The 57,671-nt window shown below is 68.0% G+C and carries 42 protein-coding genes, 1 tRNA gene and 5 pseudogenes (2 of these 48 only partly in view); 23 read left to right on the top strand and 25 right to left on the bottom strand.

The window, feature by feature from the left end:
• Both ACX5I6_RS18620 and ACX5I6_RS18615 read left to right on the top strand, forming a co-directional pair.
• Positions 1-299, top strand: the 3' portion of a protein-coding gene (locus tag ACX5I6_RS18620) for a 4-(cytidine 5'-diphospho)-2-C-methyl-D-erythritol kinase (protein ID WP_461841428.1). Its footprint begins 664 nt before the window's first position; 299 of the gene's 963 nt are visible here — the last part of the coding sequence; the start codon falls outside the window, past its left edge; the stop codon is at positions 297-299.
• A gap of 35 nt (positions 300-334) precedes the next feature.
• On the top strand, positions 335-2,167 hold the full coding sequence (locus tag ACX5I6_RS18615) for an ABC-F family ATP-binding cassette domain-containing protein (protein WP_461841427.1): 1,833 nt from the start codon (positions 335-337) through the stop codon (positions 2,165-2,167).
• A 171-nt stretch (positions 2,168-2,338) separates the two neighbouring features.
• Here ACX5I6_RS18615 and ACX5I6_RS18610 read toward each other — a convergent pair whose 3' ends face one another.
• Positions 2,339-2,965 (bottom strand): TetR/AcrR family transcriptional regulator, encoded by a 627-nt coding sequence (locus ACX5I6_RS18610; protein ID WP_461841426.1) that lies wholly within the window; start codon positions 2,963-2,965, stop codon positions 2,339-2,341.
• 135 nt (positions 2,966-3,100) lie between these two features.
• On the opposite strand from ACX5I6_RS18610, the gene ACX5I6_RS18605 reads away from it, so the two are divergent.
• From ACX5I6_RS18605 to sufU, 11 genes are all read left to right on the top strand, one after another.
• Positions 3,101-3,172, top strand: a tRNA-Gln gene (locus tag ACX5I6_RS18605).
• Between the two features lie 103 nt (positions 3,173-3,275).
• Positions 3,276-4,754 carry a bifunctional UDP-N-acetylglucosamine diphosphorylase/glucosamine-1-phosphate N-acetyltransferase GlmU gene (gene glmU, locus ACX5I6_RS18600; RefSeq protein WP_461841425.1) on the top strand — a complete coding sequence of 493 codons (1,479 nt, stop codon included), beginning with the start codon at positions 3,276-3,278 and terminating at the stop codon, positions 4,752-4,754.
• A gap of 2 nt (positions 4,755-4,756) precedes the next feature.
• Complete coding sequence (locus ACX5I6_RS18595; RefSeq protein WP_018762958.1) at positions 4,757-5,737, top strand: ribose-phosphate diphosphokinase; 981 nt, start codon at positions 4,757-4,759, stop codon at positions 5,735-5,737.
• A gap of 270 nt (positions 5,738-6,007) precedes the next feature.
• Positions 6,008-6,631 (top strand): 50S ribosomal protein L25/general stress protein Ctc, encoded by a 624-nt coding sequence (locus ACX5I6_RS18590; protein WP_461841424.1) that lies wholly within the window; start codon positions 6,008-6,010, stop codon positions 6,629-6,631.
• Positions 6,632-6,734: 103 nt separating this feature from the next.
• A complete protein-coding gene (gene pth / locus ACX5I6_RS18585) occupies positions 6,735-7,340 on the top strand; it encodes an aminoacyl-tRNA hydrolase (RefSeq protein ID WP_461841423.1) in 606 nt (201 codons plus the stop codon).
• Positions 7,341-7,449: 109 nt separating this feature from the next.
• Positions 7,450-8,985, top strand: coding sequence for a hypothetical protein (locus ACX5I6_RS18580; RefSeq protein WP_461841422.1), 1,536 nt, complete (start codon positions 7,450-7,452; stop codon positions 8,983-8,985).
• Positions 8,961-10,184, top strand: coding sequence for a LuxR C-terminal-related transcriptional regulator (locus ACX5I6_RS18575; protein ID WP_461841421.1), 1,224 nt, complete (start codon positions 8,961-8,963; stop codon positions 10,182-10,184). The genes ACX5I6_RS18580 and ACX5I6_RS18575 overlap by 25 nt, the downstream gene beginning before the upstream one ends.
• A 52-nt stretch (positions 10,185-10,236) precedes the next feature.
• Entirely contained in the window at positions 10,237-11,784 is a 1,548-nt protein-coding gene (locus ACX5I6_RS18570; protein WP_461841420.1) for a hypothetical protein, read from the top strand.
• Entirely contained in the window at positions 11,781-12,827 is a 1,047-nt protein-coding gene (locus tag ACX5I6_RS18565) for a helix-turn-helix transcriptional regulator (protein ID WP_461841419.1), read from the top strand. Before ACX5I6_RS18570 ends, ACX5I6_RS18565 begins: the two co-directional genes overlap by 4 nt.
• A 533-nt stretch (positions 12,828-13,360) precedes the next feature.
• On the top strand, positions 13,361-14,686 hold the full coding sequence (locus ACX5I6_RS18560) for a SufS family cysteine desulfurase (RefSeq protein ID WP_461841418.1): 1,326 nt from the start codon (positions 13,361-13,363) through the stop codon (positions 14,684-14,686).
• Positions 14,687-14,709: 23 nt separating this feature from the next.
• A complete protein-coding gene (gene sufU, locus ACX5I6_RS18555; RefSeq protein WP_018762964.1) occupies positions 14,710-15,159 on the top strand; it encodes a Fe-S cluster assembly sulfur transfer protein SufU in 450 nt (149 codons plus the stop codon).
• An 89-nt stretch (positions 15,160-15,248) separates the two neighbouring features.
• On the opposite strand, the gene ACX5I6_RS18550 is transcribed toward sufU, so the two are convergent.
• Genes ACX5I6_RS18550 through ACX5I6_RS18540 form a run of 3 tightly spaced genes read right to left on the bottom strand, consistent with a single transcriptional unit; the run spans position 15,249 to position 17,521 of the window.
• Positions 15,249-15,470 carry an SCO4848 family membrane protein gene (locus ACX5I6_RS18550; protein WP_018762965.1) on the bottom strand — a complete coding sequence of 74 codons (222 nt, stop codon included), beginning with the start codon at positions 15,468-15,470 and terminating at the stop codon, positions 15,249-15,251.
• A gap of 3 nt (positions 15,471-15,473) precedes the next feature.
• Complete coding sequence (locus tag ACX5I6_RS18545; RefSeq protein ID WP_018762966.1) at positions 15,474-15,971, bottom strand: DUF2505 domain-containing protein; 498 nt, start codon at positions 15,969-15,971, stop codon at positions 15,474-15,476.
• A gap of 44 nt (positions 15,972-16,015) precedes the next feature.
• On the bottom strand, positions 16,016-17,521 hold the full coding sequence (locus ACX5I6_RS18540; protein WP_133832160.1) for an SDR family oxidoreductase: 1,506 nt from the start codon (positions 17,519-17,521) through the stop codon (positions 16,016-16,018).
• A gap of 213 nt (positions 17,522-17,734) precedes the next feature.
• On the opposite strand from ACX5I6_RS18540, the gene mfd reads away from it, so the two are divergent.
• On the top strand, positions 17,735-21,430 hold the full coding sequence (mfd, locus tag ACX5I6_RS18535; protein ID WP_461841417.1) for a transcription-repair coupling factor: 3,696 nt from the start codon (positions 17,735-17,737) through the stop codon (positions 21,428-21,430).
• 8 nt (positions 21,431-21,438) lie between these two features.
• Positions 21,439-22,248, top strand: a pseudogene (locus ACX5I6_RS18530) (metal-dependent hydrolase); the annotation flags it as partial.
• A gap of 78 nt (positions 22,249-22,326) precedes the next feature.
• On the opposite strand, the gene ACX5I6_RS18525 reads toward ACX5I6_RS18530, so the two are convergent.
• The 6 genes and pseudogenes from ACX5I6_RS18525 to nirB form a co-directional block, all read right to left on the bottom strand.
• Entirely contained in the window at positions 22,327-22,590 is a 264-nt protein-coding gene (locus ACX5I6_RS18525) for a hypothetical protein (RefSeq protein WP_018762970.1), read from the bottom strand.
• A gap of 53 nt (positions 22,591-22,643) precedes the next feature.
• Positions 22,644-23,363 carry a deoxyribose-phosphate aldolase gene (deoC, locus tag ACX5I6_RS18520; RefSeq protein ID WP_461841416.1) on the bottom strand — a complete coding sequence of 240 codons (720 nt, stop codon included), beginning with the start codon at positions 23,361-23,363 and terminating at the stop codon, positions 22,644-22,646.
• Positions 23,364-23,496: 133 nt separating this feature from the next.
• Positions 23,497-24,390, bottom strand: a complete 894-nt coding sequence (locus ACX5I6_RS18515; RefSeq protein ID WP_461841415.1) for an FAD-dependent oxidoreductase — start codon at positions 24,388-24,390, stop codon at positions 23,497-23,499.
• Between the two features lie 201 nt (positions 24,391-24,591).
• A complete protein-coding gene (locus ACX5I6_RS18510) occupies positions 24,592-25,740 on the bottom strand; it encodes a uroporphyrinogen-III synthase (RefSeq protein WP_285248234.1) in 1,149 nt (382 codons plus the stop codon).
• A gap of 14 nt (positions 25,741-25,754) precedes the next feature.
• A pseudogene (cobA, locus tag ACX5I6_RS18505) lies at positions 25,755-26,785 on the bottom strand (uroporphyrinogen-III C-methyltransferase).
• A 2-nt stretch (positions 26,786-26,787) separates the two neighbouring features.
• Complete coding sequence (nirB, locus tag ACX5I6_RS18500; RefSeq protein ID WP_461841414.1) at positions 26,788-29,430, bottom strand: nitrite reductase large subunit NirB; 2,643 nt, start codon at positions 29,428-29,430, stop codon at positions 26,788-26,790.
• Positions 29,431-29,688: 258 nt separating this feature from the next.
• Here nirB and nirD point away from each other — a divergent pair, with 258 nt between their 5' ends.
• Positions 29,689-30,069 carry a nitrite reductase small subunit NirD gene (gene nirD, locus ACX5I6_RS18495; protein WP_133832166.1) on the top strand — a complete coding sequence of 127 codons (381 nt, stop codon included), beginning with the start codon at positions 29,689-29,691 and terminating at the stop codon, positions 30,067-30,069.
• Positions 30,070-30,118: 49 nt separating this feature from the next.
• Here the strand turns inward: nirD and ACX5I6_RS18490 are convergent, their stop codons facing one another.
• Positions 30,119-31,861 carry a phospho-sugar mutase gene (locus ACX5I6_RS18490; protein WP_461841413.1) on the bottom strand — a complete coding sequence of 581 codons (1,743 nt, stop codon included), beginning with the start codon at positions 31,859-31,861 and terminating at the stop codon, positions 30,119-30,121.
• A gap of 58 nt (positions 31,862-31,919) precedes the next feature.
• Positions 31,920-32,738 carry a purine-nucleoside phosphorylase gene (locus ACX5I6_RS18485; RefSeq protein WP_018762978.1) on the bottom strand — a complete coding sequence of 273 codons (819 nt, stop codon included), beginning with the start codon at positions 32,736-32,738 and terminating at the stop codon, positions 31,920-31,922.
• A 178-nt stretch (positions 32,739-32,916) separates the two neighbouring features.
• On the opposite strand from ACX5I6_RS18485, the gene ACX5I6_RS18480 reads away from it, so the two are divergent.
• Complete coding sequence (locus ACX5I6_RS18480) at positions 32,917-34,257, top strand: NAD(P)H-quinone dehydrogenase (protein ID WP_461841754.1); 1,341 nt, start codon at positions 32,917-32,919, stop codon at positions 34,255-34,257.
• 50 nt (positions 34,258-34,307) lie between these two features.
• Here ACX5I6_RS18480 and ACX5I6_RS18475 read toward each other — a convergent pair.
• From ACX5I6_RS18475 to ACX5I6_RS18465, 3 genes and pseudogenes are all read right to left on the bottom strand, one after another.
• Positions 34,308-35,843: pseudogene (locus ACX5I6_RS18475) on the bottom strand (FAD-dependent oxidoreductase); the annotation flags it as partial.
• Positions 35,840-38,047, bottom strand: a complete 2,208-nt coding sequence (locus ACX5I6_RS18470) for a molybdopterin oxidoreductase family protein (protein WP_461841412.1) — start codon at positions 38,045-38,047, stop codon at positions 35,840-35,842. The gene ACX5I6_RS18470 and the pseudogene ACX5I6_RS18475, both read right to left, overlap by 4 nt.
• Position 38,048: 1 nt before the next feature.
• Positions 38,049-39,524: an MFS transporter gene (locus ACX5I6_RS18465; protein ID WP_285320072.1), complete on the bottom strand. Its 1,476-nt coding sequence runs from the start codon at positions 39,522-39,524 to the stop codon at positions 38,049-38,051.
• Between the two features lie 279 nt (positions 39,525-39,803).
• On the opposite strand from ACX5I6_RS18465, the gene ACX5I6_RS18460 reads away from it, so the two are divergent.
• Complete coding sequence (locus tag ACX5I6_RS18460; RefSeq protein ID WP_461841411.1) at positions 39,804-41,213, top strand: MFS transporter; 1,410 nt, start codon at positions 39,804-39,806, stop codon at positions 41,211-41,213.
• A 56-nt stretch (positions 41,214-41,269) separates the two neighbouring features.
• On the opposite strand, the gene ACX5I6_RS18455 is transcribed toward ACX5I6_RS18460, so the two are convergent.
• The 6 genes and pseudogenes from ACX5I6_RS18455 to ACX5I6_RS18430 all read right to left on the bottom strand — a co-directional run bounded on the left by ACX5I6_RS18455 (position 41,270) and on the right by ACX5I6_RS18430 (position 48,339).
• On the bottom strand, positions 41,270-42,001 hold the full coding sequence (locus ACX5I6_RS18455) for a glutamine amidotransferase (protein ID WP_109863419.1): 732 nt from the start codon (positions 41,999-42,001) through the stop codon (positions 41,270-41,272).
• Between the two features lie 78 nt (positions 42,002-42,079).
• Entirely contained in the window at positions 42,080-42,517 is a 438-nt protein-coding gene (locus ACX5I6_RS18450) for a YybH family protein (RefSeq protein ID WP_109863418.1), read from the bottom strand.
• Positions 42,518-42,534: 17 nt separating this feature from the next.
• Positions 42,535-44,346 carry an acetyl/propionyl/methylcrotonyl-CoA carboxylase subunit alpha gene (locus tag ACX5I6_RS18445; RefSeq protein WP_461841410.1) on the bottom strand — a complete coding sequence of 604 codons (1,812 nt, stop codon included), beginning with the start codon at positions 44,344-44,346 and terminating at the stop codon, positions 42,535-42,537.
• Positions 44,347-44,475: 129 nt separating this feature from the next.
• Positions 44,476-45,119, bottom strand: a pseudogene (locus ACX5I6_RS18440) (Maf family protein).
• A 9-nt stretch (positions 45,120-45,128) separates the two neighbouring features.
• The gene (locus tag ACX5I6_RS18435) at positions 45,129-47,651 is read right to left on the bottom strand and encodes an MMPL family transporter (protein WP_461841409.1); all 2,523 of its coding nucleotides are present in this window, start codon (positions 47,649-47,651) and stop codon (positions 45,129-45,131) included.
• A gap of 16 nt (positions 47,652-47,667) precedes the next feature.
• The gene (locus tag ACX5I6_RS18430) at positions 47,668-48,339 is read right to left on the bottom strand and encodes a TetR/AcrR family transcriptional regulator (RefSeq protein ID WP_461841408.1); all 672 of its coding nucleotides are present in this window, start codon (positions 48,337-48,339) and stop codon (positions 47,668-47,670) included.
• Between the two features lie 175 nt (positions 48,340-48,514).
• On the opposite strand from ACX5I6_RS18430, the gene ACX5I6_RS18425 reads away from it, so the two are divergent.
• Positions 48,515-49,075 (top strand): hypothetical protein, encoded by a 561-nt coding sequence (locus ACX5I6_RS18425; protein WP_461841407.1) that lies wholly within the window; start codon positions 48,515-48,517, stop codon positions 49,073-49,075.
• Between the two features lie 148 nt (positions 49,076-49,223).
• Here the strand turns inward: ACX5I6_RS18425 and ACX5I6_RS18420 are convergent.
• The 4 genes and pseudogenes from ACX5I6_RS18420 to ACX5I6_RS18405 form a co-directional block, all read right to left on the bottom strand.
• A pseudogene (locus tag ACX5I6_RS18420) lies at positions 49,224-50,662 on the bottom strand (dicarboxylate/amino acid:cation symporter).
• A gap of 305 nt (positions 50,663-50,967) precedes the next feature.
• Complete coding sequence (locus ACX5I6_RS18415) at positions 50,968-52,653, bottom strand: DUF885 domain-containing protein (RefSeq protein ID WP_461841406.1); 1,686 nt, start codon at positions 52,651-52,653, stop codon at positions 50,968-50,970.
• A 97-nt stretch (positions 52,654-52,750) separates the two neighbouring features.
• Positions 52,751-52,993, bottom strand: coding sequence for an acyl-CoA carboxylase epsilon subunit (locus ACX5I6_RS18410; RefSeq protein WP_461841405.1), 243 nt, complete (start codon positions 52,991-52,993; stop codon positions 52,751-52,753).
• Positions 52,990-54,573 carry an acyl-CoA carboxylase subunit beta gene (locus ACX5I6_RS18405; protein ID WP_018762994.1) on the bottom strand — a complete coding sequence of 528 codons (1,584 nt, stop codon included), beginning with the start codon at positions 54,571-54,573 and terminating at the stop codon, positions 52,990-52,992. The genes ACX5I6_RS18410 and ACX5I6_RS18405 overlap by 4 nt, the downstream gene beginning before the upstream one ends.
• A 215-nt stretch (positions 54,574-54,788) precedes the next feature.
• Here ACX5I6_RS18405 and ACX5I6_RS18400 point away from each other — a divergent pair, with 215 nt between their 5' ends.
• The 4 genes from ACX5I6_RS18400 to ACX5I6_RS18385 form a co-directional block, all read left to right on the top strand.
• Positions 54,789-55,676: an SDR family oxidoreductase gene (locus ACX5I6_RS18400; protein ID WP_461841404.1), complete on the top strand. Its 888-nt coding sequence runs from the start codon at positions 54,789-54,791 to the stop codon at positions 55,674-55,676.
• A 108-nt stretch (positions 55,677-55,784) separates the two neighbouring features.
• Entirely contained in the window at positions 55,785-56,693 is a 909-nt protein-coding gene (locus ACX5I6_RS18395; protein WP_461841403.1) for a biotin--[acetyl-CoA-carboxylase] ligase, read from the top strand.
• Complete coding sequence (locus ACX5I6_RS18390) at positions 56,686-57,282, top strand: PH domain-containing protein (RefSeq protein ID WP_018762997.1); 597 nt, start codon at positions 56,686-56,688, stop codon at positions 57,280-57,282. Before ACX5I6_RS18395 ends, ACX5I6_RS18390 begins: the two co-directional genes overlap by 8 nt.
• Positions 57,272-57,671: the 5' end (the start) of an adenylate/guanylate cyclase domain-containing protein gene (locus ACX5I6_RS18385; protein ID WP_461841402.1), read on the top strand. The gene runs 815 nt beyond the window's last position; the window shows 400 of its 1,215 coding nt (coding positions 1-400); its start codon is at positions 57,272-57,274; its stop codon lies off the right edge, out of view. The genes ACX5I6_RS18390 and ACX5I6_RS18385 overlap by 11 nt, the downstream gene beginning before the upstream one ends.

The following is a 57,671-nucleotide window of genomic DNA, read 5'->3' as shown; positions in this document are numbered from 1 at the left end:
ACATTTTGGCGGCCCTGCGCAGCGGCGACGCCGAATCCCTGGGCCGTGTCCTGGTCAACGACCTGCAGCGTGCTTCCATCTCCTTGGCCCCTGCATTGCGCGATACGCTGGGTATCGGCGAATCCCACGGCGCGATCGCCGGGATCGTTTCCGGTTCCGGCCCCACCGTGGCCTTGCTCGCCGACGATCCCGTGGCGGCCGAAGCACTGGCCGAGGACCTGCGGCACCAGGGCCTGGCGGCCCTTCATGTGCACGGCCCCGTCCCCGGCGCGCGCATCATCTCCGACACGCATCTCTAGACCCCTTTTAGTTCGGCAGCAGAAAGCAGTTCCTTTTGGCACACCTTCTTGGCGGCGAGAACCTCACAGTCTCCTACGCGACCCGCACCGTCCTGGACGGCATCACCCTGGGCCTTGAGGAAGGCGACCGGATCGGCATGGTGGGCCGGAACGGCGACGGCAAGTCCACCCTGATGCGCCTGCTGGCCCTGCGTTCCACGCCCGACTCCGGCCGCGTCACCAAGCGCGGCGACGTCAACGTGGGGTACCTGGACCAAAGCGACGTGCTCGACGGCGACCTGACCGTCGGCGCCGCGATCGTGGGCGACCAAGCGGATTACGAGTGGGCGCGCAACCCCCAAATCCGGGAGATCATGGGCGGGCTGGTGTCCGACGTCGACTGGCATGCCAACGTGCACGCCCTTTCCGGCGGCCAGAAGCGGCGGGTGGCCCTGGCAAAGCTCCTCATCGAGGACCACGACGTCATCATGCTCGACGAACCCACCAACCACCTCGACGTCGAAGGAGTTGCCTGGCTTGCCCGGCACCTGAAGACCCGCTGGCGGGCCAACCAGGGCGCCTTCCTGGTGGTCACCCACGACCGCTGGTTCCTCGACGAAGTCTGCAACAAGACCTGGGAAGTGCACGACGGCATCGTGGACCCCTTCGAAGGTGGATACGCGGCGTACGTCCTGGCCCGTGCCGAGCGTGACCGGATGGCCTCCGTGGTCGAAGGCAAGCGCCAGCAGCTGGTCAAGAAGGAACTGGCCTGGCTTCGCCGCGGCGCCCCGGCCCGGACCTCGAAGCCCAAGTTCCGGATCGAGGCCGCAAACGCCCTGATCGCCGATGTCCCCGAGCCCCGCGACTCCATGGCGTTGAACAAAATGGCCACCGCCCGCCAGGGCAAGGACGTCCTGGACCTGGAAAACATCTCCCTGAACTTCCGGGGCGGCGACGACGACCGCAAGCTTTTCGACAACATCACCCTCCGGCTGGCCCCGGGAGAGCGGCTTGGGTTGGTGGGTGTCAACGGCGCCGGCAAGACCACCCTGCTGAAGCTGCTCAACGGGGAGATCACGCCCGACGCCGGGAAGCTGAAGCGGGGGAAAACCGTGGTCACCGCGGTTCTCACGCAGGAGGTCGAGGAGCTCGACGACGTCGCCGACCTGCGCGTCATCGAGGTGATCGAGCGGGAAAAGCGTTCCTTCAACGTGGGCGGCAAGGAATTCACCGCCGGCCAGCTGGTGGAGCAGCTCGGGTTCACCAACCAGAAGCAGTGGACCCCGGTCAAGGACCTCTCCGGCGGCGAACGGCGGCGGCTGCAGTTGCTGAGGCTGCTGGTGGGGGAGCCCAACGTCCTGATGCTCGACGAGCCCACCAACGACCTTGATACCGACACCCTTGCCGCCGTGGAGGATGTCCTGGACGGCTGGCCCGGCACCCTGGTGGTGGTCAGCCACGACCGCTACCTGCTCGAACGCGTCACCGACCACCAGATGGCCCTCCTGGGCGACGGCAAGCTCCGCGGCCTGCCCGGCGGCGTGGACCAGTACCTTGAGCTGCGCGAGGCCGCCCTCGCCGGCTCCACGGTGTCCGGCGGCGGCAACCCCGTCACCAGTGCGGGCCAGGGCACCGCGGCCCCAGCCACCGGGACAGGCCCCTCCGAGGCGGATAAGCGGGAGGCCCGCAAGGCCCTCAACCGGATCGAGCGGCAAATCAAGAAGCTGGATCAAGAGGAAAAGAAGCTTCACGACCTGATGCTGAAGACCACCGAGGCCGGCGATTTCGACAAGCTCGCCGACCAGAACAAGCAGCTCAAGAACCTCACGGACGAAAAAGACGCCCTGGAAATGGAATGGCTGGAGTCCTCAGAACTCCTGGGGGACTGACAAAGGCGACGCGGGCAAGAGCGGAGCTGGGGGCCTTCGTGTAGTCGCGCATCGCGGCGCATCGTGGCGTGGAGGTCGCCCAGCGACCGGAACGTCACCTATGCGGCGTGTCTAAGCGACGGCGGAGGGCCCCTGCGCCGCGTAAGTGACCACGGCGAAGGCGGCCTGGGCTTACGCCTCAGACTGCAGTTCCGGGTCCTTCTTCAGGCCGGTGAGGCCGTTCCAGGCCAGGTTGACCAGGTGCGCGGCGACTGTTTGCTTGTCGGGCTGGCGGCTGTCCTGCCACCACTGGCCGGTCATGGCCACCATGCCAACCAGCATCTGGGCGTACATGGCGCCGTCCTCGCCGCTGAAGCCGCGCCGGGAGAATTCGTCGGAGAGGATGTGTTCCACGCGGGCGGTGACCTGGGAGAGCAGGGTGGAGAAGGCGCCCTCGGGCTGGGACGGGGGAGCGTCGCGCATGAGGATCCGGAAGCCCTCCGTGCGCTCCTCGATGTAGGTCAGCAGGGCCAGGGCGGCGCGTTCGACGAGGACCCGGGGTTTGGCTTCCTCGGTGAGGGCGGTATTGATGGCGTCCAGCAGGATATGGAACTCGCACTCCACCACCTGCGTGTACAACCCTTCCTTGGATCCGAAGTGTTCGTAGATGACCGGCTTGGACACGCCCGCGCTGGCGGCGATCTCCTCAATGGTGGTCCCGTCGAGCCCGCGGACGGCAAAAAGGGCCCGGCCGACGTCGATCAACTGGCTACGCCGCTGCAGGCCGGTCATCCGCATCCGCGGCAGGTTGTTGCTCACAATCCCATCATGCCCCACCGCCCACAGGCCCGATTCCGCCCGGCCGGCAGGGGAGAACCGGCCGGTGTCGCGCGGTGCCCCGAACCCATGGCAAAATAGGGACTTGTGCCCGGGCCTTTGAGTCCTCCGGCACGGTCCGCTCTGGTGTAACGGCAGCACCCCGGCCTTTGGAGCCGTGGAGTATAGGTTCGAATCCTATGGGCGGAACTGCTGTGCGAGGAGCGTTCAGTAGGATGGCACCCGGTGCCGGGCGGACATGGCCGTCGGACACCCCAATGCGCCAGCACAACCTAGCAAGGAGAGCCCGTACGTGATCCCCGAGAATGCCGGCCCGGCCGCTGTCATCGTTCTGGCAGCAGGCGCCGGCACCCGGATGAAGTCGCGTACACCCAAGATCCTCCACGAAATCGGCGGCCTCTCCCTGGTGGGCCACGCCCTCCGTGCGGCCCGCAGCATCAACCCGCAGCGGCTCGCCATCGTGGTGCGGCACGAACGTGACCTGGTTGCCGGGCATGTTTCGGCACTGGATCCCGACGCCGTCATCGTGGACCAGGACGACGTGCCGGGCACCGGCCGCGCCGTGGAAGCCGCCCTCGAGGCACTCCACGCGGAACAAGGCCTGGCGGGCACCGTTGTGGTCACCTACGGCGATGTTCCGCTGCTCTCCGGGGAACTCCTGGACGAACTCGTGGCCACCCACGAGCGTGACGGCAACGCGGTCACCGTCCTCACCGCCGTCCTCGACGACGCCACCGGTTACGGCCGCATCCTCCGGGGCGAGGACGGCTCCGTCACGGGCATCCGCGAACACAAGGATTCTTCCGAGGCCGAGCGGCTGATCCGCGAGGTCAACTCCGGTATCTATGCCTTCGACGCCGCCGTGCTCCGGGACGCCCTCGGCCAGGTCACCACCGACAACGCCCAGGGCGAGAAATACCTCACCGACGTCCTGTCCCTGGCGCGCGCAGCCGGCGGCCGGGTTGCCGCCGTCGTCACCGCCGACCGCTGGCAGGTGGAAGGCGCGAACGACCGCGTCCAGCTGGCCGCCCTCGGCGCCGAACTGAACCGCCGCACCGTTGAGGCGTGGATGCGCGCAGGCGTCACGGTAGTAGACCCGGCCACCACATGGATCGACGCATCGGTCACCCTGGACGAGGACGTGCGGCTGCTGCCCAACACCCAGCTGCACGGCGCCACCACCGTGGCCCGGGACGCCGTCGTCGGCCCCGACACCACGCTGACCGACGTCACCGTCGGCGAGGGCGCAACGGTGGTCCGCACCCACGGTTCCGGCTCGGTGATCGGGCCGCGCGCCGCCGTCGGCCCCTTCACCTACCTGCGGCCGGGCACCGTGCTTGGTGAAACGGGCAAGATCGGTGCGTTCTACGAAACCAAGAACGTCACCATCGGCCGCGGCTCCAAGCTGTCGCACCTGGGCTACGCAGGCGACGCCGAAATCGGCGAAGACACCAACATCGGCTGTGGAAACATCACGGCGAACTACGACGGCGAGAAGAAGCACCGCACGGTAATCGGCTCGGGCGTGCGTACCGGCTCCAACACGGTCTTTGTTGCCCCGGTCACCGTGGGGGACGGTGCCTACAGCGGCGCCGGCGCAGTGATCCGCAAGGACGTCCCTGCAGGCGCGCTCGCACTGAGCGTCGCCGCGCAGCGCAACGCCGAGGGCTGGGTCCCCGCGAACCGTCCGGGAACCCGCTCCGCCGAACTGGCCCAGGCGGCCACCCAGAACTCCTCCAGTACCCAGGCATCTACAGAAGAGGGCAAGTAACAATGAGCGAAATTACGGCGCACGGCGAAAAGAAGCTGGTGCTCGCCACCGGGCGGGCCCATCCGGAGCTGGCCCGGGAAATCGCCAAGGAACTCGGCACTGACCTCCTGCCCGTCGATGCCTACGACTTCGCGAACGGCGAGATCTACGTCCGCGCGGGTGAAAGCGTCCGCGGCACCGATGCCTTCGTGATCCAGGCCCACCCGGCACCGCTGAACAACCACCTGATGGAACAGCTGATCATGATCGATTCGCTGAAGCGGGCTTCCGCCAAGCGCATCACCGTGGTTTCGCCGTTCTACCCCTATGCGCGGCAGGACAAGAAGGGCCGCGGCCGCGAGCCCATCTCCGCCCGGCTGGTGGCAGACCTCTACAAGACTGCCGGCGCGGACCGCATCATGAGCGTTGACCTGCATACCTCCCAGATCCAGGGCTTCTTCGACGGTCCGGTGGACCACCTGATGGCCATCCCGCTGCTGGCCGACTACATCCGCACCCGGGTGGACGCCGAAAACATCACGGTTGTCTCCCCGGACACCGGCCGCGTCCGCGTCGCCGAACAGTGGGCCGAACGCCTGGGCGGCGCGCCCCTCGCCTTCGTGCACAAGAGCCGGGACCTCACAGTCCCCAACCAGGCTGTCTCCAAGACGGTGGTGGGCCAGATCGAGGGCCGCACCTGCGTGCTGATCGATGACATGATCGACACCGGCGGCACCATTTCCGGTGCCGTGACCGTGCTGAAGAACGCCGGGGCCAAAGACGTCATCATCGCGGCCACGCACGCCGTCTTCTCCGAGCCGGCCGCCCGCCGCCTCTCCGAGTCCGGTGCCCGCGAAGTGGTGGTCACCAACACCCTGCCGCTGACCGCATCCCAGCGGTTCCCGCAGCTGACGGTGCTGTCCATCGCGCCGTTGATCGCCCGCGCCATCCGCGAAGTGTTCGACGACGGTTCCGTCACCAGCCTCTTCGACGGCAAGGCGTAGCGACTGGTTGAGCCTGTCGAAACCCGGGGTTGCGGTTTCGGCAGGCAACCACCGCCGCATCATCGTTTTCAATATTCGGGTCCGGCGCTGGTAGGCTTGATCCCGATACCTTGGCGAGGGAGAGCAAAGTCTCCGTTATCGACTGGGTCTGCTTGTCCCTTGCTGAGAGGGACTGCCTTCTTGAAGGGCCGCTTACCGGCCGCCCGGCGTTGAAGGTCACACCAGACCTCCGCCCTTGCTGAACACCGTTTCATCTTCAAGGAGATTTCCATGTCTGAGCAGAAGCTCGCAGCAGAACTGCGCACCGAATTCGGCAAGGGCTACGCCCGCCGCGCACGGATGGCCAACCTGATCCCGGCCGTCATTTACGGCCACGGCGCAGAGCCCATCCATGTCACCCTCCCGGCCAAGGCCACCACGCTGGCCGTCCGCACCGCCAATGCCCTGCTGTCCCTGGACATCAACGGCGAAGGCCACCTGGCCCTGGTCAAGGACATCCAGCGTGATCCCGTAAAGCAGATCATCGAGCACATCGACCTCCTGACCGTCCGCAAGGGCGAGAAGGTCACTGTCGACGTTCCCGTGCATGTCGAGGGCGAATCCGCTCCCGGCACCGTCCACAACCTGGAACTGACGGTCGTGTCCCTCGAAGCCGAGGCCACCCACCTGCCCGAGTCCGTCGTCGTGAGCATCGAAGGCCGCGGCGCCGGCGAGCACATCCACGGCTCCGACCTGGTCCTGCCCAAGGGCACCGTCCTGCTGACCGACGCCGAGGCACTGGTCGTCAACATCTCCGAGGCCGTTGAAATCGCCGAGGAAGAGGAAACCGAAGGTGCGTCCGAGGGCGCAGCCGAGGAAGCTTCCGAGGCAGCCGAAGAGGCAGCCGCAGAGTAAGCACTCCGCACCGCCTGACAGTGGCCGGACCCCGCACGGGGCCGGCCACCGTCGTGTCCGCACAGCGCCGTTCCCGCCCCAACCGCCCCCATAGGATTGATCCATGACTGATACCTGGCTGATCGTCGGCCTCGGCAACCCCGGGGCGCAGTACCAAGGCAACAGGCACAACATTGGCCAGATGGTCCTCGATGAACTCGCCTCCCGGATGGGCGCAGGCTTCAAGGCCCACAAAGCCCGGGCCCAGGTCGTGGAGGGCCGCCTGGGGATCGGGGGCCCGCGGGTAATCCTGGCCAAACCGATGACGTACATGAACGTCTCCGGCGGCCCCGTGTCTGCCCTCGCCAACTTCTACGGGATCGCCGTAGACCACGTGGTGGCCGTCCACGATGAGATCGACATCCCCTTCAACACGGTGAAACTCAAGCTCGGCGGCGGCGAAGGCGGCCACAACGGCCTGCGCGACATTTCCAAAGCACTCGACACCAAGGACTACCTGCGCGTCCGGGTGGGGGTGGGCCGGCCGCCCGGCCGGATGGACACGGCAGACTACGTCCTGCGCGACTTCGGCACCGCGGAACGGAAGGAACTGCCCTTCCTGCTCGACGACGCAGCGGACGCCGTTGAGTCCTTGCTCCGGGAAGGACTCACTGCCACGCAGCAGAAATTCCACCCCGCCAAGTCCGGATCACTCCAAGCAGAATCGTAAAAGTTCCCTTGTGCCCTGTTTCCTTGTCAGTGGCAAGGGGTACTCTTCTTCCTATGCGGGGGAGCAATGGGGCTACATCCCGCTATTGCAGGATGTAGGGGACAAGTTCATGTCAATCGAGCCACTCAGCTGGGGACGTGGGTCAACACCTCAGGGTGATGGGCTGGCCACGGGGTCCTCCGCAGTGACGGAGGGCCGGCAATGGTCCGTGCCGGCACGAAGTGCCAATCTTGACGCCGTCCGCACAGCGTTGACCAGCGAACACTCTCTCGGTGCCGTGATCACGGGCGCCCGCGGAGTGGGGAAATCCTCCTTGGCCAGGGCGGCAGTGGCAGACCTGGGCCCGGATATCTGGTCGCTGCAGCTCCGGAGCGCACCCTCCGGCTCCAACACCCCGTATGGCTGCCTCTCCTTCCTCCTGGCCCGGTTGCCGCAGGCCTACATGGGTTCACCCACTGCCATCCTGCGCGGGATCACCTCCCTGATCCGCAGCGATGCGGCGGGCAGGCCCTGCATCATCACGCTGGACACCTCCGGCACTGTCGACGACATGAGTGCCGGCGTGCTGTTGAACGTGTTGCTGACCGGCACGGCAAGGATCATCGCCGTCGCTCCCAAAGCCAGTGACCTGCCGGCGGATTTCCACTGGCTCCTGACGGACCGCAAGCTCACCGAAGTCAGGCTCAGCAACCTCAACGAATTGCAGACCCGGCAGGTCCTGCTGTCCCTGCTGGGGCACCGCGTCGCATCGTCCCTGGTCACCACCTACCACCAGATGGTGGGCGGCAACCCCCTGCTGCTCAAAGCCCTGGTTACCGAGCAACAGCTTTCCGGGAACCTCGTGCTGTCCGAATCCGTCTGGACGCTCCGGGACAAGGTGGTGCTCGACGGCGCCGCGAGCCTGGATGACATCGTCAGGTCGCGCTGGACAAGGGAAACACCGGAGACCCGCGAAGTCATTGAAATGTTGTCCTGCGCCCGCCGGGTGGAACTGTCCCGGCTGACTGCCATCTATGGCGCCGACGTCGTGGCGGACATGGAGGACGCCGGGCTGCTCGAGATCGACGACTCCGAGTACCGCTGGGTGTCGCTGCGGGAGAAGTACATTGGCGACGTCGTCAGGACCTGGCTGAGCATTTCCCGGCGGCGGGAGCTCCGCTCCGTGCTGCTGGGCGGCGAGGAGCCCGACCCCGCGGCCATGACCGTCGATGAACTGATGTCGTTCGCCGCGTGGACCCATGAATGCGAGGCGGAACTCAGCCCGGCACTGGCGCTTGCGGCCGCCCAGGCCGCCGTCCAGCTCTTCGACCCCCGGTTCGCGTTGACCTATGCGGAGATGATCCAGCGGACGGATGCCTTGTGGGCATCCGCGCAGCGGCAAAAGGCCGCCGCGTACCTGCAGCTGGACATGGCGGTCCAGGCCCTGGCCGCCCTTGAGGACATTACCCAACCTGAACTTGAGGCCCTCGACCTCGAAGAGTACGCCCAGGTGGTGGCCGCCAAGGCGCGGGTCATGCTCTGCCTTCCGGAACGGTCCGGCTCGGTCGGGAGCTCTTCGCCTCGGCCCGCGAACGCCTGGCCACTGCGGGAGACCACCAGGACTGGCCTGCTCCTGCCGCGGTGGCGGCCAACCGCATTTCGCTGAGCGAATTCGAGTACCAGGCGCACGCGGGAAGGTACGCCGCCATGATTCCCGACCTTGAGCGGGCCGTTGACCCAGCCGCCAACCCTGACACCGGCTACCGGCTCCAGTGCGCCATCATCCTGATGAGCGCCCTGGCCATGACGGGCCGGGAGATGGATGCCCTGGGCCTCGTGCGCCAGATCGGTGGCCAACTCAGCGATGCCTCGCACATTGTGGGCCTGCGGGAACGGTACACGCGGGAGGCCTACTTCGTTCTTTTGATGGCCGGCCAGTGGCGGCGCTGCATTGACCTCATGGCCCCGTTCAGCGCCGGCCAGCCCTTCCGGCTTCCTTACCGCAGCGCGGCCACGGAAATCGCTGCCGGAATAGCTTTCGCGTTTTCCGGCCGGGGCGAAGCTGCCCTGGAACCCCTGATTTCTGCCGCAGCGCAGCTGGAGCTGCAACCGGTCCAGGGTGCGCTGCGCACCGCGTACGCGGCCACGGCCCTGGCCTACGCCCAGACCGGAAACGCCGCGCTGTCACGCAAGTACCTGACGAAAGTCCAGCGGATGCCCGGCAGGTCAGGGTTTGCCGTGGAGAGCATCATCGAGTTCTGCACACTCGTGGCCGGACGGTGGCTGGGCGACTCCGACGCCGTCACCAGCCTCAAGCAGGGGGCCCGCGCGAACGCAGAAGCGGGCCGGTATGCCATGGCCGGGATCTACCTGCTGGCGGCAACGGTGAACGGCAGCGATGCCGACTTCCGCTTCCTGGAGGAGATCGCGGGCCACCGGCAAGGCCCGCTGGCCGAAGTATCCCGGCTGATCGCCGTGGGAAGCCGGACAAAGGACGCCAAGGCGCTGCTCGCCGGCGGCGAACTCGCGGCCACCCTGGAACTCGACGCCGTCGAAGCCCGCTGCATGGCACTGGCGGTGGACTTTGCGCGCCAGGACGGGGATGCCCTGTCGGCCCGGACCGCGCAGGCACGGCTGGACATCCTGGCCGCCACGGTAGCCAACCTCCCCATCGTGCCCAGCAGCGGCAGCCCGCTGTTGACCAGCCGTGAGCGGCAGATTGCACGAATGGCCGGCAGGGGTGCCTCAAACCGTGACATCGCCCTGGAAATGGGTGTCTCAGTCCGCACCGTCGAAGGCCACCTGTACCAGGTGTTCACCAAGCTGGGCGTAACTTCAAGGGGTGATCTGACTGGACTCGTCTAATGGCCACAAACCCACATCTGCCCATCGGCTCCTGACCGGACGGCGGGAGCCCGTGGACCGGATCTGCAACCTGGTGCGCAATGGCACCAGCCATGCGGTCTTCGTCATGGCAGGCCCGGGGATTGGAAAATCGGCGGTGACCGACGCCGTCACCGAACGGCTCGCCGGGCACCTGAACGTGGTGCGCATCCATGCCAGTTCCGCGCTCTCCGGGGTGCCCTTCGGGGTCCTGACCCCCTATACCGGGGAACTCACGGCTGAGGAGTCGGTCTCGCCGGTGGCCGTGTTGCGGTCAATGTGGTCCTACTTTGAAAAGCTGAAAGCCGGTAACGGCTCGGCAGTCCTGCTCGCGGTGGACGACGCACATCACCTGGACGAGGCCTCGGCAGGGGTACTGGCTGAGCTGATTTCGGCGGGCTGGGCAACCGTGCTGGCGGCCGCGCGGCCCCGGCCCGGCCTTCCGCAGCCGCTGGAGCAGCTCTGGTACGACGGCCTTGCCGAGCGCGTCGATCTTCGGCCCCTGAACCGCGAGCAGATAGAGGAAGTCCTGGCCCACGTCCTGGACGGGACCGTTCCGGCTGCCACGGTGGACGCCATGTGGAGCGCTTCGAGCGGAAATCCACGGATCCTTGACGCCTTGCTGCATGACTCCGCGGAAGCCGGGGTACTGGCCAAACGCAACGGCATCTGGATCCTGCTCGGGGACCTTCCTGCCGACGGGCCCCGGCTGGCAGCGGTGGTTGCCAAGGACCACCTGTGCCGCGGACCCGAGGAACAGGAAGCCCTGAAGCTTATTGCCCTGGCCGGCCCGGTGGGACGCAAGGTCATCGAAGACATCAGTGGGGCAGCGGTGGTCCGGTCCCTGCTGGACCAGCAGATGATCGTGGAGACCCCCGGCGTTCCCGCGGAACTTTACCTCTGGAACGCGCTCTTCGCCGGCGCCATCAGGAACACGGTATCGGTCTCCCGGAGCCTCCAGCTCTTGGAGAAGGTCAAGGCACACCAGGACCCCGGATTGCTGCAGGGGGAAGGCCGGCTCCGTTCGGTGGAATGGGCGCTGGAGTGTGGCCTCCGGGTCGGCGACGACGAGTTGCTGGCCGCCGCCAAAGTGGCGTTGCTCGCGTACCGCAACAACAGCGCGCGGTCCATCGCGGCCAAGATCCGCAACCCCGCCTTGATCCCCTTGGCCCAGGCGGTCCAGGCCCGGGCCCTGTATAACGAGGGCTCCTACCAGGAAGCAGCGGCCCTCCTGGACGAGTGCTGGCTCCCGCTGGCCGGGGACCCGCAAGGGCCGGCAGCCCTGGTGCTCCGGGTTTCGGCACACCAGGCCAATGGCCGGCTGCTGGCAGATGTAGCGGAGGACGTGGAGCGGGCCATCGCCCAATTCGGCCAGGATGGCAGCTGGCAGGCGGAGCTTCTGCAAGTGCTGCAGCTTGGGGCCGAGGTCAACGTCCAGGCACTTGGCGAGGAAGTCGACAGGATCAGGAAACGCGGCGCAGCGGGCTCCGGGGAGAGCCGCTGCGTGCCCTGGCTGAGGCGCTCCTGGCCCATGCCCTGGCCGCTGCAGGGCGTCCCGTCCAGGGCTTGGATGCTGCCATGATGGCGGCGTCGGAGCTTCCTCCGCTCGAAGGCAGCCTGTTCTTCTTCCCTGAGTTCGTGCTGGGACGGCTGGTCTCCAACTACCTGGCCATGGGCGAATGGGAATCGGCCGAGCGGGAACTGAACGGCTACGCGGCAGGCCACGGCGCGGGTGCGGCCATTTTCGACGGGAGCCTGAACGTACTCCGCGGCTACTCCCTGCTTCGCCAGGGCCGGATGGAGCGGGCCTACCAGGTCCTGCTGCCCGCCGTGGAAGCCCTGAGGCTCAACGATCCGTTGCAGCTGTACCGGTTCGGTACAGCGCTGGGCTATTACGTGGCGGCCCGTCTCGGGGATGCTGAACAGGCAAGACGGCTGGAACAGGATCACAAGGACGCCTTCGCCGGCGGCCCCGCACATGACCTCCTGGCCGAGGCGTACGTGGCAGCGGGGGCAGAGTACACCGCCCGTGACGGCAAGGGGCTGGCTGCGTTGCAGACGCTCATGACGACGCCGGAGGCAGCCGCAAGGGCCGGCAACCTCCTCGAAGTCCTGGCCATGTGCTGGGACCTCGGGGACCCCTCGGTGATCCCCATGGTCCAGACGGTTGCCCGCGGCGTGGAAGGCCGCTGGGCGGAGGCGCTGCTGACCCTGGCCACGGCGTGGGAAAACGCCGACGGTGACACCCTGATGGCAACGGCTGCCTCGCTGGAGGAAGCAGCCTTTGTCAACCTGGCCCGGGAGGCTTATGCCCGTGCCAGCACGGTGCTGGAACAGGCAGGCGAACGCCGCCGGTCCCGGCAGGCGGTGGCCCAACGGGAAAAGTGCGACCACGAACTCGGCGAGCGCTTCCGCGAGGGGCGCTTCATCGCCGCCGCACCCGCGGTCCACCTCACCCGCCGGGAGCAGGACATCGTCGAACTTGCCGTCCAGGGACTGACCGACCGGGAGATCGCCCAGCGCCTGATGGTGTCGGTGCGCACGGTGGAAGGGCACCTGTACCGTACTTACGTCAAGCTTGGCGTCCGCAGCCGCGATGAGCTGGAGACGGCCCTGCCCAAGTAGTCCCGGCTGCCCTTCCCCGGTACCTGCCCGCGACGGCCGCCGTCGGCCGCCCCCTCGCCGTTGGTGCCCTGCGGCGCCGTTTCCACGCGCCGTACGTCACCGTGCCGCGGGTGCCCTGTGACCGCCGTTCCGCTCGCGGCGGAACCACACCCCGGCCGCAGCATGCGCCTGTGCATGGCCACCTGGCCGCGGCCGGTAGTGCACCCCCGAGGATTCGAGTACACCCTACTCGTGTACGGGAGGGCGCTACCGGATTTACTTAAGGAGGCAAAGCAAAGCGGCAGGCTGGAAGCCGCGGAGCAGCCGATCAGGACATTGAGGCCCCTCATATTTCCGGTCCCCACGGACCGGGCACAGACGGGGCCGGCGACGTCAGAGTCTTCTGAGACCGAGACTCTCCCCCAGCCGTCGCCGGCCCTCTGCTCCCTCGGCCGAAGCCCGGGGCAGCGGTGGCGGCAGCCCCTCCGGGCGGCCGCCACAGCCGTGTTGTGGGACAATTGGGTGTCAAACATTGGCAGCCCAAGGAGTTCGTTTTGGCCGTAGTATCAACGCCAGCCACGCTGGAACGTGCCCTGCCGGCCATGGACAACGCGGAAGTGCTGCGCATCCGCAACGACTTCCCCGTGCTGAACCAGCTGGTCAACGGCCAGCCGCTGGTCTACCTCGACTCCGGCGCCACCTCGCAGAACCCGGTCAGCGTCATCGAAGCCGAACAGGAGTTCTACGAACAGCGCAATGCTGCCGTGCACCGCGGCGCACACCATCTTGCGGTGGAAGCCACCGAAGTCTTCGAAGATGCCCGGCAAACCATCGCCGACTTCATCGGGGCCGGCTATGAAGAGACCATCTGGACCTCGAACGCCACCGAGGGGCTGAACCTCATCAGCTACGCCCTGTCCAACGCCGCCCTTTGGGCTGCCCAAGGCCGCGGCGATCGCGGCCTGCGGGAACTGGCGCTGGGGCCCGGCGACGAGATCGTGGTGACTGAGATGGAGCACCACGCCAACCTTATTCCGTGGCAGGAGCTGGCTTTCCGTACCGGGGCGACGCTCCGCCATATTCCCATCGATGACGACGGCAGCCTGCGCATGGACGCTGCGGCCTCAGTCATCGGACCCCGGACAAAGGTCCTGGCCTTCACCCATGCCTCCAACGTGCTGGGCATCATCAACCCGGTGCAGGAATTGACGTCCTTGGGCCGCGCCGCCGGCGCCCTCGTGGTCCTGGACGCATGCCAGTCCGCCCCGCACCTGCCCTTGGACGTCAAGGAGCTGGACGTGGACTTCGCGGTCCTCTCGGGCCACAAAATGCTCGCCCCCACGGGCATCGGCGTGCTGTACGGACGGCAGGAACTCCTGGACATCCTGCCGCCGTTCCTGACCGGCGGATCCATGATCACCACCGTCACCATGGAGCGGGCAGAGTACCTGCCGGCACCACAACGCTTCGAAGCCGGTACCCAGCGCATCTCCCAGGCCGTGGCATTGGCCGCCGCGGCCAACTACCTCACCGAAACCGGGCTGGATCGGATCCACGCCTGGGAATCCGAACTCGGCCAGCGCATGGTGGTGGGCCTTGAAGCCATTCCCGGCGTCAGGGTCCTTGGCCCGGCCGCAGGCAGGGAGCGGATCGGCCTTGCCGCGTTCGACGTCGAAGGCGTCCACGCCCACGACGTCGGGCAATTCCTGGACTCCCGCGGGATCGCCGTGCGCGTCGGGCACCACTGCGCCCAGCCGCTGCACCGGCGGCTGGGACTGACCGCCACCACCCGCGCCAGCGCCTACCTGTACAACACCACCGACGACGTGGACCGCTTCCTTGAAGCCGTGGCCGGCGTCAGGGCCTACTTCCGCGCCTAGCGGAGAACACGAAGGGTGACACCATGAGCCTCGACCAGTTGTACCAGCAGATCATCCTGGACCATTCCAAGGCCCGCCACGGCAGCGGGCTGGCCGCCACCGATGCCCCGGCCGGCGCGGCAACAGGCCAGTCCCACCAGCTCAACCCGGTATGCGGAGACGAAGTCACCCTGCGGCTGGCGGTGCAGGACGGCAAGGTGGTCCAGGTGGCGTGGGACGGAGCCGGTTGCTCCATTTCCATGGCCTCGGCGTCGGTTCTCTCCGAACTCGCCGACGGCATGACCGTTGCCGAACTGCACCAGGTGATCGAGAGCTTCCGCGAGGTGCTCCGCTCACGCGGCAAGGTCCAGGCCGATCCCGAACTGCTGGGGGACGCCGCTGCCTTCGAGGGGGTTGCCCGCTACGCGGCCCGGGTCAAGTGCGCCATGATCTCCTGGGTGGCGGCGGAGGACGCGCTCAACCAGGCGGCATAACCGCAGGGATGAGACCAGCCCGGGCCTTCCTCGTTCCGGAGGAAGGCCCGGGCTGTGTCATGCCGGAGCCGTGCTGCCGCGCGGAAGGGTCAGCCCAGCAGTCCCAGGACGCCGATGACTGCGGTGGCGAGTCCCAGCACCATGGAGATGCTGACCAGCACCACGTGCACGGTCAGGAATTTGGTGGCCTTGCCGGCAGTGTCGCGGGCACGGGGATCGTTCATGACCCGGCGCAGGAACTGCGGCCAGACCACCAGCGACCAGACGCCGGCGACAATCAGGACCAGCGCAGCGAAAACGGGCAGCTCCATGTACTAGTGGCTTTCCAGCCAGGCCTGCGCCTGCGTGGCTTGCAGGTTCAAGGCCTTGGCCACCATGGGCTCGGCGGCATCGGCGATCTTGCCGCCCAGGAACGGAACGGAGGACTTCACGGCGCCCTCAAGCTCCACCCGGGTTCCACCGGCGTCGGCCACCAGCCGCTGCACGGCCGTGACATCCACCGGGGCGCCGGCGATCTTCAGCGAGATGTTGCTCTGGCGGGAGCCATCAGCGGCGGGGGCGTCCCAGTTTTCCACCTGGGTCACTTTGAGGTGCTCACCGACAAACTTGCGGGCAATCTCGGGCAGCCGGGTGGTGGGCAACGTCCGCACCGACGTGGCGCTGAACGCCCCGGCGGTGTCGCCGTCGACCTTGAAGGACTCCAGTTCGCCGCCCACCAGCCGGCTGACGTGGCGCTGGAAATCCTCGTTCACCAGCACAGCGGCAACGCTGTCAACGGAGTGCGGAAGGGTGGTGGTTGCGCTCAGCGCCATGGGTCCTCCTGGGACGTCGGGAAAGGATTTACGCCTCCAACATCCTACGGGGTCACCTCTGCGCGCTCCGCATCGGCCAGTTTTTGGGCTGCCGCGGTGATGTTCCGGGCCATGGCCGGGAAGATCAGGCTGTGGAAGGGAAGTACGGCCAGCCAGTAGAGCCGTCCGCTCAAACCCTTCGGGAAGAAAATGGCCCGCTGCCGGTACCGGCTGCCTCCGCCGTCCGGCTCCACGGAGAGCTCCAGCCAGGCACGGCCGGGCGCGCGCATTTCTGCCCGCAGCCGGAGCAGCCTGCCGCGGTCGATCCGCTCCACCCGCCACCAGTCCACCACCTCGCCGGCGGCCAGGGAGTGCGGGTGCCGGCGGCCCCGCAGCAGCCCGGCGCCGCCGGTCAATTTATCCAGCCAGCCCCGCACCTGCCAGGCCAAGGGCAGCGAGTACCAGCCGTTGCGGCCGCCGATCCCCTCGATGATGGTCCAGACGTGCGCCGGGTCCACGTCTCCGTGGAACGTCCGTTCGTCGATGTAGACCTTGTGCCCGGCCCACTCGGGGTCGCTGGGCAGCGGGTCTGAATCCGCGCCGGCGTTCGCCCACGTGGTCTCCACCTGGCCGTCCCGTTCCTTGCCCAGCGCCAAGGCCACCGCGGTGCGGTAGGGCGTGAGGCCGCCGTCGGGCTGCGGAATGAACTGGTCGATGTCGTGCTCGTTGGACACGGCGTCATGTTGCAACGACTGGACCAGGGGGACCGCCATGGACCATGGGATGGGGGTTGTCAGGGCCACCCACATGCCGGCCAGCTTGGGCGCCGGCACAGGCAGCGCCAACACCACCCGGTAAGGCAGGCCGGCCACGGCTGAGTACTCCTGCATCATCTTGGCGTAGGTCAGCACCTGCCGGCAGCCGATGTCGAAGGTCCGGTTGATGGGACCCTCCAGCGACGCCGCAGCCACCAGGTAATAGAGCACATCGCGGACGGCGATGGCTTCGATCCGGTTGCGCACCCAGCTTGGTGCGGGCATGAGGGGCAGGGTCTCGGACAGGTGCCGGATCATTTCGAAGGAAGCGGAGCCGGAACCGATCACCACGCCCGCCTGGTACACGATCGAATCCACCGGGCTGTCCAGGAAGACCTTGCCCACGGCCTCGCGTGAGCGCATGTGGGTGGACAGCTCCACCCCCTTCGGGTGCAGGCCGCCCAGGTAGACAATCCGGTGGACGCCCGCCGCCGTGGCAGCATCCGCCGCCGTCCGGGCCATCGCTTTTTCCTTCGCCTCGAAACCGGCCCCTGCCGCCATGGAGTGCACCAGGTAGTAGAAGACGTCGACGCCGGCAAGGGCTGCGCGGAGGGCGTCGCCGTCGTCAAGGCTGCTTTCCACCACGTCCACCTCGGTGCGCCAGGGCACACCGGCGATCTTGTCGGGGGAGCGGACCAGGACCTTGACCGTATGGCCCGCTTCCAGCAGCCGTGGCACGAGCCGGCCGCCGATGTACCCGGTGGCACCGGTGACAAGGACGGTCTTTGATGTAGGCCGGGCAGTCATTTCGCTCATACTGGCTCCTGTTCGTCCCTTGTGGTTCGGAGCGGCGGCTTGTCCGGACGGCTGCTCCGACGCCGAATGCGATGGCACTGCCAGCCTAGGCCCGCAATCGCGGGACTGCCATGTCGGTCCCGCGCGGTAGGCTGGAAGTTCCCCGGGATTCGCAGCGAATTTCGGGTTTTCGCGTTGCCTGCGATTTTGATGAACAGCACAGGAGCTACTGCCATGAGTCTTTCCGGCCAGTCCGCCGCCGGCACGTCCAGCACCGGCAAAACCCGCGCCGGCTCCTCCGGCGCCGTCCCTACGCTGGATGGCCTGCGCCGTGCCCTGGAACCGGACCGGACATTCGGCCGGGTCCGGGCCGAGGCTGCACGGGGCTTCGAAGTTCGTGGACAGGACTACCAGATCAGCGCCCCCGCCGGCCTGCGGCCCGTGCTGCTGGCGGAGATGGCAGATGGCCTGGCGGCAGCGGCGGGCAGCGGTGAACCGGGCGTTGTGCTGGCCGTGACCGCCACCGGCAGGGAAGCCGAGGACCTCTCCGCGGCCCTGCGCGCGTACCTGCCGGCGGACACCGTGGCCGAGTTCCCCAGCTGGGAAACCCTTCCGCACGAGCGGCTCTCGCCGCGCTCGGATACCGTGGGCCGCCGGCTCTCGGTCCTTCGCCGCCTGGCCCATCCGGAAAGTTCGACGACGGCCCGGCTGCGCGTCGTCGTCGCGCCCGTCCGCGCCGTGGTCCAGCCGGTGGTGGCCGGCCTGGGAGACCTGGTGCCGGTCACGTTGAAAGTGGGCCAGGAGGTCCCGTTTTCCGATGTTGTGAAGCGCCTCGCGGACGCTGCCTACGCCCGCGTGGACATGGTGACGCACCGCGGCGAATTCGCCGTCCGAGGTGGCATCATCGACGTCTTCCCGCCCACCGAGGACCACCCCATCCGGGTGGAGTTCTTCGGGGACGAAGTGGACCAGATGCGCTGGTTCGCCGTGGCCGACCAGCGCTCGCTGTCCGCCCCGGGCATCCACCACCCCACGGAACTGCATGCGCCGCCATGCCGCGAAATCCTCATCACGCCGTCCGTGATGTCCCGCGCCGCCACGCTGAAGGCCCAGCTGCCGGCCGCGGCGGACATGCTCGAAAAGATCGCCGGCGGCATCGCCGTGGAAGGCATGGAATCCCTGGCCCCGGTGCTGGTGGACGCGATGGTGCCGTTCGTGGACCAGCTGCCCGCCGATTCCATCGCGGTGGTCATCGAACCCGAGAAGGTGCGCACCCGCGCCCACGACCTCGCCGCCACCAACGAGGAGTTCCTCGAGGCGGCCTGGTCCACGGCCTCGGACGGCGGGACGGCGCCCCTGGACCTCAGCTCCCAGGCCAGCGCGGCGCTGCACTCGGCGAGCTTCCGGTCGCTTGCAGAAACCCGCGCGTCCGCGTCGGGGCACGGGGTCTCCTGGTGGTCCATCACCTCCCTGGCCCAGGACGCGGAGTTGCTCCCCGAGATCGACGTATTGAACCTGCATGCCCGCGAACCCCGCGGCTACCAGGGCGATGTGGCGGAAATGATGGAGTTCGTCGGCTCGCATGTCCGCGACCAGTGGCGCATCGTGGTGGCTACCGAAGGTCCCGGCCCGGCCCAGCGCCTGGCCGAGCTCTTCCATGACGCGGACATTCCGTGCGCCCGGGTGGACAGCCTGGACCACGAACCCCAGGCGGGCATCATCGAAGTGACCACCGCCGCCGTCGGCCGCGGTTTTGTCCTTGACGGGCTCAAACTGGGCCTGCTGACGGAGGCCGACCTCCTGGGCCGGACTTCTGCCGGGTCCACCAAGGACATGCGGCGGATGCCCTCCAAACGGCGCAATGCGGTTGACCCGCTGCAGCTGGTGGCCGGGGACCATGTGGTGCACGAACAGCATGGCATCGGCCGGTTCGTGGAACTGATCCAGCGGAAGGTGGCCGGCGGCGGCGACGGGGTGCGGGAGTACCTGGTCCTGGAGTACGCGCCGGCCAAGCGCGGGGCGCCCGGCGACCGCTTGTTCGTCCCCACGGACCAGCTGGACCAGGTGACCCGCTACGTGGGCGGTGACGCTCCGGTGCTAAGCAAGATGGGCGGCGCCGACTGGGCCAGCACCAAGTCCAAGGCCCGGAAGGCCGTCAAGGAGATCGCCGGTGAACTGATCCGGCTCTACTCGGCCCGGATGGCCTCCCGCGGCCACGCGTTCGCCCCGGATACGCCCTGGCAGCGGGAACTGGAGGAGGCCTTCCCGTACGTGGAGACTCCCGACCAGCTCACCACCATCAACGAGGTCAAGGCGGACATGGAACGGGAAATCCCCATGGACCGCCTGGTCTCCGGCGACGTCGGCTACGGCAAGACCGAGATTGCGGTGCGGGCGGCGTTCAAGGCTGTCCAGGACGGCAAGCAGGTGGCCGTGCTGGTGCCTACCACCCTGCTCGCGCAGCAGCACTATGAGACGTTCACCGAACGGTTCTCCGGCTTCCCGCTGCGGGTCAAGCCGCTGTCCCGCTTCCAGGCCGCCAAGGAGGCCAAGGAGACGGCCGAGGGCGTGAAGAACGGCACGGTGGACGTGGTGATCGGCACGCACCGGCTGCTCTCCAAGGATTTCGAGTTCAAGGACCTTGGCCTGGTGATCGTGGACGAGGAGCAGCGGTTCGGCGTCGAGCACAAGGAAGCGCTGAAGAAGATGCGCACCAACGTGGATGTCCTGGCCATGAGCGCCACCCCGATTCCGCGCACCCTGGAGATGTCCCTGACCGGCATCCGGGAAACGTCCACCCTGGCCACCCCGCCGGAGGAACGGCACCCGGTGCTGACCTATGTGGGCCCGTACACGGACAAGCAGACCTCCGCCGCGATCCGCCGCGAACTGATGCGCGAAGGACAGGTGTTCTTCGTCCACAACCGGGTGTCCACGATCGAACGCACCGCCGCGAAGATCCGTGAACTGGTGCCGGAGGCGCGCGTGGAGGTGGCGCACGGCAAGATGTCCGAGAGCCGGCTGGAGCAGATCATCGTGGACTTCTGGGAGAAGCGGTTCGATGTCCTGGTCTGCACCACCATCATCGAGACCGGGCTGGACATCTCCAACGCCAACACCCTGATCGTCGATGGCGCGGACAAGTACGGCCTGTCCCAGCTGCATCAGCTCCGCGGCCGGGTGGGCCGTGGCCGGGAACGTGCCTACGCCTACTTCCTCTACCCCTCGGAGAAGCCGCTGGGCGAGGTGGCCCTGGAACGGCTCAAGGCCGTGGCCGCGCACAACGAACTGGGCGCCGGCATGCAACTGGCCATGAAGGACCTGGAGATCCGTGGTGCCGGCAACCTGCTGGGCGGTGAACAGTCCGGGCACATCCAGGGGGTGGGCTTCGACCTGTACATCCGCCTGGTGGGCGAGGCCGTAGCGGACTTCCGCGGCGAAGCCGAAGAGAAGGCTGCGGAGATGAAGATCGAACTGCCGGTCAACGCGCACCTGCCGCACGACTACGTCCCCGGCGAGCGGCTGCGCCTGGAGGCCTACCGGAAGCTCGCCTCCGCAGTCACCAATGAGGCCATCGACGAGGTCATGGCGGAGCTCGTGGACCGTTACGGCGAACTGCCGCTGCCGGCGCAGAACCTTGTGGCCGTGGCCAGGTTCCGTGTGGGTGCACGCGAGGCCGGGCTGACCGACGTCGCGCTGCAGGGCAACTTCATCAAGTTTTCCCCGGCCACCCTGCCGGAATCCAAGGTGATGCGACTGAACCGCATGTACCCGGGCGCCCAATCCAAGCCCGCCCTGGACGCCGTCCTCATCCCCAAACCGAAAACCGCACGGATCGGCGGCCGGGACCTGCAGGACGCCGAGATCCTCGACTGGGCCAACGGCGTGATCCGGAACATCTTCTCCGATGCTCCCCTGACCGTCGGTTAGGGGATGATGGAGGACACCACGCCGCGTCGGGAGCCGCGGCGTGGGTTGCTGTTGCGTCCACGGGACCGTACACACTGGGCTGGTATCCGCTGGATCCCACCGGCATCCTCATCGGCGGGATGGCGACGGCGGGCACGGCCCTGGTGTGCGACTGGGACCACCGCTCCAGCACGGTGGCGCACTCGCTCCCGCCGCTGTCCAATGTGATCGCGCGTGGCATCGAGAACGCCAGCGGCGGCCACCGGCAGGGCACGCATTCCATCGTGGGCGCCGCCCTGTTCGTGTTCCTGGCCGGCCTGGCATCTCAGGTCCATATGGACACCCCCTGGGGCCGCCTGTCCGTCGGCGCCGGGCTGCTGTGCATGTTCCTGATCAACATCGCGGCCAAGGCGCTGAAACTCTTTCCCAAGAGTGGATTCATCTCGAACTGGATTTTCGCCCTGGCGATGGCCGGCCTGGTCACGTTCTTCGCGCCGGACCAATGGACCTGGCTGCCCACCTCGATGCTGATTGGAGTGGTGGTCCATATTGTCGGCGACCTGGTCACCACCGGGGGAGTGCCGCTGCTGTGGCCGCTGGTCATCAGGCCACCCCGGCTGCTGCGCCGGCTGCCCCTGCTGCGGAACGTCTGGCGCCCCAACGGCGCCCTCTCGGTGCCCCTGCTGGGACGGGCGGGATCCAAGCGGGAGTGGCTGGTGCTGATCCCGGTCAGCGCCTACGCCATGGTGGGCATGTCCATGGCCGGCTGCGCCATCGCCAGGGACCACTGGGGCCCGGTGGCCGCCGCCGCGGGGGCTTGGATCAGGCTGTGGTTCTAGCAGCAGGAAGGCCTCGGGCAGCAGACAGCAAAGGACCCCGGACGGCGTGTCCGGGGTCCTTTGCTGTCTGCGTGGGGATCAGTGCTCGCCTGCGGAGTCAGACCGTCCGAGGATGGTCTGCGGGATCCAGAACGCCAGGGCGAACAGGACCAGGCACACCGCCATCGGCCAGGGGTTGTCCAGGCTGAGGAAGGACAGGGAGTAGATGGCGCCCAGGAACAGGGCGAAGCTGACCACGAAAAGGACAGCGCTGGTGGCCGTGTTGTTCTCGTTCTGCGGGGTGCGGACCATGTCCTGGTTCGACGTCGTGTCCCGGCTGGACGCGTTGATCTTGCTGGACATGTGTTCCTCCTCGGCCCCGCGGGGCTTGGTCTGTGGCGGCCGTCCGGTCCCGGTCAGTAAGCGGCTGAACCCTGTTCACCCTTGACGATGGCAATCCCGGAGCTGGCGCCGATTCGTGTTGCACCTGCAGCAATCATAGCCTGAGCGTCGGCCAGGGACCGTACACCGCCGGAGGCCTTGACCCCCACGTTCGGGCCCACGGCCTTGCGCATCAGCGCCACGTCTTCAACGGTGGCGCCGCCACCGTTGAAGCCTGTGGACGTCTTGACGAAGTCCGCGCCGGCCTCCACTGCCGCCTGGCAGGCCAGGACCTTTTGTTCGTCGGTCAGGAGCGCGGTTTCGATGATGACCTTCAGGATGGCGCCACCGGCGTGCACGGTCTCGGCCACGGCGGCGATGTCATCGGCCAGGGCGCCCTTGTCGCCTGCCCGGGCAGCGGCGATGTTGATCACCATATCCACCTCGTCAGCGCCGTCCAGTACCGCGCCGCGGGCCTCGAAGGACTTCACGTCCGTGGGGGTCGCCCCCAGCGGGAAGCCGACCACGGAGCAGGTGAGGACTCCTGAGCCCTTCAGCGCGGTGGTGACGGTCTTGACCCAGACAGGGTTGACGCAGACCGACTTGAACCCGTACTCGGCGGCCTCGGCGCAGACTTTCAGCACCTCGGCTTCCGAGGCTTCGGGCTTGAGCAGCGTGTGGTCGATGTAGGAGGCGATGTTCCCGTCACCGGCCGGTGTGGGGGTGCCTGCGTGAACGGTGGCTTCATTGCTCATGGATGGTCCTCTCGAGGGGCTTCGTCGGCCCGGCGCGTCGGTGACTCGTTGCTGAAACCATCTTGTCACAGCGCGCCGGGGCCGCACCGGCAGCCCGGTGGCGGACGCCGCGGGACAACCCCGGCCGGGCCGGTCAGGCGGCCACCTGCAGTGCCGGCACGGCGGCGGTGGACGGAACTGCGGTGGCAACGGCGGTCAGCAACTGGGTGGCGCAGGCCCCCGCCGCGGACGCCGCCGCCACCAGCAGGCCCAGCCGAACGCCGTCGAACGCCGCAGCATCACCGATGGCCCAAATGCCGGGGACCGACGTGCGGAAGTCGCGGCTGATCACGATGCCGCCGCCGGCGGCCGTCCGCACCCCGGCCGTGGCGGCGAGGCTGTCACGGGAGACCCGTTCCTCGGCCAGGACCACCAGGTCTCCGGTCATGCTGCTGCCGTCCTCGAAGACGACGGCGGAGGAGGCCAGGCCGGAAGCGGATCCGCCCGGAACAACGGAAGGAACGACGGCGGCGGGCCTGGCCGTTGTGCGGATGGGCCGCACGCCTTTGGCCCGGAGGACGGCTTCGGCTTGTCCGGCGGCCGCGCCCGTGCCGACGAGGATGCCGACGGGCCTGCGTCCCAGTTCACGGGTGACTTCCTGGACGCCTTCGGCGATGCGCGGGGCGTCGTCGATGGTGGAGTAGCTCAGGCACTGGGCGGCGCCGTCCACGGGGCTGGCAGCGGGGGCGGAGCCGGTGGCGATGACCAGCTGGTCGTAGGCGAACTCCATGCCGTCGGCGGTGGCCACGGTGCGGTTGGCGGCGTCGATGTGGCTTGCGGGCTGGCCGAAGCGCACGGAAACCTGGGGCAGCATGGCCAGTTCCAGCAGTTCGGCGGGAGTGTCGTCCCGGTTGCTCAGTACGGTAATGCTTCCGGTGAAACGGGCGCGGTCCAGCTGCGCAACCAGGGCTTGGGCGGCCGGTCCGGCCCCGGCGATGACGATGCGGGTTGCCTCGGAGGTGGACGGGGAGGGTGCCGGAGCGGACATGTGCTGGCCCTTTCGCTGGTGGCCGTTAACCGGCCGGAACTTCGTGATGCACCCCAGCGTAGGGGCCTGCTTTTTCGGTTGTGTTACCCGTCCATTGCTGTTTCGGAGGGTGTTGTTCGCCAGTATTTACCGGCCGGTAACAGAACCCGTGACGCACCTCTCATCCGGGAGCCCGCGGACACATTCGGCCGCCCCCGGACTTCAAACGCGGATCCGGTAGCCCCGCTTCACCACGGTTTCGATGAGCTTGCCGTCCGGCAGCGACGACCGCAGCCGGCTCACGGTCATGTCCAGCGCGTGGACGGAACCACGGAGCTCCAGCAGGTCCGAAAGGGACTCGCGGGACAGGACCGCGCCCCCGGCACCGAGCAGCGCCCGCAGGAGCAGCAGCGGCGCGGGGGCCAGTTCCACCTGCCGGCCATCGATGCGAAGGCTGCGGCCCCGGAGCTCGATGTTTCCGGAGCGGGTGTCGAGCCGCCGGACGTGGTTCAATGCCAGGTGCTCGCACACCAGGCGGATGAGGGCTCCCATCCGGAACCGTTCCGGGATCAGCGGGGTCACCCCGGCGTCCAGCAGGGGCTGCGCCGTGACGGGACCCACCACCGCGGTAGTGACATTCAGTTTCAGGCTCTCCACCAGCTGCTTGTACAGGCCCATCTCGTGGGCCGTGCTCCACATCGCGTCCACAGCGGGGGCACTGGTGAACGTGAGGACATCCAGGTTTCCGTTGCAGGCGGCCTCGATCAGCCGCGGCAGCTTGTCCTCCCCGTCGGGCTTGACCCAGCGGTAGGGCGTCACGGTCAGGACCGTGGCGCCGGACATCCGCAGCCGTTCGATCTGGCGGACGTCGGTGTAGCCGTGCAGCTGCATGGCCACGGTCTTGCCCCGGACGCCTTCGGTGAGCAGCATGTCCACCAGCGTGGCAGTGGTTTCGTCGCTGCTGATCCCGACGTCGGCGAGGCCGGCCGCACGCACGGCACCGCGGGCCTTGGGGCCCCGGACGAACATCCGGCAGCCTCCCAGCGTTTCCAGCAGCTCGTCGCCGAGGCCGAAGGAGTCTGCCGCTTCGCACCAGCGGCGCATGCCGTAGGCCGTGGTGGCGATGCACAGGTCCGGCTTTGCAGCGATGATGGCCCGGGTGTCTTCGATCAGGCGCATGTCCTCCTGGACAGGGGCGATCTTCAAGGCGGGAGCATGCAGCACCTCGGCGCCGCGCCGTTCCAGCGCCTCGATGAGGTCCCGGGACCGCCGGTCGGAGGTGACGCCGATACGGAACCCCTCCAGCGGCGATTCCGCGGCATCTGTGGCTTCTTCAACCTGCGTGGGTTCGGCCGGTGCAAGTGCATTCATGGGGGTCAATCCTTTCATGATCCCAGCAGCGAGGCCGCCAGCCTGTCCAGGTCGGCGGCGGCTCCGGCGTGCTGCCGGTTGGCTTCGGCCACCCGGACCACCTCGCCGATCACCAATACTGCGGGATTGCTGCAGCCGGCAGCGGCGGAGGTGATGGTACCCAGGTTTGCGATGGTGGTGCGCTGGCCCGGCCGGTAGCCGCGTTCCACCACGGCCATGGGCATGTCCGGGCGCATTCCGGCGCGGCGCAAGCCCGCTGCCAGCTGGTGCAGGGTGCCAATGCCCATGAGCACCACGATGGTCCCGCCCAGGCCGGCCAGGTGGTGGTGCTCCTTCTCAGTCAGCGGCGCGTGTCCGGAGACCACGGTGAACATGTGGCTGACCTCGCGGTGGGTGACCGGGATGCCTGCCGCGGCCGGGACCGAGATGGCGCTGGTAACGCCGGAGATGACGTGCACTTTGACACCGGCGGCCACGCACGCGGCAACTTCCTCCCGCCCCGGCCGAAGACGTAGGGGTCCCCGCCCTTGAGGCGCACCACGTTGTTGCCGGCCAGGGCGCTTTCGACCATCAGTTTTTCGATGTCCGACTGGCTGACTTTGTGGTGGCCCGGTTTCTTTCCGACGTCCACCAGCTCCGCGGAGGTCAGCAGCGGCAGCTCCTGGTACGGGGCCAGCCGGTCGTAGAAGACGACGTCGGCGTCCCGGAGCGCCTTGACGGCAGCCACGGTGAGCAGGTCGCCCGTGCCGGGGCCGCCGCCCACCAGGGTGACGTGGCCGGCCGGGCCGGCGGCGGGCTCGGCAGCGACCGGGATGCCGGCGTTCCGGTAGCGGTCAAGGAAAGCGCCCCAGCCGTTCTGTCCGTCCTCGACGGCGGCGACCAGGAACAGCCGCTCCGGCACGTGGACGAGCCGCGCCTCTGCGGGGCTTCCAACGCGGTGGACGACGGCGCCCGCGGCTTCGTACCGCCGCACCGCCTGCCGCGCGGCATCCGGGGCGCCGGCCACCAGGACGTTCCGGCCGGTGAGGTCGATACTGAGCTGCATGGCTATGCCTCGTTTCCAGGGGTTTCCGTGGTGGCGGAGCGGACCGGGATGGAAGCGCCGATCAGGACCTTGCCTTTTTCCTCCGGGGTGGCGGGGCGCATCTGGCCGCGCTCGTCCGGGACGAAGGTGATGGAGTCGTCCTTCTGGTCGGGAGCGTTGACGAAGGAGCGGAACCGGCGGAGGCGTTCGGGGTCCTTGAGGGTGTCTGCCCATTCATCCACGTACGTGTCCACGTGCTTGGCCATGGCGGCTTCGAGTTCGTTGGCGATGCCTAGGGTGTCCTTGACCACCACGTCCTCGACGTGCTTGATGCCGCCGTCGAGCTCTTCCTGCCAGCGGGCCGTGCGTTGCAGGCGGTCCGCCGTGCGGATGTAGTACATGAAGTAGCGGTCGATGTACTTGATCAGGGTTTCGTCGTCCAGGTCCTTGGCCAGCAGCTGGGCGTGGGCCGGGGTGGCTCCGCCGTTGCCGCCGACGTACAGGTTCCAGCCGTCGGCGGTGGCGATCACGCCCACGTCCTTGCCGCGTGCTTCGGCACACTCACGGGCGCAGCCGGAGACGCCCATCTTCAGCTTGTGCGGGCTGCGCAGGCCGCGGTAGCGCAGCTCCAGCTGGATGGCCATGGCCACCGAGTCCTGGACACCGAACCGGCACCAGGTGGACCCGACGCACGACTTCACCGTGCGCAGGCTCTTGCCGTACGCCTGGCCGGACTCGAAGCCGGCGTCCACCAGTTCCTTCCAGATCTCCGGCAGCTGCTCCAGCCGGGCACCGAACATGTCGATCCGCTGGCCGCCGGTGATCTTGGTGTACAGGCCGTACTTTTCGGCGACGGCGGCGATCACGCCGAGCTTCCTGGGGGTGATCTCCCCGCCGGCGATGCGGGGGACCACCGAGTAGGTGCCATCCTTTTGCATGTTGGCCAGGGCGCGGTCGTTGGTGTCCTGCAGGGTGCCGCGGCCGGCGTCCAGCACGTAGGCGCTGTTCTGGCTGGCAAGGATGTTGGCGATGGTGGGCTTGCAGATGTCGCAGCCGGCCCCGGTGCCGTACTTGGCCATGATCTCCTCGAAGGAGGTCAGTCCCAGGACGCGGATGGCGTCGAAAAGTTCCTGGCGGGACAGTTCGATGTGCTCGCACAGGGCCTTGGAGACCTCGACGCCGGACTTGGTGAGTTCGGTTTCCAGCAGCTTCTTCAGCATGGGCACGCAGGAGCCGCACTGGGTGCCGGCACGGGTGCAGCCCTTCAGTTCGCCCAGTTCCTGGACCGGGGCGTTGCCGTCGCAGGCGCCGCAGCCGTTGATGGCGTCGCGGATGGTACCTGCCGTGACGTTGTTGCAGGAGCACAGGGTGGCGTCGTCCGGGAGCTCGGTTTCGGGAGCTTCGCCGCCGCCGGCCGCGGTCAGGAACGCGCCGGGCTCTGCGGGGAGTTCACGGCCCAGGAGAGGCCGCAGGCTCATGTAGGGAGAGGCATCGCCGACGAAGATGCCGCCCAGGAGGGTCTTGGCGTCGTCCGTGGTGACGATCTTCTGGTAGACGCCGCGGGCGGGGTCCGCGTAGACGATTTCGAGGGCGTGCTCGGTGCGGGCAAAAGCGTCACCGAAGCTGGCCACGTCCACGCCGGAGAGTTTCAGCTTGGTGGCGGTGTCGAAGCCGGGGAACGTGGCGTCGCCGCCGTGCAGCCGGTCGGCGACGATCTCGGCCATGGTGTTGGCGGGCGCCACCAGGCCAAGGCACATGCCCCCGAAGTTGGCTACCTCGCCAATGGCCCAGATGCCGGGGACTTCGGTGGCGCAGTAGTCGTTGATGACCACGCCGCCGCGCGGGCCCAGGCTGAAAAGCTGCTCTTCGCCGTCGGCGGCGCGGAAGAGTTCGTCACGGGGCTTGACGCCGACCGCGACGATGACCAGGTCGGCCGGGATGATCCTGTTGTCGGCCATCAGCACTCCGGTGACCTGGCCGTCGTCGTCCGTCAAAATCTCCGAAGGGAAGACACCGCCGTGGACCTCGAAGCCCTTGGCCTCGATCAGGCGGCCCAAGGCCTGTCCCGCGCCCTCGTCCAGCTGCGTATTCATCAGCCAGGGGGCGCCGTTGATGACCACCGGGGTGGCGCCGAGCTGTTCCGTGCCGGCTGCGGATTCCAGTCCCAGGAGGCCGCCGCCAATGGTGACCGCGTTGATCTTGCGGCCGAGTTTCGCGGTGAGGTCGGCGACGGCCTTGTTGATGGCCCACACGTCCTCCAGCGTCCGGTAGACGTGGGCGTGCCCGGCGCCCGGGATGGGCAGGCGGACGGCGTCCGAGCCCGTGGCCACCACCAGTTCGTCATATTCGTAGGTGTTGCCGGCGGCCGTCTCCACGGTCTTGGCTTCAGCGTTGACCTTCACGACGCGCTCGCCGGTCTTCAGGGTCAAGGAGCCGTGCTCCCACATGGCGGCCGTTCCCAGCGTCAGGTCCACGCCGGTGTCCGTGAGGGCCTTCGACAGGGCCACGCGGTCGTAGGGGAGGTGGGCTTCCTCGGTGAGGACCGTGACATCCCAGCCGTCGAGGCCGCGGGCATGCATTGCGTCCGCGAAACGGTGGGCCGCAGGGCCGCCGCCGGCGACGACGATGCGGCGCGGAGTCTCGGTGCTTGAAGTCTGTTCGGTCACTGTGGGCCTTTCGCATGGGCCGCAGACGGTGCTCTGCAGCTTGTGCCTCCAGCCTAGGGAGGGGCAGTTTCGCCTCAGTTTCCCTTTTGTTTCGTCAACTTAACTTCTGCATCACGAGCGCATTTCCGGCCGCGTGAGGTCTCTTTTACCCGCCGGACACATTCACCGCACCCCTTTGAAACACCCGGAACCTAGCCTTGGACACGGCATCACAAGCAGCCGCTTGCAGGGATGACAGGCACAGGAGAGGAGCCGGACATGACGGCAACACTGGAACTTGGGGCGCTCGCCGCCGAATCAGACACCGCCGGGTCCGGGACCGGCTGGCACCGCGTCTGCGCGGTGGAGGACCTCGAGCCCGCCTGGGGCGAGGCAGCGCTGCTTGCCGGCCGCCAGGTGGCGCTGTTCCGCACCGGTCCACGCGAAGTCTTCGCCGTGGCGCATGAGGATCCGGCCACCGGAGCCCACGTCATGGCCCGCGGCATCCTGGGTTCCAAGGGCACGCGCCCCACGATCGCCTCGCCGTTGCATAAAGAGGTCTACGACCTCGAGACCGGTGAATGCTTCACCACTCCGGGCCTGCGCCTGGCCGCCTTCAACACCCGGATCACCGACGGGTTCGTCGAGGTGGAACTCTAGGACTTCCCGCACACAGGAAGGGGGCGCCAGGCGGCGCCCCTTTCCGCGGTTAAAGTCCCAGTGCCTCGCTGACGTCGTGCAGGACCTCGTCCAGGGAGGCACGCGCGGCCTGGCGCGCCTCCGGGAGTTCGGCGGCGGATCCCACGTGGTGGATCACTTCGAGGTAGCACTTGAGTTTGGGCTCCGTGCCGCTGGGCCGGATGATCACGCGGGTCAGGTCCCTGGTGATGTACAGCAGGCCCTCCGTAGGCGGCAGCTGGCCGCTTCCCTCTGCCAGGTCGGTGAAGACTTCCACCGCGGACTGACCGAACGATTCCGGCGGCGAAACCCGCAAACGGTTCATCATGGCGTCGAGGAGGCCCAGGTCCGCGACCCGGATGCTCAGCTGGTCGCTGGCGTGCAGGCCGTGCTGGAGGTACAGCTCATCGAGGGTGTCGAAGACCGTTTTGCCGGCGGCCTTGGCGGCGGCAGCGAGTTCGGCGATCAGCACGGCGGCGGAGATGCCGTCCTTGTCCTTCACCAGGTCCGGCGCGACGCAGTAGCCCAACGCTTCCTCGTACCCGTAGGTGAGGCCGGGGACCCGGGAGATCCATTTGAACCCGGTCAGGGTTACTTCGTGGGCGAAGCCTGCGGCCGCGGCGACCCGCGCCAGCAGGCGGGAGGACACGATCGAGTTGGCAAAGACACCTTGGTGGTCCGCTTCGGTGCCGGCGTCTGCGAGCCTGGCGGCGATGTGGGCCCCCAGGAGGGCGCCGACTTCGTCTCCGCGGAGCATCCGCCAGGCACCGGTGTCCGGGTCCTTGGCGGCGACGGCGGCCCTGTCGGCGTCGGGATCGTTTGCTATGACGAGGTCGGCGTCGAGCCGTTCGGCCGCTTCGAGGGCGAGGTCCAGTGCCCCGGGTTCTTCCGGGTTGGGGAAGCTGACGGTGGGGAATTCGGGGTCCGGTTCGGCCTGTTCGGCCACCATGGTGACATCCGTGAAACCTGCCGCGTTCAGGACCTCCAGTGCTGTCGCGCCACCCACGCCGTGCAGCGGGGTCAGGACGATCCGCAGGTCGCGGGCGGGGAAGCGGTCCGGCATGGCCAGCGCAGCGATCGCCCGCTGGTAGTCGGCGGCCAGCGAGCCGTCCAGCACGGTCCACCCGCCGGCCGCCAGTTCGATGGAGTCGACGGGGCCCACGGAGCTGATCCGCGCGGCGATCCGGGCGTCATACGGCGCCACGATCTGGGCACCGTTGCCGTCGGCGGACACTGCGTGCCGGCCGAGGTAGACCTTGTATCCGTTGTCCTGCGGCGGGTTGTGGCTGGCGGTGACCATGACGCCGCCGTCGCATTCCAGGGCGCGGACGGCGTAGGCCAGCAGGGGAGTGGGGAGGGCTGCCGGGAGCAGGAAGGTCTCGATGCCGGCAGCGGTGAAGATGGCCGCCGTTTCGGCCGCGAAGACATCCGAGTTGTGCCGGGCGTCATAGCCGACGACGGCGCGCGGCCGGGTGCCGGACGCAGCTTCGGCCACGGCATCCACCAGGAAAGCGGCCAGTCCGGCTGCGGCGCGGCGGACCACCACCCGGTTCATCCGGTTCGGCCCGGGCCCGAGGGCGGCGCGCAGCCCCGCCGTGCCGAACTGCAGCGTGCCGCGGAAGCTGTCTTCGAGTTCCTGCCGGGCCGCGGGGTCTCCCTCTTCAACGAGTCCCACAAGCCCAAGCAGCGATGCTTGTGTTGCGGGATCCGGATCCAGGGCGGCCCATTCCCGGGCCTCGGCAAGCAGGCGAAGTTCGGCATCGGAAGACGTCATGGGCCTAACGCTATCGTCATTGCAGGTCCGTTGCCCGCACCCCGGCGGTCAGGGGCGTTCAGAGCCGGGCGATGATGTCAGCCAGCAACCGGGAGATGCGCGGGCCCGCGGCCTGCCCGGATTCGATGACTTCCTGGTGGCTGAGCGGCTGGGGGCTGATGCCAGCTGCCAGGTTGGTGACCAGGGAGATGCCGAACACTTCCATTCCGGCGTGGCGGCCGGCGATGGCCTCCAGTGCCGTCGACATGCCGATCAGGTCCGCCCCGATCCGCTTGGCGTACTGCACTTCAGCCGGGGTTTCGTAGTGCGGGCCGGGGAACTGGGCGTAGATGCCCTCGTCCAGGGTGGGATCCACCTCGCGGGCCAGCCCACGGATGCGCGGTGAGTACAGGTCCGTCAGGTCCACGAACGTGGCGCCCTCCAGCGGGGACGCAGCGGTGAGGTTGATGTGGTCGCTGATCAGTACGGGGGTGCCGGGTGTCCAGGCCTCGTTGAGTCCGCCGCAGCCGTTGGTGAGGACCAGGGTCTTGCAGCCGGCCGCCGCAGCGGCCCGGATCCCGTGCACCACTGCCCGGACGCCCCTGCCTTCGTAGTAGTGGGTCCGCGCACCCAGGACCAAGGCGCGTTTTCCGTCCTTGGCCAGTACGGACCGGATGGTTCCCACATGGCCTTCCACGGCGGGGGCATGGAAACCGGGGACCTCCTCCGCGGAGAGTGTGGCGGTGGTCTCGCCGATCAGGTCGGCGGCCTCGCCCCAACCGGAACCGAGGACCAGGGCGACGTCGTGGCGGTCCACCCCGGTCTCTTCGGCGATGTAGTCAGCGGCGGCCCGGGCGGCGGCAAACGGGTCAGTGTTCAGGAAATCTGTTGTACTCACCAGTACAAGTTATCCTGCCGCCACTGTTGCCCTCATCACGGCCGGCCCGGAAAGCGCCCTGTTTTCTTGGTGCTCCGGCCGGAGATGGGCGAGAATGGATGACTGTGACTACGCATCCAGATTTCAGTTCCCCCGAATCGCGATCCTGGGAGGCGGTCCCGGCGGATACGAGGCGGCCATGGTCGCCGCCTCGCTTGGGGCGACGGTCACCATCATCGAACGTGCCGGGCTCGGCGGCTCCGCGGTGCTGACCGACGTCGTCCCCTCCAAGACCCTCATCGCCACGGCAGACCTCATGGCCCGGGTGGCCGAGGCGGGCGAGCTGGGCGTGAAGTTCGACGTCGACGGCGGGGATTTCGTGCCGGTGATGCACGCTGACCTCAAGCACATCAATGACCGCCTCCTCAACCTGGCCCGCACCCAGTCCCACGACATCCGTGACGGCCTGGAGAAGGTGGGCGTGCGGATCATCGCCGGGTCCGGCCGCCTCCTGGACAACCACACCATCGAGGTCCTGACCGCTGACGGCACCGAGACGGTGGAAGCCGACACCATCCTGCTGGCTGTCGGCGCGCACCCCCGCGAACTGGAAACGGCCCGCCCGGACGGTGAGCGGATCCTTAACTGGACCCAGATCTACGACCTTGACGAACTTCCCGAGGAACTGATCGTCGTCGGTTCCGGCGTGACGGGCGCCGAATTCGCGTCCGCCTACAACGGCTTGGGATCCAAGGTCACCTTGGTCTCCAGTCGCGACCGGGTGCTGCCGGGCTCCGACGTCGACGCCGCGGTGGTACTGGAGGAAGTCTTCGAGCGCCGTGGGGTCCGGGTCCTGTCCCGCTCCCGCGCCCAGTCCGTGGAACGCACGGACGACGGCGTGCTGGTGACCCTCGCCGACGGCTCCACCGTGACCGGCAGCCACTGCCTGCTCTGCCTGGGCTCCATCCCCAACACGGCCGGACTGGGCCTTGAAGAAGCCGGCGTGGCCGTCAGCGACAGCGGCCACATCAAGGTTGACGGCGTTTCCCGCACCACGGCCCCGAACATCTATGCCGCCGGCGACTGCACCGGCGTCCTGCCGCTGGCCTCCGTGGCCGCCATGCAGGGCCGCATCGCTGTGGCGCACTTCATGGGCGACGGCGTGACCCCGCTCAAGCTCCACCAGGTGGCGTCGAACATCTTCACGTCCCCGGAAATCGCCAACGTGGGAGTGTCCGAGGCGGAGATCGAGTCCGGCAAATACCAGGCGGACATCATCAAGCTTTCGCTGCGCAGCAACGCCCGCGCCAAGATGCGCAACGCCAAGGACGGCTTCGTGAAGATCTTTGCCCGGAAGGGCTCCGGAACCGTCATCGGCGGCGTGGTGGTGGGGCCCAACGCGTCCGAGCTGATCTTCCCGATCGCCATCGCGGTCAAGCAGAAGCTGCACGTGGACGACCTCGCCAGCACCTTCACCGTGTACCCGTCGCTGACCGGCTCCATCTCCGAGGCCGCCCGCCGCCTGCACGTCCACATGTAGGGCAAGGCCGGGGCCCCGTGTGGCCTTGCGGGGTTAGGGGAGGGCCGGGAGAAGTGCTTCTCGATAAGCCCCTTGATGTCCTCGTGGCAGCCGCCGCAGCCGGTGCCTGCCCGGGTGGCCTTGGACACGTCCGCCACCGTTGAGCAGCCGCCCTCCACAGCGCCCTGGATCGCCGCTCCGCTGACACCGGCGCACCGGCAGACGGTGCCCGCGGGGTCGGCGGCGCCAGGGACCAGGTCCGGCCCGTCCAGGCGCAGGAGCAGGGAACGGTCGGCGGGCAGTTCGGCGCCGCGTTCAAAAAGGCCCACCAGTTCGGCCGCGGTCCGCGGCATTCCCACTGACACCAAGCCCTCCAGGACGCCGCCGCGGGTGGTCATCTTGACGTAGCGGCCGTGCTCCGGATCGGCCCACTGGGCGATTTGCAGGCGCGGCCTGCCGTTGACGGCACCTGCGGTGAGCGCTTCTTCGTCCCAGGGGTCGGCGCCGTTGTTCCCGGCCACCGCCATGTTCAGGCCGCGGGCCTTCAACACCACGACGGCGGGTTGTTCCGGCGGCAGGGCCGGCAGCAGGTCCGCCTCCGCCGCCGCCCCTTGGGCCAGCAGGGCGAGGTAGCCGCCCAACCATTCGGCCTGGCGCCAGCCGGGGCCTACCAGCCCGGACGGGCCCACGGCGTTCCTGCATGCGGCGCACCCCGGATCCGGGCAGCGAACCTCAGCGCAGTCGCCGATGGCGAAGATGTGCGGTTCGTGATGCGCCCGCAGCCGGTGGTCCACCAGGATCCCGGTGCCGGTGGACAGTCCGCAGCCTTCGGCCAGCTCGGTCCGGGGACGGACCCCGCACGAGATGACCAGGAGGTCGCCGTCGATCGCGGACCCGTCGTCGAGCAGCAACGCCGAGAAGCCGCCGTCGGGCGCGTTGTGCTCAACGCCGGTGGAGCGGGCGTTGCCTGCCACCCTCACGCCGCACCGGCGCAGCCCGGCGGCCAGGACGGCGCCGCCGCCGCGGTCGATGTTGCGGCCCAGGGGGTGCGGCCCGTTGTGGACCACGGTGACCGTAGCCCCTTCTTCCGCGGCCGCCAGCGCCGTCTCCAGGCCGAGGACGCCGCCGCCCAGGACCACCACCCGTTTGCCGCCGTCCACCGCCTGCCGGAGCACGTCCGCGTCGCGGAGGTCGCGCAAGGCCGTGACCCCGCCGGGAAGCACGGGGGAGGCCGGATCGGGGTTGATGCCGGTGAGGTTGGGGATGACGGGCCGGGATCCGGTGGCAAACACCAGCCTGTCGTAGTGCACGGCGGTTCCGTCGGAAAGCAGGACCTGCTGCCGCGCCCGGTCCACCCGTTTGACCCGCACGCCCAGGCGGACGTCCACTCCCTGGGCTGCCAGGTCGGCGGCGTCGGCGAGGGCCAGGGCGCCGGCGGTGGTGCGGCCGACGCCGAGGTCCGCCACCAGGACGCGGTTGTAGGCCGCCTCGGACTCCTCACCCACCACTGTGAGCCGGGCGTGCCCGTCACGGACGGCGGGCAGGAGCTCGTCCACCAGCCTGGCGGCCACGGGGCCGAATCCCACGATCACAATCTGCTCGCTCATGAGGCCTCCGTCGTTTGCAGCATACGGGCGGAACCGGGGGCGGCCACGGGCCGGACCCACACGGTGTTGAACTTGAATTCAGGCATCCCGGAGATGGGGTCGGTGGCGGCTTCGGTCAGCCGGTTGGCGCTTTCTGATCCCGGGAAGTGGAACGGCAGGAAGACCGTTTCGGGCCGGATCGCGGTGCTGAGTTCCGCCCGGCAGACCACCTCGCCGCGGCCGTTGGCCACGGAGAGCAGCGAGCCGGCAGTGATGCCGAGTGCCTCGGCGGCCGCGGGGTGGATCTGGGCTTTCGCGTCCGGCTGGGCGGCGAGAAGTTCGTCGACCCGCCGGGTCTGCGCGCCGGACTGGTAGTGCTCCAGGAGGCGTCCGGTGATGAGGGTCATTTCCTTGGCGCCGGCCGCAGCGTTTGCGCCGGCGTCCGCAGCGGAAGGACGACGGCGGCGGGGAACCACCGGGACCATGACCGCCTTGCCGTCGGGGTGCGCGAAACCGTCCCGGAAGAGCCGCGGCGTGCCGGTGCTGCCGGCGGGGTAGGGCCAGTAGGCGGCTTCACCCCGGTCCAGCATGGCGTAGTCGATGCCCGAGTAGTCGGCCAGGCCGCCCGCGGAGGCAAGCCGCAGTTCCTCGAAGACCGTCTCGGGGTCCTCGCTGTAGGTGGAGGGGGCGTCCAACCGCTCAGCCAGCCGGGCCATGATCCACAGTTCGCTGCGGGCACCGGCGGGCGGTGAGATGGCGCAGCGCCGGCGCAGGACGCGCCCTTCCAGGTTGGTCAGGGTGCCTTCCTCCTCGGCCCACTGGAGGACCGGAAGGATGAGGTCGGCCTCGGCAGCGGTTTCCGACATGAAGAAGTCGCACACCACCAGGAAGTCCAGGCTGCGCAGGCCCCTGATGACGGCGTTGGCGTCGGGGGCGGCCACGGCGATGTTGGAGGCGTGTACGAAAAGGCACCGGACGCCGTCGGGCTGTCCCAGCGACTTCAGCAACTGGACGGCGGGCAGGCCTGGCCCGGGGATCAACGCTTCGGGGACGCCCCAGACAGCGGCGACGTGGGCCCGGGCGGCGGGGTCGGTGATCTTGCGGTAGCCGGGGAGCTGGTCCGCCTTCTGGCCGTGCTCGCGGCCGCCCTGGCCGTTGCCCTGCCCGGTGAGGGTTCCGTAGCCGCTCCGGGCCGAGCCCGGCAGGCCGAGCAGGAGGCTGAGGTTGATGGCGGCGGTGGCGGTATCGGTGCCGTCCACGTGCTGCTCCACGCCGCGGCCGGTCAGGATGTAGCTGCCGCCTGCCTGTGCTCCGGCGGCCAGCCTGCGGGCGGTTTCCCGGATCAGGTCCGCGGGCACGCCGGTGAGGGATTGCACGCGCTCCGGCCAGAAGGCGTTGACGCTGCGGGCTACGGCGTCGTAGCCCGTGGTGCGCTCCTGCAGGTAGCCGGTGTCCACCAGGCCTTCGTGGATGACCACGTGCGCCAGTCCCAGCAGCAGGGCCAGGTCGGTGCCCGGCAGCGGCTGGAGGTGGATGCCGCCGCCGTCGGCGGTGAAGGCTGCCGTGGCGGAGCGGCGCGGATCCACCACGATCAGTCCGCCGGCATTGCGGGCACCCTGCAGGTGTTGGACGAACGGCGGCATGGTCTCGGCGACGTTCGAACCCAGCATTAGGATGGTGCCGGCGGAATCCAGGGCCTCGAGCGGGAAGGGCAGGCCGCGGTCCACGCCGAAGGCGCGCATGCCGGCGGCCGCTGCCGAGGACATGCAGAACCTGCCGTTGTAGTCGATCCGGGAGGTCCCCAGGGCCAGCCGGGCGAACTTGCCCAGCTGGTAGGCCTTCTCGTTGGTGAGTCCGCCGCCACCGAAAACACCTACGGAGTCGGCCCCGTGGCGGGCGCGGGCATCCCGGACTGCCGAGGCGGCCAGGTCCAGGGCCTGGTCCCAGCCGATGGGCCGGTGGACGCCGTCGGGACCCTTCAGGAGCGGCTCGGTGATCCGGCCGGCGTGGTTCAGGAGCGTGGGGGAGGTCCATCCCTTGCGGCAGAGGCCGCCGCGGTTGGTGGGGAAGTCCCGGCCGGCAACTTCCAGTGCGGGCGCGGGGTTCATGCCAGGCACGGGGCCTGGCCCCGGCTGTGCAGCCGGGGCCAGGTCCGCGGGGGACGTGAGCGTCATGGCGCACTGCAGGGCGCAGTATGGGCAGTGCGTGTCGGCGCTTTTGGTCATGTTAGACGTGCCCCATCGCGTTCCGGCCGGCGTTGCGGATGTAGCAGGTCCAGCAGACCACCAGCATGAGGACATACGCGCCGACGAATCCGTAGAAGGCCGGAGTGTAGGAGCCGCTGGCGGTGCTGGAGGCATTCAGCACCTGGGGGATTACGAAGCCGCCGTAGGCTCCGATCGCGGAGATCAGGCCGAGGGCCGAGGATGCCAGGCGCTGGGTGGCCACGGGGTTGGCACCGTTGCGGGCGGCCCGGCTGGACGTGGCGAAGATGACCGGGATCATCCTGTAGGTGGCGCCGTTGCCGAAGCCGCTGGCGGTGAACAGCATCAGGAAAAGGACCAGGAAGAGCAGGAAGTTCTTCAGCGGGAGGGTCCAGATCATGGTCAGCGTGATCACAGCCATGGAGGCGAAGGCGGCAACGGTCATCCGGGCGCCGCCCATCCGGTCCGCCATGCGTCCGCCGTACGGGCGGGCCAGCGAACCCACCAGGGGGCCGAGGAAGGCCAGGGACAGGGCCACGGTCCCCACTCCGATGGAGGAGAACGCGGGGAAGTAGTCCTTGATGAGCTTGGGGAACACGCCGGCGAAGCCGATGAAGGAGCCGAAGGTGCCGATGTACAGCAGGGCCATGATCCACAGGTGCGGTTCCTTCAGCGCCGCGACCGAGCCGGCCACGTCGCCCTTGGCGCTGGTGAGGTTGTTCATGTACTTGAAGGCGCCGAATGCTGCCAGCAGGATGAACGGGACCCACATCCAGCCGGCCATAGGCAGGTTGACGGTGCCGGCAGCGAGGAGGGTGATGACGATCGGGACGGCAAGCTGTGCGACGGCGGCGCCCAGGTTTCCGCCGGCGGCGTTCAGGCCCAGCGCCCAGCCCTTTTCCCTCGCCGGGTAGAAGAACGTGATGTTGGCCATGGAGCTGGCGAAGTTGCCGCCGCCGAAGCCGGCGAGGGCGGCCACCAGGAGCATGACGCCGAACGGCGTGTCCGGGTTGGAGACACACAGGGCCAGTCCGGTGGAGGGGATCAGGAGCAACAGTGCGGAGACGATGGTCCAGTTCCGTCCGCCGAAGCGGGGGACCATGAACGTGTAGGGAATGCGGAGGGTGGCGCCCACGAGGCTGGGCATCGAGATGAGCCAGAAGATCTCCGAGGTGGAGAAGGTGAAGCCGGCGGCGGGAAGCTGGACCACCACGATGGACCACAGCTGCCACACGACGAAGCCGAGGAACTCGGCGAAGATGGACCAGTTCAGGTTGCGGCGGGCGATGGCGCGGCCGGCGGTTTCCCACTGCTCCTTGTTCTCGGCATCCCAGTTGGCGATCCAGCGGCCGGGGCGGAATTCAAGGGCAGGGGCGTCTGTGGTGCGGGTACGGCCGGGCTGTGCGCTGGCGGATGCGGCAACGGCTGCCGGTCCAGTGGCCTCTTCGAGGTCAAGGGTATTTCCGGCGCCGGCATCAACGGTGCGGTCAACAGTCACGGGTTACCTCCTTCAGGGGATGTTGTTCCTCCAAGGTAGGGACGGCTCGTTTCGCGGACGGACGATGTTTGTTAACGCGCTGTGACTTTTGCCTATCCGGGCCTGCACGGCGGCGTGAGGCCCGGCGCCGAGGCCCGCATGGTGAGACGCGCAACACAGGTCCACATGGTGGACGATTCGTCCATTGACTGGACGCGGCGAAGTAAGATCGAACTCTAACTATTCGAGCCGGGAGGCGGACCTGCCTGTGCCCGGCCGGTCTCACGAAAGCGCTTACCTATGTCATCCCCCGATACCACCACGGTGCCTGGTTCGCACCAGCCGGTGAACTCCCGCGGCCGCGTCATCGTGGCGAGCCTGATCGGCACCACCGTGGAGTTCTACGACTTCTACGTCTACGCCACCGCCGCCGTGCTCGTCTTCCCGAAGCTCTTCTTCCCGGGCCAGAACGAGACCACCCAGCTGCTGAGCTCCTTCGCCGTCTTTGGCGTGGCGTTCGTCGCCCGTCCGCTTGGCTCCATCGTGTTCGGCCACTTCGGTGACAAGTTTGGCCGCAAGGGAACCCTTGTGGCGTCGTTGCTCACCATGGGCATCGCGACCTTCCTGATCGGCTGCCTCCCCACCGCCCTGGTACCCGGCTGGGAGTTCTGGGCACCGGCGCTGCTCGTCATCATGCGTTTTGCCCAAGGCCTGGCCCTGGGCGGCGAATGGAGCGGCGCGGCCCTGCTGGCCACGGAGAACGCCCCCGCCAACAAGCGCGCCATCTACGGCACCTTCCCGCAACTGGGCGCCCCCATCGGCTTCATCATCGCCAACGTCATCTTCCTGGTGGCCAGCTACACCCTTTCGCCGGAAGCCTTCGCGGCCTGGGGCTGGCGCGTGCCGTTCCTGCTCAGCGCCGTCATGGTCATCCTGGGCCTGTACGTCCGGCTCAAGCTGATCGAAACCCCGGCCTTCACCAAGGTGGTGCAATCCAACGAGGTGGCGAAACTTCCGCTGGGCCGCGTCTTCAAGACCAGCTGGCGCCAGCTGATCCTGGGCACCTTCATCATGCTGGCCACCTACGTGCTCTTCTACCTGATGACCACGTTCACCCTCACCTACGGCACCAAGCCCACGCTGGCCGGTGCGCAGGCGGCCGCCGAAAAGGCCGGAAAGCCCATGACGGAGGCGGCCGCTGCCGCGTTCGTCCCCGGCCTGGGGTACTCCCGCAACGACTTCCTCTGGATGCTGATCGCCGGCGTCGTCTTCTTCGGCATCTTCACCCTGGTCTCCGGTCCGCTGGCCGAGAAGTATGGCCGCCGCAAGATGCTGATGGCCGTCACCGCCGGCATCTTCGTGTTCGGCCTGCTGTTCGTCCCGCTGTTCAGCGGCGGCTTCGTGGGCACCATGGGCCTGCTGATCCTCGGTTTCTCCCTGATGGGCCTGACCTTCGGGCCCATGGGGGCGCTGCTGCCGGAACTGTTCCCCACGAATGTCCGCTACACCGGCTCTGCCATCAGCTACAACTTCTCCAGCATCCTGGGTGCAGCCGTGGCGCCGTTCATCGCCGTCGCGCTGTGGGAAGCGGCCAAGGGCAGCCCCGTCCTGGTCGGCGTGTACCTGACGTCCATGGCCGTGCTGACCCTGATCGCGCTGTTCCTCACCCGCGAAACCCGCGACCTTGACTACGAGAACAACGTGGCCTGATTCTCCAACGCCACAATGCCCGGCGAGGCCATCCGGCCCGCCGGGCATTTTCATGCTCAGCGGGCGTAGCGTGCCACGAAATTCTTCAGGACGGTCATGGGCTCGGTCACAGTGGACCGGCGTGCCGCCGCCATCAGTTCCCCGGCGGATTCCGGCGGGAAGTACCCGGCGTGCCGGTAGATATCGATCCGGGTCACCAGCCCCTCCGCGTCCAGTTCGGGGTGGAACTGCGTGGCGTAGAGGTTTGCCTTGATGCGGAACATGTGGACCGGGCAGGTGGCGGAGCGCGCCAGCAGGACGGCGTGCGCTGGCAGCGACCTGACGGCCTCCTTGTGGCCGGTGAAGCCCGTAAACGTCCGGGGCAGCCCCTGCAGGAGGGGATCCTGCAGCCCCGCCTCCGTCAGTTCGATCTCCACCGCTCCCAGCGGTTCCCCGTAGGTCCGGTCGATCACCGCGCCCTGGTGCGTGCCCAGGGTGCCCACGCCGTAGCAGGCGCCCAGGAACGGAAAGTCGAGCGCCACGAGCTGGTCCAGCAGGCCCGAAAGTTCCCGTTCCACCCGGTGCTGTACTGCGCTCTTGTCCCCGGGCGGGTCGCTGGAGGTGAACGGGCTGCCGCCGACGATCACCCCGGAGTACCGCGAAAGGTCCAGTTCGGGCAGCGGTGCGGCCTCCAGCCTGACCCGGTGAAGTTCGCGCTCTTCCAGTCCGCCGTACCTCAGGTAGGCCGCGTATTCGTCGTCGGCGGCGGCATCCTCGGCGCGGGATGCGAGAAGCAGGAAAGGCAGCATCTGCTAAGTCTGCCTGCTGTTGCCGAGCCCTGCCAGCACCCCGGCCGTCCCGACGGCGAACCGGGTGCGGGGGGCGGGTCAGGCGGCGGGCTGCGTCAGGGAGCGCCGGGACTGGGGCCGGGCGGCGGGGTCCGCGTGCCGGTGCACCAGCTTCCAGTAGCCTTCCTCGCGGCGGAAGATGCTGGTGACGCGCAGGGCGAATTCCTCCGTGGCGGCCGCGGCGTCCAGCCGCGCCCGGAAGTGCTCGGTTTCCACCAGGTAGGCGGTGTCGCGGGCCGTGTAGGAGGTGACGGTGTCGAAGCCCAGCATCTCGCCGTCGCGGAACTGCCGGGCCGCCTGGTCAAGACGGGCCTCCACTTGTGCCCAGCCGCGGGCGATGCCGCCGAACGGGTTGGCCAGGGTCACATCGTCCTGCCGGGAGTACAGGTCCTTGATCGGGGCCGGGTTGCCCCGGGTGATTTCGGGAACCGCCTGGTGGTAGCGGTCCACTTCTTCCTGGAAGCTTGGTGCGAGCATGTCCGGCGCAGCGCTTTCTAGTCTTCGATCGTGGCGATGATGGCGCCGGCGGACACCGTTTCGCCCGCCGTTGCCGTCAGGCCCGTGATGGTGCCGGAACGGTGCGCCGTCAGCGGCTGCTCCATCTTCATGGCCTCCAGGACCACCACCAGGTCGCCCTCGGACACCACGTCACCGTGCGAAACGGCGACCTTCACGATGGTTCCCTGCATGGGGGAAGTGAGGGCATTGCCCGTGGCTGCGGCGGGACCTGCCGAACGTGAGCGCTTCTTGGACTTGCCGGGCTTGCCGGCGGCTGCGGCGGTGCCGGGGGTGCCCAGGGATGCGGGGAGCACCACTTCCAGGCGTTTGCCGCCCACCTCGACGACGACGCGCTGGCGTTCGCCGGCGTCGGCTTCTTCTTCCGTGGTGCCGCTGGGTGTCCAGGCGGGGATGTCGTTGACGAATGCGGTCTCGATCCAGCGGGTGTGGACCTTGAACGGGCCTTCCGCGGGGGCGAAGTCGGGGTTGCTGACCACGGCGAGATCGAACGGGATGACGGTGGGGATGCCCTCGACCACCATTTCCTCCAGGGCACGGCGGGAGCGCTGCAGTGCCTGGGTGCGGGTGGCGCCGGTAACGATCAGCTTCGAGAGCATTGAGTCGAAGTTGCCGCTGATGACATCGCCCTGCTCCACGCCGGAGTCGATCCGCACGCCGGGCCCGGTGGGGTTCTTCAAGACACTGATGGTGCCGGGGGAGGGCAGGAAGTTCCGGCCCGGGTCCTCGCCGGTGATGCGGAATTCAAAGGAGTGGCCGCGCACCTCGGGGTCGCCGTAGCCAAGTTCCTCGCCGCGGGCCAGCCGGAACTGCTCGCGGACCAGGTCGATTCCGGTGACTTCCTCGGAGACGCAGTGCTCCACCTGAAGCCGGGTGTTGACCTCAAGGAAGGAAATGGTGCCGTCCTGGCCCACCAGGAACTCGCAGGTCCCCGCGCCCAGGTAACCGGCTTCCTTCAGGATGGCCTTGGAGGATTCATAGAGCCGCTGGTTCTGCTCTTCGGTGAGGAACGGGGCCGGGGCCTCCTCCACAAGCTTCTGGTTGCGGCGTTGCAGGGAGCAGTCGCGGGTGGAGACCACCACGACGTTGCCGTGTGCGTCGGCGAGGCATTGCGTTTCCACGTGCCGGGGAGCGTCCAGGAAGCGCTCGATGAAGCACTCGCCGCGGCCGAAGGCGGCCGTGGCTTCACGGACGGCGGACTCGAAGAGCTCGGGGATTTCCTCGCGGGTGCGGGCCACCTTGATGCCGCGTCCACCACCGCCGAAGGCCGCCTTGATGGCCACGGGCAGGCCGAACTTGTCCACGAATTCCAGGATTTCCTCGGCGGATTCCACGGGGTCTGCGGTGCCGGGGACCTGCGGGGCGCCGACCTTCTCGGCGATGTGGCGGGCCTGGACCTTGTCGCCCAGGGCAGAGATGGCCTCGGGGGAGGGGCCGATCCAGGTGATGCCGGCGGCGATGACCTTGGCGGCGAAATCGGCGTTCTCCGCCAGGAACCCATAGCCGGGGTGGATGGCGTCGGCGCCGGACTGGCGCGCGGCGTCAATGATCTTGTCCATCACCAGGTACGACTCGGCGGCCGTGGTGCCACCCAGGGCATAGGCCTCGTCGGCGAGTTTGACGTGCAGGGCGTCACGGTCGGGGTCGGCGTAGACGGCCACCGAGGCGATGCCTTCGTCCCGGGCCGCACGGATGATGCGGACGGCGATTTCCCCGCGGTTGGCGATCAGCACCTTGGTGAGGGTCGTCGACTGCGTGGGACCTGCGGACTGCTCCAAATTTGCTGACAAGGCGTCTCCTTCTTTCCTTCAGGGAGCCTAGCGCGGTTTTGAGGGTTCCGCCGATATTACTTGCGGAATCCGCGTGTAAACCAGCCTTCCTTTGTAGGGAAGCTACAAGGTGTCCCGAAAATGGAGGACTTACCGCGCGGGCCAGAGATCCGTGATGCGTACATTGGCGGCGGCCAGGAGGCCCCGGAGGGTGGAGACGGACAGGCCGACGACGGCGTGCGGGTCGCCGTCGACCTTCCGGATGAAGGCCCCGCCCAGGCCGTCGATGGTGAACGAACCGGCGCAGTGCAGCGGCTCGCCGGTGGCGATGTAGGCGTCGATTTCCGCCGGCTGCATGTCCATGAAGGTGACTTCGGCGGAGGCGACCGCCCCGAGCGTGGCGCCCGAGCCGCGGCCGCCGGGGCCGTCGTCGTCCGTGTCCCTGCAATCCACCAGCCAGTGTCCCGTGTGCAGCACCCCCGCGCTGCCGCTCATCCGCAGCATCCGGTCCCGGGCGACGTCGGGCGTGTAGGGCTTGCCGTGCGCCTCGCCGTCGAACTCGAAGACGGAGTCGCAGCCCAGCACCAGGGCGCCCTCCGCTTCCGGCAGGGACGCCACGGCCTCGGCCTTGGCCCTGGCGAGCAGCAGTGCGGTGTCATGCGGGTCGGTGACGCCGTACCGTTCCTGGACGGCTTCCTCGTCGACGTCGGACACCAGGACCGTGTGCCGGATGCCGGCCTCGGCCAGGAGCTTGGTGCGGGCGGGGACTGGGACGCGAGAATCAGGTGCTGCACGGTTCCAGCCTAGTGGACCAGTTCGCCCGGGGTGGGAGCGGCCTGGCCGCGGTTGAGCTTGGCCCCTTCGACGTCCACGTCCGGCAGGATCCGGTCCAGCCAGCGGGGCAGCCACCAGGACTTGGCGCCCAGCAGGTACATCACGGCCGGGACAATGGTCATCCGGACCACGAAGGCGTCGAACAGGACACCGAAGGCCATGGCAAAGCCCAGCGGCCGGACCATGGTGAGGTGGCTGAAGATGAAGCCGGAGAACACGCTGACCATGATGATCGCGGCGGCCGTCACCACGGCGGCTGCGTGCCGGAAGCCCACCCGGACAGCTTCCTTGGCCTCGGAGCCGTGCATGTACGCCTCACGCATCCCGGAGGCGATGAACACTTGGTAGTCCATGGCCAGGCCGAACAACACGCCGATCAGGATGATGGGCAGGAAGCTGAGCACGGCTCCCGGGTTGGCGACGTCGAACACGCCACCCAGCCAGCCCCACTGGTACACCGCCACCACCGCGCCGAAGGCCGCGGACAGGGACAGCAGGAAGCCGCCGGTGGCCAGCAGCGGGACAACGATGGAGCGGAAGACCAGCAACAGCAGGACCAGGGAAAGCCCGACGACGATCGCCAGGTAGGGCGGCAGGGCGGCACCGAGCTTGGTGGAGACATCCACGTTGCCGGCCGTCTGCCCGGTCAGGCCCATGGCCACGCCGTAGTCCGACTGGATTTCGCCGTTGAGTCCGCGCAGTTCGGCGACCACCTTGACGGTGCTGGCGCTGGCGGGGCCTTCCTTGGGAATGACCTGGAACACGGCGGTCCGGCGGTCATCGCTGAGGGCCACCGGAACGGCGGCCACCACGTTGTCCACGGCGCGGAGCTTGTCCGCGATGTCGTACTGCAGCTTTTGTGCCTGGGCCGCGTCGAGGTTCGCCGGGAACTCGCCCACCGCCACGATCGGACCTGTCACGCCCTCGCCGAAGCTGCGCGCCGTCAGGTCGTAGGCCTGGTAGGCCTCCGAGTCGACGGGCTCGGAGCCGCCGTCCGGCAGGGCCAGCTGCAGTTGGGTTGCCGGCAGCGCCAGGGTGCCGAGTACCAGGACGCCGGCCACCAGTGCCACCCACGGGTGCCGGGTGACGAGTCCGCCCCAGCCGCGGGTGCTGCGCTGGCGGTCGGTGGCGAGGTCCGCGGCTTCATGGCCCGGCTCGGCGTTGTGCGCCTCGGCCTTGGCCCAGGCCCGCCGGGAGATGATGCGGCGGCCGATCAGGGACAGCATGGCGGGGGTCAGCGTGATGGCCACGAGCACGGCCACGGCTACGGTCCCTGCTGCGGCAAGGCCCATGACGGTGAGGAACGGCAGCCCGGGGACCACCAGGGCGGCCAGGGCGATGATCACGGTGAGGCCGGCGAAGACCACCGCGTTGCCCGAGGTGCCGTTGGCCCGGGCCACCGATTCCTCGGCGTCCATCCCGGCGAGGAGCTGGGTCCGGTGCCGGTTGACGATGAACAGCGAGTAGTCGATGCCGACGGCGAGGCCGAGCATGAGGGCCAGCATGGGGGAGATGGAGCTCATGTCGAACAGGCCGGAGAGTGCGAAGGTGATGCCGACGCCAACTCCGACGCCGATGATGGCCATCAGCAGCGGGAGGCCGGCGGCGATCAGGGTACCCAGCATGAGGATCAGGACCAGCGCGGCGACGGCGATGCCCACGATCTCCGCCGTGCCGAACAGGGCCGAGATGTCCTCCGTAATCTCCTTGCTGGCCAGTGCCGTGACGCCGGCTGAGGACGTTTCATGGGCGATGTCCTGGACCTGTTTCCGGACCGCCGGGGAGAGCCCGTTGATGGAGGTGTTGAACTGGACCTGGGCGACGGCGGCCTGGTTGTCCTCCGAGACAAAGCGGATGGCGGAGGCCGCCTGGGCCTGGCGTTTGCCGAGCTCCAGCTTGGCCCTGCTGGCCTCCAGGTCCCGGGTTCCGGCGTCGAGCTTGGCCTGGCCTGCTGCCAGTGCCGCCTTCTGCTGGCCCAGTTGCGCGTCGATCACCGCAGCCGGTGCCCCTGCGGCCGTGAGCTGCTGCTCAGCCGCGGCCAGCTGGGCCTTGCCTGCCTCCAGCTGTGCCCGTGAGGAGTCCAGCTGGGCCTGGCCGGCGGCCAATTGCTGTTCACCGTCGGTGATCGCCTTGGCTGCCTGGTCCACCTGGGCCTGGGTGGCGAACGGGTCAACCGTGCCGCGGACCTCGGGCAGGGCCTGGAGCTTCTTCAGCGCGTCCGTGACGGCTGCGCGGCCCTGGTCCGTGAACCCGCCGGGCGGGGCTTCGAACACGATCGTGGCGCTGCCGCCTGAAGCCGACGGCAGGTCCTGCTTGAGCTTGTCAGCGATCCGCTGGGTCTCTGTGCCCGGGATCTGGAAGTTGTTGGACAAGGTGCCGTGGAACGCTGCGGCCGAGCCGCCAACGGCCACCAGCACGGCAAGCCACAAGGAGATGACAAGCCAGCGCCGGCGGTAGGAGAACTTGCCCAGGCGGTAGAGGAGGAGTGCCATGCGGAAACCGATCTGATCAGGAGGTGCGGACAGCGGAAGATGAAGCAGGGGGAGCGAAGCCTGTGCCCAGGAGGGCGATCGAGTCAATCAACAGTTGGCGCAGCTCGGCCAGGGAACCTGCCGTGAGGTCCGGCCCGCGCCGGCTGAACCAGACCTCCATGGCAGCCTTGCCGCAGGAGATGATGGAGCCGGCCAAGGCGTGGACATAGAGTTCGTCCTGCCCGCCCGGGGTGCCGGTGAGGCGCTCGCGGGCGACGGCGAAGACCTGCGCCCGGCAGTGGTCCCATGCCTCCAGTTCGGAGTGGGCCATCAGCGGGCTTTGCTGGGTCAAGGTAAACAGTTCCGCCAACGGGGCGACGGCCTCGGGATCGGCCAGGGCCACCAAGGCCGCCTGGGCCGATTCCAGCATCGGTTCGTCGGCCGGGCGGAGCCGCAACTGCTGGATGGCGGTGTCCAGGAAGCCGTGGACGATGGACGCCAGCGCGGCGTCGGTGCTGCTGAAGTAGTTGAAGAAGGTGCGGCGCGAGATCCCGGCGGCGTCGGCGATGTCCTCCACCGTGAAGTTGCCCGGCCCTTTGGCGCGCAGCAGTTCCAGGGCGGCGTCCGTGATGGCCTGCCGGGTGGCTGCCTTGTTCAGCTCCCGCCTCGAAGGGGGTGCCTGCTGGGCGTCGGGGGAGGTGGTTGGCACAGGATTACACTACGTGCAACTTTGCACTATATGCAAGTATTTTGCGCGTGGATTCACAGGAGAACGAAAGGTTCCCAACAGCCTTTCCTGAAGCTCGCCGTGGATGCTTGGTATGTCTCAGTGAGAGAGGCATGAACCTACAGCCATCGCAGGACGGCGAATCAGGAGACGAAAGATGTCACGTACCAAGAAGATGACCCTGGGCTTGTCAGCGGCTGCGCTGGTCCTCGGCGCCGGTATCGGAGTGGCCGGCATGGCCTCCGCAACCACCACGATGCCCGCGCCTACGCCCAGCGCGAGCTCAAGCGCTCCGACCGACGGAGGCAACGGCGCCGCCCCCGATGGCATGGGCCGGCACGGTGGCCGCGGCGGACACGGCGAGGACCAGGCTGCTGCGCTGGCCACGAAACTCGGCGTGGACCAAACCAAGGTCCAGGACGCGCTAAAGGCCTTCCGTGATGCCAACAAGCCCTCCGCCCCGGCTGAGGGACAGAAGCCGGACCCGGCCGCCAGGGAAGCGGCGCTGGCCAAGTCGCTGGCCGCCGCACTGGGCATCGACGAAGCGAAGGTGACGGCGGCCCTCCAGGAGATCCGCAGCGATGAGCAGTCTGAGCACGCTGCTGAGCTCAAGACCCGCCTGGACAAGGCTGTGACGGACGGGAAGCTGACGCAGGCTGAAGCCGATGCCGTGACCAAGGCGGTCCAGAACGGCGTGATCGGTGGCGGCGGGCGCTGACTGATTCCTCCGGCCGGGCGGGGGTGGAGTTCCCCTGGGCGGTTGAAGCCCCAAGCAATACGAAGTCATTAGCAGCATGAAGTCCTTAACGGCATGAAGTCCCCCGGGAAGTTTTCCCGGGGGACTTCATGCAGCTGTGCGGCTGCCGTTACGCCTTCGCGTCCTGCAGTTCGCGCGGTGCCGTGTCGGCACTGGTGCCGTCGGTGGGCTCACCGGCAGCGGTTTCGTTGTCATCCACGAACGGGGTGCCGTTGCGCGGTGCGTTGTACAGCGATTCATCGAGGATGCCCTGGCGCTTGGCCACGATGGTGGGAACCAGTGCCTGGCCGGCCACGTTCACGGCGGTCCGGCCCATGTCCAGGATGGGGTCGATGGCGAGCAGGAGTCCGACGCCGGCCAGCGGGAGTCCCAGCGTGGAGAGCGTTAGCGTCAGCATCACCACGGCGCCGGTGGTGCCGGCGGTCGCTGCGGAACCCAGCACGGAGACCAGGGCGATCAGCACGTACTGGCTGAAGTCCAGGTGGATGCCGAAGAACTGGGCGACGAAGATGGCGGACACAGCCGGGTAGATGGCCGCGCAGCCGTCCATCTTGGTGGTGGCGCCCAGCGGCACTGCGAAGGAAGCGTAGGCCCGGGGACGCCCAGGCTGCGTTCGGTGACGCGCTGGGTCAGCGGCAGGGTGCCCACCGAGGAGCGGGACACGAAGGCCAGCTGAACGGCCGGCCATACACCGGAGAAGTACTGCTTGATGGACAGGCCGTGGCTGCGCACCAGGATGGGGTACACCACGAACAGGACCAGGGCCAGGCCCACGTAGATCGCGACGGCGAACTTGCCGAGGGAGCCGATGGTGTCCCAGCCGTAGACAGCGACGGCGTTGCCGATCAGGCCGATGGTGCCGAGCGGGGCGATGCGGATGATCCACCACAGCACCTTCTGGATGACGGCAAGGGCCGAGGCGTTCAGGTTCAGGAAGGGTTCGGCGGCCTTACCCACCTTGAGGGCGGCGACACCGACGGCGATGGCGATCACCAGGATCTGGAGCACGTTGAAGCTGACCGAAGTGGTCACTGCGCCGGAGTCGCCGACGGTGGAGCTGGCGCCGAGTCCCAGGAAGTTTTTCGGGAAGAGGCCCACGAGGAACGCCCACCAGTCACCGGATTTGCCGGTGTACTTGGCTTCCTCGGTGATGCCGGTGTTGGCGCCGGGCTGCAGCAGCACGCCCAGGCCGATGCCGATCAGCACGGCGATCAGGGACGTGATGGCGAACCACAGGAGCGTGTTCCATGCCAGCCTTGCCGCGTTGGATACCTGGCGCAGGTTGGAGATGGAGCTGACGACGGCGGTGAAGATCAGCGGGACCACGGCGGTCTGCAGCAGCGAGACGTAGCTCGAGCCGATGGTCTGCAGCGTGGCGCCGAGGGCGTTCGGGTTGGTCTTGGTGCTGCCGGTGTACTTGGCGAGCAGGCCGAGGCCAAGGCCCACGATGAGGGCCGCAATGATCTGGAAGCCGAAGGAGGAAGCCCACTTGGGCAACTGGAATCCGGTCTTCCCCGCGGAGGATGGGGTGCTTGTCTGAGTGGTCACCAGAACAAGCTAGACCGGTACCGCATACCACGTCGAAAGAATATTGAGAAATATTACGCGGCAACAATCGTGCTATGCGCTGGAAATACTTGGAAACACAAGGCGAGCGGCGGCATTTGTTACTTATTCCCGCGGTGGGTGTGCTTAATGTCTCGCGCGGAGGCAGCAAGGGCCCATCCGGCAGCGCGCTCCCCACCGGCCCCTAACCTCGCAAGCTCGGCCAGGGAACCCTGCCGGCGTGGGCCCAGCCGCGAGGAACGAGCAGCGCGCAGAGGATGGGCCCCTTGGGGCCGCGCACGTCAGGGTCAAGACAAGAGCGCCCGGCGGAGGGTGTCCAGTCCTACGGAGCCGATGTTGAGGGCCTTGGTGTGGAACTCCTTGAGGTCGAACCCTGGGCGGGCTTCGAGCTCGGCGCGGATTTGTTCCCAGAGCCGCTGGCCCACCTTGTAGGAGGGTGCCTGGCCGGGCCAGCCAAGGTAGCGGGTGAACTCGAAGTTGAGCTGGCCTTCGCTGATGGGGAGGTTTTCCTTGAGGAAGCCGTAGCCCGTCTCTGCTGTCCAGGTGCCGGATCCCCAGCGCCCGGGCATGTCCAGTTCGAGGTGGACGCCGATGTCGAAGACCACGCGGGCGGCCCGCATGCGCTGCATGTCCAGCATTCCCAGGTGGTCGCCGGGATCCGTGAGGTAGCCCAGCTCCTGCATCAGCTTCTCGGCGTAGAGGGCCCAGCCTTCGCCGTGCCCGGAGGTCCAGCAGACGTTGCGCCGCCAGTTGTTGAGCAGTTCGCGGCGGTAGGTGGCAGTGGCCACCTGGAGGTGGTGGCCGGGGACGCCTTCGTGGTAAACGGTGGTGGTCTCGGCCCAGGTGGTGAAGGTGTCCTCGCCGGCCGGGACGGACCACCACATGCGGCCGGGACGGCTGAAGTCATCTGACGGGCCGGTGTAGTAGATGCCGCCCTCGTCCGTGGGGGCGATCCGGCATTCGAGGGTCTTCATGACGTCGGGGATGTCGAAGTGGACGTCGGCGAGCCCGGCCATGGCCTTGTCCGAGAGGTCCTGCATCCAGGCCTGCAGGGCATCGGTCCCCTTGAGCTGCCGGGCGGGATCGTTGTCGAGGATGTCCTTGGCCTCCGCGATGGTGGCGCCGGGCTTGATGCTGTCGGCGACGCGTTCCTGTTCGGCGATGAGGCGGTCCAGCTCCTGGACGCCCCAGGCGTAGGTTTCTTCCAGGTCCACTTCGGCGCCGAGGAAGGAACGTGAGGCAAGTGCGTACCGTGCCCTGCCCACGGCGTCCTTTTCAGGTGCTGCCGGGAGCAGTTCGGTGCGCAGGAATTCTGCCAGTCCTACGTAGGCGCTCCGGGCCGCGCCGGTTCCGGCGTCGAGCTTTTCCTGGAGCGGCGCGGGCAGCGGGCCGTCGGGGGTGGCTGCACCGGCGGCCAGCTTGGCGAAGAATCCGTCGTCGGCGGCGTACTTGGTGACCTGTTCAATGACGATCCGGACCTGCCTCGCGGCGGCCACTTTGCCGGCGTCCCGGGCGACGCGGAGGGACTCGATGTAGCCGCTGATGGCCGCCGGCACGTTGCCGGCCCGGCCCGCGATGTGCTCCCAGTCCTGCGCGGTGTCGGTGGGCATGAGGTCGAAGATGGCCCGAATGTCCTGGGCGGGCGAGGCGATGTTGTTGAGCTCGGCATACTCCCAACCGGAGGCATGGATCAGCAGTTGCAGCCCGAGCCGCTCCCGCATGGCGTCCAGGGTGACGGCGTCGACGTCGTCTTCCGGCTCCAGGCCCTCCAGTGCGGCCAGCGCGTCTCGCGCGGCCTCGGCGAAACCTGCGATGCCGGCAGGCGAGAAGTCTTGGTATTCCGTCTCGTGGCCCGGCAGGCCAAGAGTCGTGGCGAAGGTCGGGTTGAGCCTGATGAGGGTGTCCGTGTAGTCGTCGGCGACGGCGTCGATGCGGGTATGCGGGCGCGCGGCGGGTGCAGTGTCTGTAGTCACATTCCGAGACTACCCGGCCGGGCGGACAGGGCGGCCCCATGCCGGTAGGGATGGACCCGCGTCAGGTGAAGCGGTACCTGGGAGGCGGTGGGGAGGGTCAGCCGTGGCTGCGCTTCCAGGCGCCCGGGCCGGGTGACGGGGCGAGCCGCAACTGCTGCCGGCGCACCCAGTGCCGCACGCTGGGTGCGGCAGGCTTGTCCGGCGCCGGGCCCCCAAGGGACAGGACGACGGCGGCCAGCGCGGCGAGTTCCTCGGCGTTCGGTTGCCCTTTGACGACAGAGAACAGCGGCGCGGACGGTGTTTCGGCAGGCTCAACCACCGGCTTCTGACCCGGCGTCACAGGGGGATGTTCCCATGCTTCTTTGCCGGGAGGCTGGCGCGTTTGTCGCGCAGTGCCCGCAGGCCCTTGATGATCTGGACCCGGGTATCGGAGGGGGCGATCACGGCGTCCACGTAGCCCAGCTCTGCCGCCTGGTAGGGGTTGAGGAGTTCTTCCTCGTACTGGCGGATGACCTCGGCGCGGCGCGCCTCGACGTCCCCGCCGTTTTCCGCGACGGCGGCAAGGTCGCGGCGGTAGAGGATGTTGACGGCACCCTGGGCGCCCATGACGCCGATCTGCGCGGTGGGCCATGCAAGGTTCAGGTCGGCGCCGAGCTTCTTGGAGCCCATCACGATGTAGGCGCCGCCGTAGGCCTTGCGCGTAATCACCGTGAGCTTGGGGACGGTCGCCTCGGCGTAGGCGTAGAGGAGCTTGGCGCCGCGGCGGATGATCCCCTGGAACTCCTGGTCCTTGCCCGGAAGGAAGCCGGGAACGTCCACCAGGGTGATGATGGGAATGTTGAAGGCGTCGCAGTGGCGCACGAACCGGGCGGCTTTCTCGGAGGCGGCGATGTCCAGGGTGCCGGCGAACTGCAGCGGCTGGTTGGCCACGATGCCCACCGTGTGGCCCTCGACGCGGCCGTAGCCGATCATCACGTTGGGGGCGTACAGGGCCTGCATCTCCAGGAAGTGCCCGTCGTCCACGATCTGTTCGACGACGGCCCGCATGTCGTAGGGCTGGTTGGCGGAATCCGGAACCAGCGCATCCAGGGCGAGGTCGTCGTCGTCGACCTCCAATTCCTGCTGGTGTCCCAGCACGGGTGCCTCGGACAGGTTGTTGGAGGGCAGGAAGTCCAGCAGTTCGCGCACGAACTCGATGGCGTCGGTTTCGTCGGAGGCCAGGTAGGTGGACGTTCCGGTGGTGGCGTTGTGCTGCCGGGCACCGCCCAGCGTTTCCATGTCCACGTCCTCGCCGGTGACGGTCTTGATGACGTCCGGTCCGGTGATGAACATGTGGGACGTCTTGTCCACCATCACCACGTAGTCGGTGAGGGCGGGGGAGTAGGCGGCACCGCCGGCTGAGGGGCCCATGATGAGCGAGATCTGCGGCACGACGCCTGAGGCGTGCACGTTGTTGCGGAAGATGTCCGCGAACATGGCAAGGGATGCCACGCCTTCCTGGATGCGTGCGCCGCCGCCGTCCAGGATCCCCACCACGGGGCAGCCGTTGCGGAGGGCGAATTCCTGGACCTTGACGATCTTTTCGCCGTTGACCTGGCTCAGCGAGCCGCCGTAGACGCTGAAGTCCTGGCTGTAGACGGCCACCAGCCGGCCGTCCACGGTGCCGTAGCCGGAGACCAGGCCGTCGCCCAGCGGCTTCTTCTTTTCCATGCCGAACGCCGTGGAACGGTGCACGGCGAGGGCGTCGAATTCAACAAAGGAGTCTTCGTCCAGCAGCAGCTCGATGCGCTCGCGGGCCGTGTTCTTGCCCCGGGCATGCTGCTTTTCGATGGCCTCGGGGCCGGAGGGCTGTGCGGCACGCGCCTGGCGGTCGCGGAAATCTGCGATCTTTCCCGCTGTCGTTGTCAGATCGTGGCTCATCAAGTGTCTCCGGCTCTGTAGCAAGTCAGTTTTGTTGGCTGGCGGTCCGCGTTCGCGGGAGCTTTAAGTAGCATCCACACAAAAGAAGAACCCTGGTGGCAAGTCTAATGACGGTTTGTGCGCCCGCAGCTGTAGGGAACCTACAATTTTCTGCCGTTCCAGCACCCTCTCCGCTATGTTACCCGCCAGTAACTTAGTTGGGCTACAGTGTTCCCATGACTTCAAGCGACGAGGCTTTGCAGGCACCCCGGAGCCCCTACCGGGCAGCCGGTTCCCTGGCAGGACGCACCATCCTCATCTCCGGCGGAAGCCGCGGAATCGGCCTGGCCATCGCCAAGAGGGCGGCCCGGGACGGCGCCAATATCGTGCTCCTGGCCAAGACCGGCACGCCCCACCCCAAACTGGCGGGAACGGTCTTTACCGCCGCCGAAGAACTGGTGGAGGCCGGCGGCCAGGCGCTGCCCCTGGTGGGCGACGTCCGCCGGGACGAGGACGTGGCCGGAGCCGTGGCCGCAGCGATGGAGCGCTTCGGCGGCATCGACGTCGTCATCAACAACGCCTCGGCCATCGACCTGTCCACCACGGACGCCGTCGACATGAAAAAGTACGACCTCATGCAGGACATCAACGTCCGCGGTACCTTCCTGCTGTCCAAGCTGGCGCTTCCCGCGCTCCGGGCCTCGGCGCACGGACACATCCTGACGCTGTCCCCGCCGCTGAACCTCCACCCCTCATGGGCGGGGAAGCACCTCGCCTACACCATGGCCAAGTATGGGATGAGCCTGACCACGCTGGGCCTGGCCGAGGAATTGAAGGCCGACGGCGTCCGGGTGAACTCGCTCTGGCCGTGCACCCTGATCGACACGGCCGCCATCCGCAATATGCCCCACGGCTCGACGATGGTGCTGGCCGCGCGGGGCCCGCAGATCATGGCCGATGCCGCCCACGCCATCCTGACCGGAAGCCACCTTGCCGCCGGAGACGCGGAATCGGGCAACTTCTACACGGACGAGCAGGTCCTGGCGGGCGCCGGCGCCGCTGATTTCCGGCCCTACAGCCTCGGTGCGGCCGAGGACCAACTGGTTCCGGACATCTTCCTCTAGGCTGGTGGTTCCGCCCGGACCGCCGCCCCGTTGCGGCCGGTGAGGCGTGGTCCCGGGAGGAATCTGCGCTGATGGGTGGTCTCCAGCTTCGCTCGGTAGGATTCATGTATGGATGACACGCACGTACCGGGCACCCCCCTGAACCGAGTGGACCTGGCCGACCAGCGTTTCCTCTCCGCCACAGGCATTCCCCGGATCGACGTCGTGGATTCGACGGGTTCCACCAACGCGGACCTCCTTCGTGCCGTCACGGTGGACCCGGCGGCCTGGCCGGACCTCTCAGTCCTGACCGCCGAATACCAGACAGCCGCCAGGGGCCGGCTGGACAGGCGCTGGGAAGCACCGCCGATGAGCTCGGTGTCCGTCTCCGTGGTGCTGCGTCCCGTCAATGCGGAAGGCCGGCCCCTCCCTACCCAGAGCTACTCCTGGTTGTCCCTCATCGCCGCCCTCGCACTGCGCGAGACCCTGCTGGATACCGCCGGCATCCCGGCCGAGCTCAAATGGCCCAACGACGTCCTGGTGCGCGGCCGGAAGATCGCCGGCATCCTGGCCCAGCTTGGTCCGATGGCTGACGGCAAGGTGCCCGCGGTGGTCCTGGGCACCGGCCTGAACGTCACCCTCCGCGAACGCGAACTCCCGGTCCCCACCGCAACATCGGTGGCACTTGAAGGCGCCCGGACCACCGACCGCACCGTCCTGCTCAAGAGCTACCTCACCCACTTCGCCACCTTGTACCGCAGTTTCTGCAACGCCGACGGCGACCCCACGGCCGGGATGGCCGGCGGCCCTTCCCTGCACAAGCGGATAGAGGCGGTGATGGTCACGCTGGGCAAGCAGGTTCGTGCACAGCTGCCCGGCGACCACGAGATCATTGGACACGCTTCCCGGCTGGATGACTACGGCTCCCTGCTGGTGGTGGACCGCGATGGGCGGGAGCATGTGGTGACGGCCGGCGACGTGGTGCACCTGAGGCCGTGGACAGCACCGAAAGACTCCGGCCAAGGCGGTTATGCGTAAGAGCCTCCTTCCCGGGGAACAAGTCATCGTCACCACCCGCCCGCAGCCCAGGAAGCTCGCCGGTGCCGCCGCAGCCTTCGTGCTCGCCCCCGCGCTGGCAGCCTTTGCCAGCGCCTGGATCATCCGCGGCGGCGCTGCCCGGGTGGCGCCGGTCCTGAACCGGCAATGGACATCATGGCTCGTGGCCGGCTGCGTCCTTGCTGTCGCCGCCGTGTGGCTGGGCTACTGCCTGCCGCGGCTCCTCCGCTGGCAGGGAACCCGGTACACCCTGACCAGCCAGCGGATGGTGGCCCGGTACGGCATGCTGAACAGGCGTGACCAACAAGTGAACCTGGTATCCGTGCGTAACCTGACCGTCCATGAATCGCTCCTTCAGCGGTTGGTGCGCTCCGGGAATATATCCTTGGAAACCGGGTACCAGGGCGTGGTGACCTTTCCGGACGTGCCCGAGGTTGCCCGGTTCCGCGACTTTATCCTCGACGCCATCGGGGAACTGCCGGACCAGGCCGATGCCCTGCCGGATGCGACGTTTTATCCCGCCGGTGCTTTTCCGGAGGACATGAGAGAAGGTGGACGGGATGACCGATGAGGACCAGCAGGAACGCGTCAACAGCATCGATCCCGGCATCGGCGCCATCGACACCGCCGCCGACACCGCTGCCGCCGTCGACGCGGCCGCGCCCGGCACCTCCGCACCCGGCACCTCCGCGCCCGACACCGGCGCAGACAGGCACCCGCCCACCGGTGCCATGTCCGCCGAGCGCCTCGCCATGAAGGCCCTGGAAGCACGGCTCCTTGGCGGGGAGCGCAAGCTCCGTCGTCGTGAAGTGGCCGCCGGCGCCGGTCTTTCCCTCCTCTCCGCCCGCAAACTTTGGCGCGCCCTTGGCTTCCCGAACTTTGGCGACGAAGACGTTGCCTTCACCGAACGCGACCAGGCGGCTCTGTCCACCGTGGTGGACCTGGTCCGCGCCGGCAAAC

It is taken from the genome of Arthrobacter sp. MMS24-T111 (genome assembly GCF_054888995.1).
The sequence above is the reverse complement of the archived record's forward strand: the minus strand, read 5'-3'. Positions and strand labels throughout refer to the sequence as shown.

Coding starts and splice junctions, on each gene's coding strand:
- ACX5I6_RS18595 (WP_018762958.1), top strand. CDS start 4,757: ATGAGCGAAATTACGGCGCACGGCGAAAAGAAGCTGGTGCTCGCCACC.
- ACX5I6_RS18590 (WP_461841424.1), top strand. CDS start 6,008: ATGTCTGAGCAGAAGCTCGCAGCAGAACTGCGCACCGAATTCGGCAAG.
- pth (WP_461841423.1), top strand. CDS start 6,735: ATGACTGATACCTGGCTGATCGTCGGCCTCGGCAACCCCGGGGCGCAG.
- ACX5I6_RS18580 (WP_461841422.1), top strand. CDS start 7,450: ATGTCAATCGAGCCACTCAGCTGGGGACGTGGGTCAACACCTCAGGGT.
- ACX5I6_RS18565 (WP_461841419.1), top strand. CDS start 11,781: ATGATGGCGGCGTCGGAGCTTCCTCCGCTCGAAGGCAGCCTGTTCTTC.
- sufU (WP_018762964.1), top strand. CDS start 14,710: ATGAGCCTCGACCAGTTGTACCAGCAGATCATCCTGGACCATTCCAAG.
- ACX5I6_RS18550 (WP_018762965.1), bottom strand. CDS start 15,470: ATGGAGCTGCCCGTTTTCGCTGCGCTGGTCCTGATTGTCGCCGGCGTC.
- ACX5I6_RS18545 (WP_018762966.1), bottom strand. CDS start 15,971: ATGGCGCTGAGCGCAACCACCACCCTTCCGCACTCCGTTGACAGCGTT.
- ACX5I6_RS18540 (WP_133832160.1), bottom strand. CDS start 17,521: ATGAGCGAAATGACTGCCCGGCCTACATCAAAGACCGTCCTTGTCACC.
- mfd (WP_461841417.1), top strand. CDS start 17,735: ATGAGTCTTTCCGGCCAGTCCGCCGCCGGCACGTCCAGCACCGGCAAA.
- ACX5I6_RS18525 (WP_018762970.1), bottom strand. CDS start 22,590: ATGTCCAGCAAGATCAACGCGTCCAGCCGGGACACGACGTCGAACCAG.
- deoC (WP_461841416.1), bottom strand. CDS start 23,363: ATGAGCAATGAAGCCACCGTTCACGCAGGCACCCCCACACCGGCCGGT.
- ACX5I6_RS18515 (WP_461841415.1), bottom strand. CDS start 24,390: ATGTCCGCTCCGGCACCCTCCCCGTCCACCTCCGAGGCAACCCGCATC.
- ACX5I6_RS18510 (WP_285248234.1), bottom strand. CDS start 25,740: ATGAATGCACTTGCACCGGCCGAACCCACGCAGGTTGAAGAAGCCACA.
- nirD (WP_133832166.1), top strand. CDS start 29,689: ATGACGGCAACACTGGAACTTGGGGCGCTCGCCGCCGAATCAGACACC.
- ACX5I6_RS18490 (WP_461841413.1), bottom strand. CDS start 31,861: ATGACGTCTTCCGATGCCGAACTTCGCCTGCTTGCCGAGGCCCGGGAA.
- ACX5I6_RS18480 (WP_461841754.1), top strand. CDS start 32,917: ATGGTCGCCGCCTCGCTTGGGGCGACGGTCACCATCATCGAACGTGCC.
- ACX5I6_RS18470 (WP_461841412.1), bottom strand. CDS start 38,047: ATGACCAAAAGCGCCGACACGCACTGCCCATACTGCGCCCTGCAGTGC.
- ACX5I6_RS18460 (WP_461841411.1), top strand. CDS start 39,804: ATGTCATCCCCCGATACCACCACGGTGCCTGGTTCGCACCAGCCGGTG.
- ACX5I6_RS18455 (WP_109863419.1), bottom strand. CDS start 42,001: ATGCTGCCTTTCCTGCTTCTCGCATCCCGCGCCGAGGATGCCGCCGCC.
- ACX5I6_RS18450 (WP_109863418.1), bottom strand. CDS start 42,517: ATGCTCGCACCAAGCTTCCAGGAAGAAGTGGACCGCTACCACCAGGCG.
- ACX5I6_RS18435 (WP_461841409.1), bottom strand. CDS start 47,651: ATGGCACTCCTCCTCTACCGCCTGGGCAAGTTCTCCTACCGCCGGCGC.
- ACX5I6_RS18425 (WP_461841407.1), top strand. CDS start 48,515: ATGTCACGTACCAAGAAGATGACCCTGGGCTTGTCAGCGGCTGCGCTG.
- ACX5I6_RS18405 (WP_018762994.1), bottom strand. CDS start 54,573: ATGAGCCACGATCTGACAACGACAGCGGGAAAGATCGCAGATTTCCGC.
- ACX5I6_RS18400 (WP_461841404.1), top strand. CDS start 54,789: ATGACTTCAAGCGACGAGGCTTTGCAGGCACCCCGGAGCCCCTACCGG.
- ACX5I6_RS18395 (WP_461841403.1), top strand. CDS start 55,785: ATGGATGACACGCACGTACCGGGCACCCCCCTGAACCGAGTGGACCTG.
- ACX5I6_RS18390 (WP_018762997.1), top strand. CDS start 56,686: ATGCGTAAGAGCCTCCTTCCCGGGGAACAAGTCATCGTCACCACCCGC.